At 54.7% G+C, this 53,928-nt stretch carries 51 protein-coding genes and 1 tRNA gene; 36 read left to right on the forward strand and 16 right to left on the reverse strand.

Annotation, left to right across the window (positions count from 1 at the left end):
* Positions 1 to 223: GntR family transcriptional regulator (locus TH5_RS20105; RefSeq protein ID WP_114123368.1), on the reverse strand; the 223-nt coding region annotated here is incomplete at its 3' end.
* Positions 220 to 1,584, reverse strand: coding sequence for a formimidoylglutamate deiminase (locus tag TH5_RS20110; RefSeq protein WP_114123369.1), 1,365 nt, complete (start codon positions 1,582 to 1,584; stop codon positions 220 to 222). The genes TH5_RS20105 and TH5_RS20110, both read right to left, overlap by 4 nt.
* A gap of 79 nt (positions 1,585 to 1,663) precedes the next feature.
* Here TH5_RS20110 and hutI point away from each other — a divergent pair, with 79 nt between their 5' ends.
* The 11 genes from hutI (at position 1,664) to TH5_RS20165 (ending at position 14,748) form a co-directional block, all read left to right on the forward strand.
* A complete protein-coding gene (gene hutI / locus TH5_RS20115) occupies positions 1,664 to 2,890 on the forward strand; it encodes an imidazolonepropionase (protein WP_114123370.1) in 1,227 nt (408 codons plus the stop codon).
* Positions 2,891 to 2,945: 55 nt separating this feature from the next.
* Positions 2,946 to 4,487, forward strand: a complete 1,542-nt coding sequence (gene hutH / locus TH5_RS20120) for a histidine ammonia-lyase (protein WP_114123371.1) — start codon at positions 2,946 to 2,948, stop codon at positions 4,485 to 4,487.
* Positions 4,488 to 4,682: 195 nt separating this feature from the next.
* On the forward strand, positions 4,683 to 5,717 hold the full coding sequence (locus tag TH5_RS20125) for an ABC transporter substrate-binding protein (RefSeq protein ID WP_114123408.1): 1,035 nt from the start codon (positions 4,683 to 4,685) through the stop codon (positions 5,715 to 5,717).
* Between the two features lie 101 nt (positions 5,718 to 5,818).
* Positions 5,819 to 6,676, forward strand: a complete 858-nt coding sequence (locus tag TH5_RS20130) for an ABC transporter permease (protein ID WP_062950983.1) — start codon at positions 5,819 to 5,821, stop codon at positions 6,674 to 6,676.
* Complete coding sequence (locus tag TH5_RS20135) at positions 6,669 to 7,493, forward strand: quaternary amine ABC transporter ATP-binding protein (protein ID WP_062950985.1); 825 nt, start codon at positions 6,669 to 6,671, stop codon at positions 7,491 to 7,493. The genes TH5_RS20130 and TH5_RS20135 overlap by 8 nt, the downstream gene beginning before the upstream one ends.
* Entirely contained in the window at positions 7,490 to 8,992 is a 1,503-nt protein-coding gene (locus TH5_RS20140) for an HAL/PAL/TAL family ammonia-lyase (protein WP_114123372.1), read from the forward strand. Before TH5_RS20135 ends, TH5_RS20140 begins: the two co-directional genes overlap by 4 nt.
* A gap of 1 nt (position 8,993) precedes the next feature.
* Positions 8,994 to 9,794, forward strand: coding sequence for an N-formylglutamate deformylase (gene hutG / locus TH5_RS20145; protein WP_114123373.1), 801 nt, complete (start codon positions 8,994 to 8,996; stop codon positions 9,792 to 9,794).
* Positions 9,791 to 11,467, forward strand: a complete 1,677-nt coding sequence (gene hutU / locus TH5_RS20150) for a urocanate hydratase (protein WP_114123374.1) — start codon at positions 9,791 to 9,793, stop codon at positions 11,465 to 11,467. The genes hutG and hutU overlap by 4 nt, the downstream gene beginning before the upstream one ends.
* A gap of 72 nt (positions 11,468 to 11,539) precedes the next feature.
* Positions 11,540 to 12,637 carry a TRAP transporter substrate-binding protein gene (locus TH5_RS20155; RefSeq protein WP_062950993.1) on the forward strand — a complete coding sequence of 366 codons (1,098 nt, stop codon included), beginning with the start codon at positions 11,540 to 11,542 and terminating at the stop codon, positions 12,635 to 12,637.
* A gap of 60 nt (positions 12,638 to 12,697) precedes the next feature.
* Positions 12,698 to 13,201: a TRAP transporter small permease subunit gene (locus TH5_RS20160; protein ID WP_114123375.1), complete on the forward strand. Its 504-nt coding sequence runs from the start codon at positions 12,698 to 12,700 to the stop codon at positions 13,199 to 13,201.
* Complete coding sequence (locus TH5_RS20165) at positions 13,201 to 14,748, forward strand: TRAP transporter large permease (RefSeq protein WP_114123376.1); 1,548 nt, start codon at positions 13,201 to 13,203, stop codon at positions 14,746 to 14,748. The genes TH5_RS20160 and TH5_RS20165 overlap by 1 nt, the downstream gene beginning before the upstream one ends.
* A 69-nt stretch (positions 14,749 to 14,817) precedes the next feature.
* Here TH5_RS20165 and TH5_RS20170 read toward each other — a convergent pair whose 3' ends face one another.
* The gene (locus TH5_RS20170) at positions 14,818 to 15,375 is read right to left on the reverse strand and encodes a DJ-1/PfpI/YhbO family deglycase/protease (protein WP_062950997.1); all 558 of its coding nucleotides are present in this window, start codon (positions 15,373 to 15,375) and stop codon (positions 14,818 to 14,820) included.
* Positions 15,376 to 15,571: 196 nt separating this feature from the next.
* Between TH5_RS20170 and TH5_RS20175 the strand changes: the two genes are divergently transcribed.
* Together TH5_RS20175 and TH5_RS20180 are read left to right on the forward strand one after the other, a co-directional pair.
* Positions 15,572 to 16,228, forward strand: coding sequence for an NAD(P)-dependent oxidoreductase (locus TH5_RS20175; protein ID WP_062950998.1), 657 nt, complete (start codon positions 15,572 to 15,574; stop codon positions 16,226 to 16,228).
* 96 nt (positions 16,229 to 16,324) lie between these two features.
* Complete coding sequence (locus TH5_RS20180; RefSeq protein ID WP_114123377.1) at positions 16,325 to 16,858, forward strand: NUDIX hydrolase; 534 nt, start codon at positions 16,325 to 16,327, stop codon at positions 16,856 to 16,858.
* A gap of 12 nt (positions 16,859 to 16,870) precedes the next feature.
* Here TH5_RS20180 and TH5_RS20185 read toward each other — a convergent pair whose 3' ends face one another.
* Positions 16,871 to 18,673 carry a monovalent cation:proton antiporter-2 (CPA2) family protein gene (locus tag TH5_RS20185; protein WP_114123378.1) on the reverse strand — a complete coding sequence of 601 codons (1,803 nt, stop codon included), beginning with the start codon at positions 18,671 to 18,673 and terminating at the stop codon, positions 16,871 to 16,873.
* Between the two features lie 182 nt (positions 18,674 to 18,855).
* Here TH5_RS20185 and TH5_RS20190 point away from each other — a divergent pair, with 182 nt between their 5' ends.
* Positions 18,856 to 19,224: an ArsR/SmtB family transcription factor gene (locus tag TH5_RS20190; protein WP_114123379.1), complete on the forward strand. Its 369-nt coding sequence runs from the start codon at positions 18,856 to 18,858 to the stop codon at positions 19,222 to 19,224.
* Complete coding sequence (locus tag TH5_RS20195) at positions 19,221 to 19,754, forward strand: SRPBCC family protein (protein WP_114123380.1); 534 nt, start codon at positions 19,221 to 19,223, stop codon at positions 19,752 to 19,754. Before TH5_RS20190 ends, TH5_RS20195 begins: the two co-directional genes overlap by 4 nt.
* A 126-nt stretch (positions 19,755 to 19,880) precedes the next feature.
* Here the strand turns inward: TH5_RS20195 and TH5_RS20200 are convergent.
* Positions 19,881 to 19,970: transfer RNA gene (locus tag TH5_RS20200), tRNA-Ser, on the reverse strand.
* A 339-nt stretch (positions 19,971 to 20,309) separates the two neighbouring features.
* Here TH5_RS20200 and TH5_RS20205 point away from each other — a divergent pair.
* From TH5_RS20205 to TH5_RS20215, 3 genes are all read left to right on the forward strand, one after another.
* Positions 20,310 to 20,615 (forward strand): hypothetical protein, encoded by a 306-nt coding sequence (locus tag TH5_RS20205; protein WP_114123381.1) that lies wholly within the window; start codon positions 20,310 to 20,312, stop codon positions 20,613 to 20,615.
* Positions 20,616 to 20,717: 102 nt separating this feature from the next.
* The gene (locus TH5_RS20210; RefSeq protein WP_114123382.1) at positions 20,718 to 21,701 is read left to right on the forward strand and encodes an NADPH:quinone oxidoreductase family protein; all 984 of its coding nucleotides are present in this window, start codon (positions 20,718 to 20,720) and stop codon (positions 21,699 to 21,701) included.
* 136 nt (positions 21,702 to 21,837) lie between these two features.
* Positions 21,838 to 23,103 carry a class I SAM-dependent methyltransferase gene (locus TH5_RS20215; protein ID WP_114123409.1) on the forward strand — a complete coding sequence of 422 codons (1,266 nt, stop codon included), beginning with the start codon at positions 21,838 to 21,840 and terminating at the stop codon, positions 23,101 to 23,103.
* A gap of 229 nt (positions 23,104 to 23,332) precedes the next feature.
* Here the strand turns inward: TH5_RS20215 and TH5_RS20220 are convergent, their stop codons facing one another.
* The gene (locus TH5_RS20220) at positions 23,333 to 23,542 is read right to left on the reverse strand and encodes a DUF1127 domain-containing protein (RefSeq protein WP_114123383.1); all 210 of its coding nucleotides are present in this window, start codon (positions 23,540 to 23,542) and stop codon (positions 23,333 to 23,335) included.
* 154 nt (positions 23,543 to 23,696) lie between these two features.
* Between TH5_RS20220 and TH5_RS20225 the strand changes: the two genes are divergently transcribed.
* The 7 genes from TH5_RS20225 to TH5_RS20255 all read left to right on the forward strand — a co-directional run bounded on the left by TH5_RS20225 (position 23,697) and on the right by TH5_RS20255 (position 32,290).
* Entirely contained in the window at positions 23,697 to 24,623 is a 927-nt protein-coding gene (locus tag TH5_RS20225; protein ID WP_114123384.1) for a LysR substrate-binding domain-containing protein, read from the forward strand.
* Positions 24,624 to 24,857: 234 nt separating this feature from the next.
* Entirely contained in the window at positions 24,858 to 26,816 is a 1,959-nt protein-coding gene (locus TH5_RS20230) for an extracellular solute-binding protein (protein WP_114123385.1), read from the forward strand.
* 3 nt (positions 26,817 to 26,819) lie between these two features.
* Positions 26,820 to 27,929: a microcin C ABC transporter permease YejB gene (locus TH5_RS20235; protein ID WP_114123386.1), complete on the forward strand. Its 1,110-nt coding sequence runs from the start codon at positions 26,820 to 26,822 to the stop codon at positions 27,927 to 27,929.
* A 2-nt stretch (positions 27,930 to 27,931) separates the two neighbouring features.
* Complete coding sequence (locus TH5_RS20240; protein ID WP_114123387.1) at positions 27,932 to 28,963, forward strand: ABC transporter permease; 1,032 nt, start codon at positions 27,932 to 27,934, stop codon at positions 28,961 to 28,963.
* A gap of 10 nt (positions 28,964 to 28,973) precedes the next feature.
* Positions 28,974 to 30,608 carry an ABC transporter ATP-binding protein gene (locus TH5_RS20245; protein WP_114123388.1) on the forward strand — a complete coding sequence of 545 codons (1,635 nt, stop codon included), beginning with the start codon at positions 28,974 to 28,976 and terminating at the stop codon, positions 30,606 to 30,608.
* An 80-nt stretch (positions 30,609 to 30,688) separates the two neighbouring features.
* Complete coding sequence (locus TH5_RS20250) at positions 30,689 to 31,378, forward strand: hypothetical protein (protein WP_114123389.1); 690 nt, start codon at positions 30,689 to 30,691, stop codon at positions 31,376 to 31,378.
* A gap of 243 nt (positions 31,379 to 31,621) precedes the next feature.
* Positions 31,622 to 32,290 (forward strand): LysE family translocator, encoded by a 669-nt coding sequence (locus TH5_RS20255; protein ID WP_114123390.1) that lies wholly within the window; start codon positions 31,622 to 31,624, stop codon positions 32,288 to 32,290.
* 323 nt (positions 32,291 to 32,613) lie between these two features.
* Here TH5_RS20255 and TH5_RS20260 read toward each other — a convergent pair whose 3' ends face one another.
* Together TH5_RS20260 and TH5_RS20265 are read right to left on the reverse strand one after the other, a co-directional pair.
* Positions 32,614 to 32,961: a MarR family winged helix-turn-helix transcriptional regulator gene (locus TH5_RS20260; protein ID WP_007088785.1), complete on the reverse strand. Its 348-nt coding sequence runs from the start codon at positions 32,959 to 32,961 to the stop codon at positions 32,614 to 32,616.
* A gap of 94 nt (positions 32,962 to 33,055) precedes the next feature.
* A complete protein-coding gene (locus TH5_RS20265; RefSeq protein WP_114123410.1) occupies positions 33,056 to 34,456 on the reverse strand; it encodes a leucyl aminopeptidase family protein in 1,401 nt (466 codons plus the stop codon).
* A 337-nt stretch (positions 34,457 to 34,793) separates the two neighbouring features.
* Here TH5_RS20265 and TH5_RS20275 point away from each other — a divergent pair, with 337 nt between their 5' ends.
* From TH5_RS20275 to TH5_RS20285, 3 genes are read left to right on the forward strand one after another with little or no spacing between them, the layout of a single operon-like run.
* Positions 34,794 to 35,459, forward strand: coding sequence for a glutathione S-transferase family protein (locus TH5_RS20275; RefSeq protein ID WP_114123392.1), 666 nt, complete (start codon positions 34,794 to 34,796; stop codon positions 35,457 to 35,459).
* Between the two features lie 27 nt (positions 35,460 to 35,486).
* Positions 35,487 to 36,128 (forward strand): uracil-DNA glycosylase family protein, encoded by a 642-nt coding sequence (locus TH5_RS20280; protein ID WP_114123393.1) that lies wholly within the window; start codon positions 35,487 to 35,489, stop codon positions 36,126 to 36,128.
* Positions 36,129 to 36,170: 42 nt separating this feature from the next.
* Positions 36,171 to 36,461, forward strand: coding sequence for a 4a-hydroxytetrahydrobiopterin dehydratase (locus tag TH5_RS20285; RefSeq protein WP_114123411.1), 291 nt, complete (start codon positions 36,171 to 36,173; stop codon positions 36,459 to 36,461).
* A gap of 74 nt (positions 36,462 to 36,535) precedes the next feature.
* On the opposite strand, the gene TH5_RS20290 is transcribed toward TH5_RS20285, so the two are convergent.
* From TH5_RS20290 to TH5_RS20305, 4 genes are all read right to left on the reverse strand, one after another.
* A complete protein-coding gene (locus TH5_RS20290; RefSeq protein ID WP_114123394.1) occupies positions 36,536 to 37,297 on the reverse strand; it encodes an SDR family NAD(P)-dependent oxidoreductase in 762 nt (253 codons plus the stop codon).
* A 96-nt stretch (positions 37,298 to 37,393) separates the two neighbouring features.
* Positions 37,394 to 38,347, reverse strand: coding sequence for a DMT family transporter (locus TH5_RS20295; protein WP_244204988.1), 954 nt, complete (start codon positions 38,345 to 38,347; stop codon positions 37,394 to 37,396).
* 27 nt (positions 38,348 to 38,374) lie between these two features.
* Positions 38,375 to 39,325, reverse strand: a complete 951-nt coding sequence (locus TH5_RS20300) for a DMT family transporter (protein ID WP_114123395.1) — start codon at positions 39,323 to 39,325, stop codon at positions 38,375 to 38,377.
* Positions 39,318 to 40,343, reverse strand: a complete 1,026-nt coding sequence (locus tag TH5_RS20305; protein WP_114123396.1) for a DMT family transporter — start codon at positions 40,341 to 40,343, stop codon at positions 39,318 to 39,320. The genes TH5_RS20300 and TH5_RS20305 overlap by 8 nt, the downstream gene beginning before the upstream one ends.
* A 151-nt stretch (positions 40,344 to 40,494) precedes the next feature.
* Here TH5_RS20305 and TH5_RS20310 point away from each other — a divergent pair, with 151 nt between their 5' ends.
* From TH5_RS20310 to TH5_RS20330, 5 genes are all read left to right on the forward strand, one after another.
* A complete protein-coding gene (locus tag TH5_RS20310) occupies positions 40,495 to 40,959 on the forward strand; it encodes an Lrp/AsnC family transcriptional regulator (RefSeq protein WP_062951068.1) in 465 nt (154 codons plus the stop codon).
* Between the two features lie 235 nt (positions 40,960 to 41,194).
* Positions 41,195 to 43,153, forward strand: a complete 1,959-nt coding sequence (locus TH5_RS20315) for a potassium/proton antiporter (protein ID WP_114123397.1) — start codon at positions 41,195 to 41,197, stop codon at positions 43,151 to 43,153.
* A 113-nt stretch (positions 43,154 to 43,266) separates the two neighbouring features.
* Entirely contained in the window at positions 43,267 to 44,250 is a 984-nt protein-coding gene (locus TH5_RS20320; RefSeq protein WP_114123398.1) for a DMT family transporter, read from the forward strand.
* A gap of 26 nt (positions 44,251 to 44,276) precedes the next feature.
* Complete coding sequence (locus TH5_RS20325) at positions 44,277 to 44,777, forward strand: DinB family protein (protein ID WP_114123399.1); 501 nt, start codon at positions 44,277 to 44,279, stop codon at positions 44,775 to 44,777.
* On the forward strand, positions 44,777 to 45,442 hold the full coding sequence (locus TH5_RS20330) for a LysE family translocator (protein ID WP_114123400.1): 666 nt from the start codon (positions 44,777 to 44,779) through the stop codon (positions 45,440 to 45,442). Before TH5_RS20325 ends, TH5_RS20330 begins: the two co-directional genes overlap by 1 nt.
* Positions 45,443 to 45,619: 177 nt before the next feature.
* Here TH5_RS20330 and TH5_RS20335 read toward each other — a convergent pair whose 3' ends face one another.
* From TH5_RS20335 to TH5_RS20345, 3 genes are all read right to left on the reverse strand, one after another.
* Entirely contained in the window at positions 45,620 to 46,846 is a 1,227-nt protein-coding gene (locus TH5_RS20335) for a cation:proton antiporter (protein ID WP_114123401.1), read from the reverse strand.
* 95 nt (positions 46,847 to 46,941) lie between these two features.
* Positions 46,942 to 47,727: a histidinol-phosphatase gene (hisN, locus tag TH5_RS20340; protein ID WP_114123402.1), complete on the reverse strand. Its 786-nt coding sequence runs from the start codon at positions 47,725 to 47,727 to the stop codon at positions 46,942 to 46,944.
* A gap of 105 nt (positions 47,728 to 47,832) precedes the next feature.
* Positions 47,833 to 48,528, reverse strand: a complete 696-nt coding sequence (locus tag TH5_RS20345; protein WP_114123403.1) for a c-type cytochrome — start codon at positions 48,526 to 48,528, stop codon at positions 47,833 to 47,835.
* Between the two features lie 338 nt (positions 48,529 to 48,866).
* On the opposite strand from TH5_RS20345, the gene TH5_RS20355 reads away from it, so the two are divergent.
* Both TH5_RS20355 and TH5_RS20360 read left to right on the forward strand, forming a co-directional pair.
* The gene (locus TH5_RS20355) at positions 48,867 to 49,607 is read left to right on the forward strand and encodes a 3-deoxy-manno-octulosonate cytidylyltransferase (RefSeq protein ID WP_114123405.1); all 741 of its coding nucleotides are present in this window, start codon (positions 48,867 to 48,869) and stop codon (positions 49,605 to 49,607) included.
* Positions 49,608 to 49,688: 81 nt separating this feature from the next.
* Positions 49,689 to 50,549, forward strand: a complete 861-nt coding sequence (locus tag TH5_RS20360; RefSeq protein ID WP_114123406.1) for a prephenate dehydratase — start codon at positions 49,689 to 49,691, stop codon at positions 50,547 to 50,549.
* A 107-nt stretch (positions 50,550 to 50,656) separates the two neighbouring features.
* On the opposite strand, the gene TH5_RS20365 is transcribed toward TH5_RS20360, so the two are convergent.
* Positions 50,657 to 52,327 carry a methyl-accepting chemotaxis protein gene (locus tag TH5_RS20365; RefSeq protein ID WP_114123407.1) on the reverse strand — a complete coding sequence of 557 codons (1,671 nt, stop codon included), beginning with the start codon at positions 52,325 to 52,327 and terminating at the stop codon, positions 50,657 to 50,659.
* A gap of 376 nt (positions 52,328 to 52,703) precedes the next feature.
* Between TH5_RS20365 and TH5_RS20370 the strand changes: the two genes are divergently transcribed.
* A partial coding sequence (locus TH5_RS20370) for a DEAD/DEAH box helicase (protein WP_147250138.1) occupies positions 52,704 to 53,928 on the forward strand: 1,225 nt, incomplete at its 3' end.

A 53,928-nucleotide genomic window follows, 5' to 3' on the forward strand; every position in this document is an offset into this window, starting at 1 on the left:
GGGTCGCGACACGGGTTCCGGCCTTGCGTCGGCGATCAAGGAAGCCCTCGGCGGCAAGTTCACGGAGCGCCCGGTTGACGGTCGCACGCGCGCAGCCCAGTTCCTCGGCCAGCTCGACTTCCTTGGGGATCTGGTCGCCGGGTTTCCATTCACGGGTGTGAATGCGGCGCAGGACCTCGTCATGGACCGATTGCCAGTTTGTCAGTTCCGTGGTGGTGCTCACACCGCTTCCTTGAGTTGTTCCATCACCTTGCGATACCGGTTGGTGATCGTATCGTGTGCGATATGGCGGCCCTCGGTCACAACATGGCGACCGGCCGACCAGACATCACGCACCATGCGATCATCTCCGGCAAAGACATATGTATCGAGGATCGTATCGCCTGTCCGACCAATAAGGTCAACTGCCGAGCCATCGAGCGCCATCAGATCGGCAAGTGCGCCAACCTCGATTCGGCCGGCATCTCGGCCTGCGGCCTGTGCACCACCCCTGGCAACCGCATCAAACAACCGGCGGGCGGTGGATTTTTCCGGGGTGGCAAGGGCAGCGCGCGATTTATCGCGCAGACGCTGGCTGTATTCCAGTGTGCGGAGTTCTTCGGAAAGCGAGATACGGATATTGGAATCCGATCCGACACCAATGGTACCGCCCGCATTCAGGTAACGCACGCCATCAAAGATACCGTCGCCAAGGCTGCTTTCGGTGATCGGGCAAAGCCCGGCAACCGCCCCGGTTTTGGCAAGTCCAAGCGTTTCGTGTTCCTGCATTTGCGTGCAATGGATCAGGCACCAGTTTTCATCAACATCGGTATTTTCAAGCAGCCATTCGACCGGGCGCTTGCCCCAGGATGCCGCGACCTCCTCCACCTCGGCGACCTGTTCGGCCAGATGCATGTGAACCGGGCCATCCTTTGACAGGCGGGTTGTGGCAATCAGGTCCTCGCGACCAACGGCGCGCAGCGAATGCGGGGCAACCCCCATGCGAGTATCGGACGGCAGGGATTTTAACGCCTTTTCGCTTTCCTCATACAATTTGGCAAAGCGTTCCGGATCATTGCCAAACCGGATTTGCCCCGCGCCAAGCGGGCGTTTGTCGCAACCGCCGAACTGGTAATGCACGGGCAGAAGGGTAAGGCCGATACCGGTGATGTTTGCTGCGGCGGCGATGCGTTCGGCCATCTCGGCGATATTGTCATAGGGAACGCCGCCGGGCTGATGATGCAGGTAATGGAACTCGGTATTGTTGGCGTAACCGGCTTCGAGCATTTCCATTTGCACAAAGGCCGCAATGTCCTGCACGTGATCCGGGGTCAGCTGATCCAGAAAGCGGAACATCAATTGCCGCCATGTCCAGAAGGTGTCACGGGGATCGGGGCCGCGTTTTTCGGTCAGTCCGGCCATCGAACGCTGGAACGCGTGGCTATGCAGGTTTGATATCGCGGGCAAAACTGTGCCGACACGGTTTCCAGTAGCAGGGGAATCGGCCTGAACCCTAGAGATTCTGCCGCTTTCATCGATCTCGATCAGAACGTTGTTTTCCCAACCCGAAGTCGTAAGTGCCTGATTTGCCCAGATAACCGTCATTGCCTATACCCGTCTTGACAGTGATATTATGTACGTACATATTATATTTAATAACAGACTTATCAAGGGTGAGCTTTACATGCTTTTGGGAAATGCGAAAATTGTCGCGATCGATAAAGCGCCGGACAAAGATCAGCTATCATATTGCATGATTGATAATGGTGCCGTCGCGATCGAGGGCGAAAAGATCGTCTGGGTCGGCGATGCCGATGCCATCCCCGAAGACTATAAAGACAGCAAAAAATTCCCTTATCGTGACCTTGGCGGGCGGTTGGTCACACCGGCCCTGATTGATTGCCATACCCATGTCGTGCATGGCGGCAACCGTGCGGTTGAATTCGAAATGCGCCTGCAAGGCGCAAGCTACGAGGAAATCGCCCGTGCGGGTGGCGGCATTGTTTCAACCGTAAGCGCAACACGCGCCGCCAGCGTCGAAGAATTGCTGGCAAGTGCCCTGCCGCGGGTTGATGCGCTGCTGGCCGAGGGTGTTTGCGTGATCGAGGTCAAATCCGGTTACGGGCTGGACCGCGAGACCGAACTGAACATGCTGCGCGCCGCACGCGCGATTGAAAAACATCGTTCGGTTCGCATCAAAACGACTTTCCTTGGTGCCCATGCCACCCCGGCGGAATTCAAGGGTGAACCGGATCGTTATATTGACGAGGTCTGCATCCCGACATTGCGCGCCGCCCACGCCGAAGGACTGGTCGATGCGGTTGACGGTTTCTGCGAAGGCATCGCGTTTGACACGGCACAGATTACCCGCGTGTTCGATGTCGCCCGCAAGCTTGGCATTCCCGTCAAACTGCATGCCGAACAGCTGTCAAATATCGGCGGCACCAAACTGGCCGCAAGTTACGGCGCGCTGTCGGTCGATCACGTCGAATATGCCAACGAAGAAGACGCGATGGCGATGGCCAAATCCGGGTCGGTCGCGGTCTTGTTGCCTGGCGCATTTTATACCCTGCATGAAAAGCAGTTGCCGCCAATTGCCGCCTTTCGAAAGCATGGTGTGCCAATGGCGGTTGCAACCGATTGCAATCCGGGCACATCGCCGCTGATGTCGATCCTGCTCACGATGAATATGTCCTGCACATTATTCCGCCTGACCCCCGAGGAAGCCTTGGTTGGCGCAACGGCCCATGCCGCCCGTGCGCTGGGCCTGTCCGATACCGGGCAGGTCAGGGCAGGGATGCGTGCCGATCTGGCAATCTGGAATGTGTCGCACCCGGCAGAGCTTTCATACCGCATCGGGTTCAACCCGCTGTTCGAACGTATTTTTGGTGGAGTTCCGGTGGCGCGCTAGGCGCATCGAAATTCTGCCTACGCGCCTCGTAACCTGTATTCGACAAGGATGCAAAATGACCGTCACCCTGATCCCCGCTTCGGTGAAACTGGCCGATCTTGAACATATCTGGCGCAGTCAGGCTGCCGTGAAGCTGGACCCGTCGGCCAAGGCCGGGGTCGAGGCCGCCCAAGCAATGGTACGTGCCGCTGCCGAAGGCAGTGATGCGGTCTACGGGGTCAATACCGGTTTTGGCAAACTGGCATCGGTCAAGATTGCGGCCAAGGATACCGAAACCCTGCAACGCAACCTGATCCTCAGCCATTGCTGCGGTGTCGGGGATGCGCTTGATATTCCGACCACGCGTTTGATGATGGCGTTGAAATTGCTGTCGCTGGGGCGGGGTGCATCGGGTGTGCGCTGGGACATTATCGACCTGATCGAAGGCATGCTGGAATATGGCGTAACCCCGGTTGTCCCGTCGCAGGGGTCGGTCGGGGCGTCGGGCGATCTGGCGCCGCTCGCCCATATGACAGCTGTCATGATCGGTGCTGGCGAAGCGATTTATCGCGGCGAAACCATGGCCGGTGCGGACGCCCTGAAAAAGGCAGGTCTGACGCCGGTGGTCCTTGGCCCGAAAGAAGGCCTTGCCCTGATTAACGGCACACAGTTTTCAACCGCATGCGCATTGGTCGGGCTGTTTTCAGCCTGGCGCAACGCGGCCAGTTCGATTGTGACCGCCTCGCTCTCGACCGATGCGATCATGGGATCGACCGCCCCGTTGGTGGACGAAATCCATACCCTGCGCGGTCATCCGGGGCAGATCAATGTCGCGCGGTCGATGCGCGCATTGATGGACGGATCGGAAATCCGCGAAAGCCATCGCGAAGGCGATACCCGCGTTCAGGACCCGTATTGCATCCGCTGCCAGCCCCAGGTGACCGGGGCCGCGATGGATTTGCTGCGCTTTGCCGGGCAAACGCTGGAGATCGAGGCCAATGCGGTCACCGATAATCCGCTGGTTCTCAAAGAAGATGGCCGGATTGTTTCGGGCGGGAATTTCCATGCCGAACCGGTGGCCTTCGCCGCCGATCAGATCGCGCTTGCCGTTGCCGAAATCGGGGCGATTGCCCAGCGTCGCGTGGCATTGATGGTTGATCCGACACTTTCCCATGATCTGCCGCCGTTCCTGACGCCCGATCCGGGTTTGAATTCCGGTCTGATGATTGCCGAGGTCACAACGGCAGCGCTGATGAGCGAGAACAAGCATCTTGCCAATCCATGTTCGACCGACAGCACGCCCACAAGTGCTAATCAGGAAGACCATGTATCGATGGCTGCCCATGGCGCCCGCCGACTGGCGCGAATGAATGCCAACCTTTCCTACATTCTGGGGGTTGAGCTGATCTGTGCCGCACAGGGCGTGGAATTCCGCCATCCGCTAAAAACCAGTGCCGGTTTGCAGGACGTTCTGGCGATGGTCCGCAAAGACATTCCAAGCGTCGAGCAGGACCGTTACATGGCCCCGGATCTGGCGAAGGCTGCGGAACTTGTAACCGATGGCAGCCTAGTTTCGGCCGCGAAACTTTCGGGTTTTGTCGTCGGGGGACAGGCGTAAGGGCAGCAAAAAGTTTCCGGATTACCGGGTTTTGTACCGGTGATCCGGGGAAATCCCCGCAATCGTCAAAAGCGAGGCGGCAAAAGCAAAAAGGGTCGGTGGCACAAGATCACCACGCAAGGGAAGAAACCGGCTGACCTTCGGGTCTGTCCAAAAAGCAAAAGTGCCGAACGCATTTTGAACAGAGGGGCTACCATGTCTTTGAAACACATTAAAACCACCGGCCTTGCTGCAATTGTTGCACTTGGTCTTTCGACGACGGGTGCAAGTGCATCCTATTGCAGCGACGGCAACACCGTGAAATTTGCCGGTATCAGCTGGGAAAGCGGGGCATTCATCACCGAAGTGATGATGAACATCCTTGAGACCGGCTATGATTGCCAGGTGGATTCCATTCCGGGCAATTCGATCACGCTCGAACAGGCGGTTGCCAATAACGACATTCAAATTTTCGCTGAAGAGTGGCTTGGCCGCAGCGACATCTGGAACAAGGCCGTTGATCAGGGCAAGGTCGTTGCCATTGGCAAAACCTTTGTCGGCGCCAGCGAGGGCTGGTTCGTACCTGATTACGTGATCAAAGGGGACGAAAAGCGCGGCATCGAGCCGATGGCCCCTGATCTGAAAAGTGTGACCCAGCTTTCCGATCCGAAATATGTCGAACTGTTCACCGATCCGGAAGAACCGTCCAAGGGCCGTTTCCTGAACTGCCCGTCCGGCTGGACCTGTGAGGGGATCAGTACCGCAAAGCTCGAAGCCTATCAGCTTGACGATCATTACGTGAACTTCCGCCCGGGCACGGGTACCGCGCTCGATGCGGCGATCAAGTCGGCATATCTGCAGGGCGAACCGCTTCTGTTCTATTACTGGTCGCCGACCGCGATGATGGGCAAGTTCAATCTGATTCAGCTTGATGAACCGGCTTATAGCGATGCGTGCTGGGCGGAACTTTCGAAATCCGATGGCAAGCGCGAGGAAGCCTGCGCGTTTCCGAGTGTCGATGTTGCCTACGGCGTGAACAGTACCTTTGCCAAAGACGCACCGGAAATCGCAGCCGTTCTTGAAAAGGCGACCTTCCCGCTTGAAGACGTCAATGGCAGCCTTGCCTATATGGCTGACAATGAAGTCGATGCCGATGTTGCCGCGAAGGAATTCCTGAAAACCAAGGCGGATGTCTGGGGTGAATGGGTTTCGCCCGAGGCAAAGGCGAAGATCGAAGACAGCCTCAAGTAAGTCTGTCGGACTGCGTTCTCCTGCCGGAATGTCGGCAGGAGAACCGTTTCGCGCCCTAGGGCGCATCCGGACAAGCAGGCAAGAATAAAGGAAAATCTTCGATGTTTCCCGAGAACCTTCATTATTCCATTCGCGGCCCGGTGAATGATTTCATCGAAACGCTGGTTATCAATTACGGCTGGATATTCAAGGCGATTTCGCATGCGCTTTTGCAATCTGTCCTGTTCATCGAATGGGTCCTGCGCGGCTTGCCGTGGTGGGTTGTTATCGTCCTTTTCATGGCGGGTGCGTGGTACAGCTCGCGGCGCTGGGTTCTGACCGTCGCGGTTGGCGTCTTGCTGTTTGTGGTCGGAATACTGGGTCTCTGGGACCTGACGATGCAGACACTGGCATTGATGCTGATGGCGACCATAGTGTCCGTCGTGATCGGGGTGCCATTTGGTATTCTGGCGGCCAAAAGCAGTCTGGTGCGCAGCATCATCCTGCCGATCCTTGATATCATGCAGACAATGCCAAGCTTTGTATATCTGATCCCGGCCCTGATGCTGTTTGGCTTGGGCAAGGTTCCAGCCATTCTTGCCACCATCATTTATGCCGTGCCGCCGCTGATCCGATTGACCGATCTGGGTATTCGTCAGGTCGACAAGGAAGTGGTCGAAGCTGCAACCGCGTTTGGCGGCAGCCCACGGCAAATCCTGTTCGGGGTCGAGCTTCCGCTGGCGACACCAACCATCATGGCGGGCCTGAACCAGACGATCATGATGGCGCTGTCGATGGTGGTTGTTGCATCGATGATTGGTGCGCGCGGGCTTGGCGAACAGGTTTTGAACGGCATTCAGACACTTGATGTCGGCAAGGGACTGGAAGCCGGGATCGGGATTGTCATTCTTGCCGTGTTGCTGGACCGGATTACACAGGGCCTTGGCAAGCCGAAGGCAGGAGGGGCGAGCCATGGGTAAAATCGAAATCCGCAATGTTTTCAAAATCTTTGGCCATCAGGAACAGAACGCGTTGCAGATGGCGCGTGAAGGCAAGGACAAGGATGAAATCCTCAATGTGTCGGGATGTTCGGTTGGTCTTAACGATGTCAGCCTGACCATCGAACCGGGTCAGATTTTTGTGATCATGGGCCTGTCCGGTTCGGGGAAATCGACCCTTGTCCGGCACCTGAACCGGCTGATCGAACCGACCAGTGGCGAGGTTCTGTTTGATGGCGAAAATATCCTGAACCTGTCGCCGAAGGCATTGCGTTCGTTCCGGACCCATCGTGTCAGCATGGTGTTTCAAAGCTTTGCCCTGATGCCGCACCGAACCGTGATGCAGAACGTGATTTACGGTCAGAAGGTGCGTGGTACATCCAAACAGGAAGCACGTGAAATCGGCCAGAAATGGATCGATGCGGTCAATTTGACGGGATATGAAAACAAGTATCCCCATGAATTGTCTGGCGGTATGCGCCAGCGCGTCGGTTTGGCCCGCGCATTGGCTGCCGATACCGATGTTATCCTGATGGACGAGGCATTCAGCGCCCTTGATCCGTTGATCCGGGCGGAAATGCAGGATCAGCTTTTGCAGCTTCAAACCGAGTTGCACAAAACCATCGTCTTTATCACCCACGATCTTGAAGAAGCGCTTCGGATCGGGTCGGAAATCGCGATCCTGAAGGACGGGCAGCTTGTGCAGGTTGGCAAACCGGCGGACATCCTGAATAATCCGGCAAATGATTATGTTGCCCGGTTCGTCCAGCGCCGTCAGGTCGGAGTGGAGGCGCAATGACACAGGATGTTGTGCTTTCGTCATCCCTGAGCTGGCAACAGATTGCCGCCGTTGCCCATGGTGCGCGCCTTACACTGTCATTGGAAGCACGTGAACGGATCGTAAAAGCACGGGAAATTGTTGACGCGCTGGTGGAACGTGGCATCAAGGGATATGGCATCAATACCGGTGTTGGTGCGCTGTGTGACGTGATCATTGATCGGGATCGTCAGCAGGCGTTGTCGCACAATATCCTGATGAGCCATGCCTGCGGGGTTGGTGATCCGCTGGGACAGTTTGAAACCCGCGCGATCATGGCCGCCCAGATTAATAACTTTGCGCATGGTGCATCCGGTGTTCGGATCGAGGTGGTAAACGCCCTGGTAGCACTTCTGAATGCCAACTGCGTTCCGGTGGTACCATCGCGTGGATCTGTCGGATATCTGACCCACGCGGCATCGATCGGGCTGGTTTTGATCGGGCATGGTCATGCGGTGCAGGGTGGTGTGCGAATTACCGGTGCAGAAGCCTGCAAACAGATCGGAATCTCCCCGCTGAAACTTGAAGCCAAGGAAGGGCTTAGTCTGGTTAACGGGACACCCTGTGCGACCGGGCTTGCCTGTGTGGCACTTTCGCGGTTGCAGTTGTTAATGGCGTGGGCTGATACGGCAGCAGCACTGAGTGCTGAAAACCTTGGATGTCAGATCACGGCATTTTCCGAAAAAGCACTTGGGTTGCGGAAGTCGGACGGTTTGCAGAAAGTCGGCAGGATTCTGCGCGATTATCTCAGCGACAGCCCGATGCTGGCGACATCGGCAGGCAAACGCACGCAGGACCCGTTAAGTGTGCGCGCAGTGCCCCATGTGCACGGCGCCGTACGAGACCTGTTTGATAATACCGTCGAAACGGTTGAACGCGAGCTGGCAAGTGTGACCGATAACCCGGCCGTTTCGGGTGATGCAACCGCACCGGAAGTCCATTCCGAAGCCCATGCGGTAGGCGCCGCGTTGGGGTTGGTTCTGGACGGGCTTGCGGTGGCGGCGGCCGAACTGGCGGCAATTTCGGAACGCCGGATCGATCGATTGGTCAATCCGATGGTAAGCGGTTTGCCTGCTTTTCTCGTGCCGGAAAGCGGTGTGTGTTCCGGTTACATGATTGCGCAATATACCGCTGTGGCACTGGTTGCGGAAAATCGTCGCCTTGCCGCCCCGGCAAGCTTGGACGGTGGGATCACATCAGCCCTTCAGGAAGATATCCTGACCCATGCCACACCGGCAGCCTGGAAGTTGCTGGGTATCCTCGACAATCTGGAAACGGTTCTGGGGATCGAACTTCTGGCAGCAGCACAGGCTTATGACCTTCGGGCAGAAGATGTCGCACCGGCAAAACGCACCGGCAAGATTTACGCCGATATTCGTGCGGTTGTTCCGTCCTATCGCGATGATCGCCCGATGCATGACGATTTCAACGCCATCCGGACTTTTATGAAGGCCACTTTCATCAATCAGGAGATCGGTTGATATGAATCCTGTGGAAATACAACGCGGTGATGGCCCCATCGTTCTGGGATTGCCCCATACGGGGACCTATGTTCCAGACGACATTGCCGCAAAACTGAATGATCGCGGGCGCGAACTTGCCGATACGGATTGGCATATCCACACGCTTTATGACGGGCTTCTGGATAATGTTACGACGGTTCGGGCAACGTTCCACCGTTACGTGATTGATGCCAATCGTGATCCGGCCGGGGTCAGTTTATATCCCGGTCAGAACACCACGACCTTGGTGCCGTTAACCGATTTTGATGGTGAAAATATCTGGGATCAGGAACTTGACGATGATGATATCGCATTTCGGGCGCATCATTTTCACAGCGCCTATCATCAGGCATTGGCAGGCGAGCTTGACCGGGTGCGCGAAAAACACGGGGTTGCGATCCTGTATGATTGCCATTCGATCCGGTCACACATCCCGTTCCTGTTTGACGGCAAGCTTCCCGATTTCAATATCGGCACCAATCTGGGTACGACCTGCGATCCGGTGATCGAGGCGGCAACGCGCGATATCTGTACTGCGGCACAGGATTACACCAGCATCGTCAATGGCCGTTTCAAAGGCGGCTGGACCACGCGCCATTACGGTCGCCCCGATATCAATCAGCACGCCATCCAGATGGAACTGGCGCAATCCACTTATCTTCAGGCCGAGGCAGCACCCTGGACCTATGACGAAAGCCGTGCCGCAAAACTGCGCACGCATCTGACTTCCATTCTTGAAAAATTGGCCGAACTGGCCCCGACGTTAAGAGGCAAATCATGAGCAACAATCCGCGGCATAACCAGCGCGACGTCTATCCGGCAACCGGTACGGAAATCACTGCCAAAAGCTGGCTGACAGAAGCACCGATGCGCATGTTGATGAATAACCTGCATCCGGATGTGGCCGAAAATCCGCATGAACTGGTGGTTTATGGCGGTATTGGCCGTGCGGCACGTACCTGGAAGGATTTCGACCAGATCGTTGCCAGCCTGAAGGAACTGGAAGATGACCAGACTCTTTTGGTGCAGTCGGGCAAGCCGGTGGGCGTGTTCCGCACCCACAAGGATGCACCGCGTGTTTTGATTGCCAATTCCAACCTTGTGCCGCATTGGGCCAATTGGGATCATTTCAACGAACTCGATAAAAAAGGTCTGGCGATGTATGGCCAGATGACGGCGGGTTCATGGATTTATATCGGATCACAAGGCATCGTTCAGGGCACCTATGAAACCTTTGTCGAGGCCGGGCGTCAGCATTATGGCGGCAGTCTTAAGGGCAAATGGATCCTGACGGGTGGTCTTGGCGGTATGGGCGGCGCACAGCCATTGGCCGCGGTTATGGCCGGTGCGTCCTGTCTGGCCGTTGAATGCGATGAAACGCGGGCCGATTTCCGCCTTCGTACCCGTTATGTCGATGAAAAAACCCATTCGCTGGACGAAGCACTGGCGATGATTGATCGCTGGACCAAGGCGGGCGAGGCGAAATCGGTTGCCCTGATCGGCAATGCCGCCGATGTCTTCCCGGAACTGGTCAAACGCGGTGTTCGCCCCGATATCGTGACCGATCAGACATCGGCCCATGACCCGGTTCATGGTTACCTGCCGCAGGGCTGGTCTGTTGCGGAATGGCGCGAAAAGCAGGAATCTGATCCGAAAGCCGTGGCAAAGGCCGCGCGCGCATCCATGCGCGTTCAGGTCGAGGCGATGGTTGCCTTCCACGATGCGGGTATCCCGACCGTCGATTACGGCAACAATATCCGTCAGATGGCACTGGAAGAAGGGTTTGAGAACGCCTTTGCTTTTCCGGGATTTGTTCCGGCCTATATCCGGCCGCTGTTCTGCAAGGGGATTGGTCCGTTCCGCTGGGCTGCACTTTCGGGTGATCCCGAGGATATCTACAAGACCGATCAGAAGGTCAAGGAACTGATTCCGGATGACAAGCATCTGCATAACTGGCTGGATATGGCGCGCGAACGCATTTCGTTCCAGGGCCTGCCAGCACGTATTTGCTGGGTCGGTCTGGGGCAGCGTCACCGTCTCGGGCTTGCCTTTAACGAGATGGTCAAAAACGGTGAACTGAAAGCCCCTGTGGTGATCGGCCGTGACCATCTGGATAGCGGATCGGTCGCTAGCCCGAACCGCGAAACCGAAGCCATGAAAGATGGCTCCGATGCGGTCAGTGACTGGCCGTTGCTTAATGCGCTGCTGAATACGGCATCGGGGGCCACCTGGGTCTCGTTGCATCATGGTGGTGGTGTCGGAATGGGCTTTTCGCAGCATTCCGGCATGGTGATTTGTTGTGACGGCACGGAAGATGCCGCACGCAGGGTCGAACGTGTCCTTTGGAATGATCCGGCAACCGGTGTGATGCGTCATGCCGATGCGGGATATGACATCGCACTGGATTGTGCACGAGAACACGGGCTTAATCTTCCCGGGATTCTTGGCAAGTAATCTGACAAAAGATGGGTCCGGGGGCAAATGCCCCCGACCAATCAGGGTTCTTCATCAAGGAGGCTATATAAAATGAAAAGACGTGAATTTCTGACCGCCGGTGTTGCGGGTGCCGGGGCTGCCGCCGTCGCGGCGACCTTTGCCACCCCGGCAATTGCACAGGACAAGCGCCAGTGGAACATGGTGACCGCATGGCCCAAAAACCTGCCCGGGCCGGGCGTTGCCGCACAGAAACTGGCTGATCGCATCACGACCCTTTCGGGTGGCCGGATCGAGGTCAAGTTGCATGCCGCCGGTGAACTGGTGCCGGGCAACGGCGTGTTTGATGCTGTTGCCGAGGGGACTGCGGACATTTATCACGCGGTTCCGGCTTATTGGGGATCGAAATCCAAGGGCATTCTTCTGTTCGGTTCGCAGCCGTTTGGCCTGCGTGCAGACGAACAGGTTGGCTGGCTGACCCATGGTGGCGGTCAGGAACTTTATGACGAGATTTATGGCCAGTTTGGCCTGAAACCGTTCCTTTGCGGGAATTCCGGCCCGCAGTGGGCCGGCTGGTTCCGCAATGAAATCAAATCGGCTGAAGACCTTAAGGGGCTTAAGTTCCGTACCACCGGCCTTGCATCGGAAATGTGCGCGAAGCTTGGCATGGCGGTTCAGGCCATGGGCGGGCGTGATATGTTCCAGGCATTGCAGTCCGGTGCGCTTGACGCAGGCGAGTTCATCGGTCCGTGGTCCGATAGTGCTCTTGGCTTCTATCAGGTTGCCAAGAACTATTACTGGCCCGGTGTGGGCGAGCCGTCCTCGGCCGAGGAATGTGCGGTAAATGCCAAGGCATATGCCGACCTTCCCGACGACCTTAAGGCCGTGGTCAAATTTGCCTGTGACAGCCTTTATAACGAGGTCTGGACCGAGTACGAGACCAAGCATGCGATGGCCCTGAAGCAGCTTGTTGCCGAGCAGGAAGTGCAGGTGCGCATGTTGCCCGATGATGTGATCGAAGCAATGGGCAAGGCAGCAGCCGAAGTGATTGGCGAGCTTCGCGAAAGCGATGACGCGCTGACACGCAAAACGACTGAGAGCTTTGTTGCCTATCGTGATCTTATTGGCGGCTACATGACCTATGCCGATAATGGTCAGATGAATGCGCGCGCCAAGGTCCTTGGCTTCTGATAGAACTGACGACCGGCGCGGGTTTGCTCGCGCCGGTTTTGTCGTTTCGCGGGGGATTTCATGCAACGCCTTGCTGATGCACTGGATCAGGTGAACCAGTGGACCGGAATGACTGTGCGATGGTTCGCACTTCTGATGGTTCTTTTGCAGTTTGCCGTGGTTTTGCTGCGCTATGTTTTCGGGTTCAGTTCGATCGCGTTAAATGAAAGCGTGCTTTACCTGCATTCCGGGCTTTTCATGCTGGGGGCGGGTTATACGCTTCTGGTCGACCGGCATGTGCGGGTCGATATTTTCTATGCCGCGGCACGCGAAACGACCAAGGCGAGAATTGATGCCTTTGGCTATGTCGTGCTGGCGATCCCGTCGATGGCGACGTTGCTGTATTGGTCATGGCCGTCCGTGGTGAATTCCGTTTCGATGCTGGAAGGTGCAATTTCGGTGGGCGGGATTCCCGCCGTATGGTTGCTGAAATCCCTGATCCCGGCCTTTTGTATTCTTTTGATTATTCAGTCGGTTGCCTGTCTTCTGCGGCAAATTATCATTCTGCGGGGGCGTGCCGCCTGATGGAATATCTTGATTTATTGATGTTTGCGGCCCTGATGGGCTGCATTTTGCTGGGTTTCCCGGTGTCGTTTTCCATTGCTGGTGTGGCGGTGATTTTTGCCTTTATCGGCTGGGCGACGGACGCGATGAATATTGCGTTGATGGGTGCCCTTGGTCAGCGGGTGTTTGGCGTTCTGACCAATGATGTGCTGATTGCCATTCCGTTATTCGTTCTGATGGGCGTGGTGCTGGAACGATCACGCATTGCCGAAGATCTGCTGCATACCATGGGCCGGTTGTTTGGCCAGTTGCGCGGCGGGCTTGGTATTTCGGTCGTGCTGGTGGGCGCGTTGCTGGCGGCATCGACGGGGATTGTTGGCGCGACCGTGATTGCGATGGGCATGATCGCGCTGCCGACCATGTTGCGCACTGGCTATAATCCGAAAATGGCCTCTGGCCTTGTGTGCACGGCAGGGACACTGGGGCAGATCATTCCACCCTCGACGCTTCTGATCATTCTGTCGGATGTGATGTCATCGGCCTATCAGCAGGCACAGTATGAACAGGGCAAATTCACCATCGAAACGATTTCGGTCGGGCAGATTTTTGCCGGTGCGCTGATCCCCGGTCTGACGCTGGTGGTGATTTATATCGCCTATATCCTGTTGCGCGGTTTTTTCCGGCCAAACGATATGCCGCCGGTCAAAAGTGACGATGGCCGTCCGGATATGGGCGAGGTGATCCGCGCCATCCTGCCGCCGGTTTTGCTGATCATTGCGGTTCTTGGTGCGATCCTTGGCGGGATTGCCACCCCGACCGAGGCAGCATCGGTCGGCGCGATTGGTGCGATCCTGATGGCGGGTATCCGGCAGGGGGCCAGTCGCAATCTGGTGCTGGCGGGAACTGCGGCCCTTCTGATCCTTGCGGTCATGGCCGGGATTGCACCGGTCCGGTTTCAGCGAAATGATCTGACCGGGTTTGATTATGTTCTGGGTGCGGGATATGTCGTTCTGGCGATTGCTGGCATTGCCGCGATTGCCGCGTGTCTGAAACAGGCATGGAAGGCGGACGTTCTGAAATCCGCACTGACATCGACGATGACCGTTACGGCGATGATCTTTGCCACCATCCTGACCGCCAGCATGTTTTCGCTGGTGTTTATCGGGCTAGGCGGCGAAGACCATGTGGCGGAAATCCTTGAATCCATGCCTGGTGGCCCGATGGGCGCGCTGTTCTTCTGCATGGCAGTGATTTTCGTTCTGGGCTTCTTCCTTGATTTCGTGGAAATCACGGTGATCCTGCTGCCATTGATCGCACCTGGGCTGATCATGATGGGGCATGATCCGGTGTGGCTGGCGATCCTGATTGCGATCAATCTGCAGACGTCGTTCTTAACGCCGCCATTCGGCTTCTCGCTGTTTTACCTGCGCAGTGCCGCACCACCTGAAATCACCACCGGACAGATTTATGCCGGTGTGGTGCCGTTTATCGCACTTCAGGTGTTTGGCATCTTCGTGATCTGGCTATGGCCGTCTTTAGCCAAATGGTTGCCAAGCGTGGTTTTCTGATGCCTTTGAATAAAAAACGCCCCGGAAAACCGGGGCGTTTTTGTTGATCAGGCGGGGGACCTTGATCGGTTATGCAGCGCGACGATGTTTGCCTTCGCTGACTTCCTCGACAATCTTGGAAACAAAGGCATCAAGATCGTTAGGATTGCGTGACGTGATAATCGCCTGATCGCAGACCACGGGTTCATCGCGCCAAACCGCACCGGCATTCAGCAAGTCGGTTTTGATCGAACTGTATGAAGTTGCGGCGCGCCCGCGCAGGGCACCAGCTTCGACCAGAAGCCACGGGCCGTGGCAAATCGCTGCAACCGGTTTACCGGATGCGACGAATTCACGGACCAGACTGACGGATGCCTCGTCATTGCGCAGAAGATCGGGATTGATCTGGCCGCCGGGGATAACCAGTGCGTCGTAATCGTTGATATCGACATCTTTGACTTCGATATCGACATCGACCGTGTCGCCCCAATCCTTTTTATCCCAGCTTTTGATCGGAGATGATTTGGGGGATGCGATTTTGACATCAGCCCCGTGGGTCGACAGTTTGTCGCGCGGAACACGCAATTCCGAACGTTCATAGCCATCGGTCGCGAGAATAAGAATCTTTGCGGTATCAATCGCAGGCATAACGTCTCTCCTTTCATTGATGTCGAGCGCTACACCTCACCAACGGCTATGATTTCAAAACGTTCCAAATTTTCCTGTGGCAATTTTGTGCCGATGTCCGAGCCAACTGGAAACTGCGGCTCTTGTTGACATCGAAGGGTTGCAAACTAGCTCTAAAGACAGGTTTGCATCGACATAAAGAAGTCGGAGACGCGATATGGCACGGGTTTTCATCATTGGCGTCACGGGTGGCATTGGTCATCGTCTGGCGCCGATTTTACTAGCGAACGGGCATCAGGTTACAGGGCTGCATCGTAAAACCGAACAGGCCGATAACCTCAGGAATGCAGGGATTACACCGGTTGCTGGTGACCTGATGGAATTAACAGCCGAAACGCTTGCCCCTTTGATCCGGGGTCATGACATTGTTATCTTTTCATCCGGGGCGGCGGGCAGCGGCCTTGACCGGACCACGCGAATTGATGGCGACGGGCCGGGGCATGTGTTGGCGGCGATGAAGCAGGAAGGCATTTCGCGGCTTTATCTTGTTTCCGCCTTCCCCGAAGCCGGACGCGGCAAAGACCCCAATCCGCGGTTTGAACATTACATGACCGAGAAAAAGCGCGCCGATGCGGATGTTGCGGCATCCGATGCTGATTGGGTGATCCTCCGGCCGGGGACATTGTTGCATGAAGATCAGGACGGGCGCGTGAACGCCGGATTTGCGATTCCTTACGGCACGGTCAAGCGTGGCAATGTTGCGCAGTTTCTGGCCAAATTGATTGAAACCCCGGAAATCCGGCGGGAGATTATCGAACTGACCGATGGTGGAACGGAGATTTCCGATGCGGTAAATCGGATCGTCCGGAAATAGGTTGGCTTCGTCTTTATGCTTCCGGGTTTTCGGTTGTTCTGCTGTGGCGGCTTCAGCTAGGGTCGGCAAACCGTCAATTTCAAACACCGGAATATCATGCATATCGACCTTGCCAGCTTTGTCCCACAGTCTGATCGTGACCTGGAAAATCACCTACGTATCAGTGACTTTATCGCAGGTGAACCCAAGGCATTTGAAAATGATCCGGTAACGTCACATGTCACGGGATCGGCCTTTGTCGTGAATGCGGAACGCAGTCATGTGGTGCTGACCCATCATCGGAAGCTTAAACGCTGGCTTCAGCTTGGCGGGCATTGTGACGGAGTGCGTGATGTGTTGTTTGTTGCCCAACGCGAGGCTTATGAGGAAAGCGGGCTTTCGTGGATACGGCCCCTGTCATCTGCGATTTTTGATATCGACATTCACGAAATTCCAGAAAATGCCAAGGGACCAGCGCATCTGCATTATGACATGCGGTTCCTGTTTGAAGCCGACATGCGCGATCCTCTGAAGATCACCGATGAATCCGATGATCTGGCATGGGTGGCGCTTGACCGGCTGGAGGATTACACCGACGAGCATTCGGTTCTGGTGATGCGTGACAAGCTTCGGGGTTTTGCCCAAGGTTAACGGAGCGGACAATTACAGCCGCGACATTGCCGGGTCATCCTTGTTGGTGCGCGCATCATTGCGGTCAAGCTGATAGCTTTCATGAACCTTTGCCATCCCGGCAATGCGGCCTTCGGCCACTTGGGCGTGCAGCATATCGATATCGCGACGGCGAAATTCATCAGCAATCTGATCAATGACATCATGTTCGGTTTCAAGCATTGAAAGCCCGTGACGTGCCATGGAAACACCTGCATCAAAGGTTTCTCGATAAAGCTGTTCGACGCCAAGCCCGATTTCCATCAGATCGAGTGCATGGTTGCGGTCGTAAACACGCACCAGCAATTTCGGTTTGGGAAACAGTTCGCTGATATATTTGGCGGCATGTCTGGTCGCCTCACGATCATTGATGCAAAGGCAGATCAGATCGGCATTCGCGGCCCCGGCGGTGGCAAGAACATCGCTTCGCCGGACATCGCCGAAATAGACCTTGTTGCCATAAAGGCTGGCCAGCTGGATGCGTTTCGGATCATTGTCGATCGCGGTGGCGTTGATGCCACGGGCAGCCATGACACGTGAAATGATTTGTCCGAAACGGCCAAAGCCGACAATGATCACCGATTGCAGTTCGGCCATTTCGATGCCGTCCACATCCGGCTGGTCATCCTTGCGCAGTTTGGCAGACAGTTTTTCGGCAATCGCACCGACAAGCGGGGTGGCCGCCATCGAAAGGGTGACGATAGCGGTCAGAAGGTTGGCGCGTGTGGCACTGATGACGGCAAGCGATGCCGCCATGCTAAACAGGACAAAGGCAAATTCACCCCCCTGCGGGATGGTGATCGCGGCTCGCCAGGCAGTTGCGTGACATTTGCGGAAAACCCGGCACAGGCCATAAACCACGATCCCCTTGATTGCCATCAGCCCGGCAACTGACGCCAGAACAATTCCAATATTATCAGCGACCAGCGGCCAGTTGACCGACATGCCGACTGCGATGAAAAACAGACCCAAAAGGATGCCGCGGAAGGGCTCGATATCGGTTTCAAGCTGATGTCGATATTCGGAATCGGCCAGCATCACACCGACCAGAAACGCGCCCAGTGCCATCGACAGACCGACAGCCTGCATCAGAAGGGCCGCGCCGATCACCAGCAGCAGTGCGGCAGACGTGAAGATTTCCTGTGCCCGGGTCAGGGCGATGATACGGAAAAATGGATTAAGCAGATATTTGCCCGCCCCGATCACAAGTGCGATCGCACCGATGGTCTTGGCGATATAGATCCAGTCGGTTCCGGCTTCGCCGCCATCGCTTATCGGGCTGAGCCATGCGACAAGGGCGATCAGCGGCACAATGGCAAGGTCCTGAAACAGCAGGATCGAAAAGGCGGTATTGCCATGGTCGCTATTGAGCGTGCCCTTTTCTTCAAGGATCTGAAGGGCAAAGGCGGTTGAGGAAAGCGACAGCGCAAGTGCGGCAATCACGGCCTGCTGCCACGGCCAGTCAAAGGCAGTTAGCACGGCATAAAGAAGGGCGGCAGTGACGGCAACCTGCATCAGACCCAGTCCGAAAATCTCGCCTTTCATCGCCCACAGGCGTTGGGGACGTAATTCAAGACCAATAATAAATAACAAAAGAACAACGCCAAACTCGGCGAAATGCAGGACTTCTTCCGGTTCTGCAATTAGAGCAAGGCCAAATGGTCCGATCAATGCCCCTGCGCACAAATACCCCAGCACGGAACCTAGACGCAGTTTTTTAAAGACAGGCACCGCGATCACGGCTGCACCAAGGAAAAGAACCGCCGTGTGCAGGAACCCGCCTTCAATTGCTGCCATTTTGCCTTTGTCCTTGTGCTTTTTGTGATGATTTCTGGCGATCTTATCGGGCGCTTATACCCATGATTCCAGTTTAGCGAGTGAGCAAACGTAGCGCATCTAAAACCTTGTCAAGGAAACAAGCTCGACATCATTCAACAATATGGTTGATTCATGGTATTTCAGGTTTTACATTCAACCCTATGGTTGAATCAAATGCGCAGCAGATGAATGCGGTTTTTCACGCGCTTGGCGATCCCACGCGTCGACAGATGCTTTCTGATCTGTCGGAAGGTGAAAGGACTGTCAGTCAGCTTGCGGAACCGTTTGCCATTTCACTTGCCGCGGCATCGAAGCATATCAAGGTACTGGAAAATGCCGGATTGATCCGCCGCGAAATCAGATGGCGCACCCATTATTGCCACCTTGATCCTGCCCCGCTGGCGAGTGCCCATGAATGGCTTGGTGTCTATGCGCGATTCTGGAACGAGCGGCTTGATGTTCTGGAAAATCTGTTGCGCAGGGATGACGCTAAAAGCAGCCCCAACTCCAAGACGGGAGACGCCCAATGACCCACACCGGAAAGATTGAAGATTTCGGCATATTGATTGAGCCCGCGACACTTAAAATCCAGCGGCTTTTGCCTGGCCCGATCGAAAGGGTGTGGTCCTATCTGACCGAAGATAAGTTTCTAAGCAAATGGCTGGCATCGGCCGGGATGGAATTGCAGGTCGGTGCACCGTTCGAATTCGTCTGGCGCAATGACACCCTGACCAATCCAGCGGGTAACAAACCGGCCGGGTTTGGCGACGAGCACCGAATGAAAAGTCGGATTACCGAGCTTGAACCGCTACGCAGGCTTGCTTTTACCTGGGATGGCAGCGGGGATGTGTCGTTCGAGCTGGAACCAAGCGGCGACCAGGTGTTGCTGACAATCATCCATCGCCGTGTTGCAGATCGGTCGAACCTGCTCAGTGTCAGTGCCGGGTGGCATGCGCATATCGACATTCTGACCGACCGGATTTCAGGCATCGAGCCCGAGCCGTTCTGGGATAATTGGGCGCGGCTGAAGGATACGTATCGTCGCAAGATATCTGCGTAATTGTGATCAGCAGCAATCAGGACGTTTGAATATCGAGTGGGGGAGGGTATCGCCTTCCCCTGTTGCCGTTCGAAACGTAGAGATTATCGGGGCATGCAATCGGTCACGTGTTCATGACTGATAAAGTGGCAGAGAGGAGGGGATTCGAACCCCTGAGGGGCTTACACCCCAACACGCTTTCCAGGCGTGCGCCTTAAACCACTCGGCCACCTCTCCACATGCGATCTTGTATATATCGCGAAAGCGGGCGGACATTAGCCGACCCGATCCCGGTTGACAAGGCAAAATCCCGTACTTTTTGATGTTTGTTCCGGTCGCTATCCAAACAGCGAACAAGTGCCCTTGTTACAATAACTTGACGGATAAAGTTGTAGCAATTTGTCCAATATTTACTTCTTGTTGATCAATCGCCTCTAAGGTTTCAGGCTATGGTTCCAGATGTACCGGGACGATAGGGTGATTCGCGAAAACCTTTACGCTGGCGGGGCAAAGCCGGTAGCGTGGCTGCGATCAAAACGAAAACGAAAAGTTCTGACCGGGAATTCGGAGACGGCTATGTGGCTTTTCAGGGCGTTGGGATGGATATTGCTGTTTGCCAGTCTTGCTGTGCTGGTCGGTGATGGCATTACCGCGCTTCAGACAGGAACGTTCCGCTTTGTGGCGGCAGGCGAGCTTTGGTATCGGTTGGATGCCGGAAGCCTGAACCTGTTGCAGTCCGTGATCCAGCGCTATATCTCGGCCTGGATTTGGGACAATGCGTTTGTTCCGACCCTTCTTGCCCCGGCCTTCATCATTTTGCTGGTGCCGGGTATCCTGCTGTTGCTGGTGACCCGTAAACGCAGACGGCAGAAGTTTTTCTGATACTTTTCGATCTTTGTCTTTTATCCGGCTTTTCCTTGTCTGATCGGTTTGCGCGCGGCACACTGTGTGTGATCGGGCAGGATCACGATATGGAAAACAGCCATGAAGGCATGGATATGCAAGGCATTTGGCGACGCGCCTATGCTGATCGATTGCGACGAACCGATCGCACAATCCCGAGACGTTATCATTGATATTGCAGCGTGCGGCGTCAATTTTGCCGATACGCTGATCCTTGAAGGTAAATATCAGAAGCGACCCCAAGGCCCGTTTGCGCCGGGGTTTGAAATTGCCGGAACAATTTCGGCGGTTGGTAAGGATGTGCGGGGCCTTAAAATCGGGGATCGGGTTATGGCCTTGCCCGACTGGGGCGGGTATGGGGAAAAGATCGCGGTGGATGCAGGATTTGTAACTCTCCTGCCCGATAATGTCGAATTTGATTCGGCGGCTGCATTTCAGATTGCCTATGGAACATCATGGTTTGGATTGAAATATCGCGCCAAAGTGCAGCGAGGAGATGTCGTTCTTGTCCACGGGGCAGCAGGGGGGGTTGGCCTTACGGCGGTGGAGTGCGCCAGACTTTTGGGTGCCACCGTCATCGCGACCGTAGGTGGGGAGCCAAAATGCGCCATCGCCAAAGCGCATGGCGCGGATCATGTGATTGACTACAAATCCGAAAGCATTCGGGAGCGGGTAAAGGAAATCTGTGCCGGGATCGGTCGAACGGGGGCGGATGTGGTTTATGACCCGGTCGGTGGTGACGTGTTTGATCAGAGCCTGCGTTGTGTTGCGCCCGGCGCACGGATGCTTTTGATCGGATTTGCCAGCGGATCGGTACCGCAAATTCCGGCCAACATCCTTCTGGTCAAGAATGTCGCCGCACTTGGCTTTTATTTCGGGGCCTATCTGGAACAAAACCCGGATATCGCAAAGGTAGGCATGGCCGAGCTTCTGGATCTGCTGTCATCGGGGAAGATATCGCCAATGGTGTCGGCGGTTTATTCGCTTTCCGACGCGATGGAGGCACTTGACGCGATCCGGAACCGGACTGCGACTGGGAAGCTTGTGATCCGCTGCGGCGAATGAGTTCGTCGCCTGGCGATTATTCTATTAATCAAATCCTTGAAATTTTATAGGATGTTGCCGTCCCTGATATCGTTCCGTCCTGCGGGCTCCCTGTCGGGCTTGCTAAAGCACCTGTTGATCCATTGGAATGCCGCTGATGTCCGAAACCCGGAAAAAGCCAGACGAGCCAAAAGCGTCCGATAAAACGCGGGCACAATATGAAACATTCCCCTACCCGGCCCGTGATCCGAAGGATGAAGACCAGCGCCTCGTCGTGGGATCACCAGGAAACTGGGACGAAGTGGTTCATTTCGTGTTTGGTGGCCACGATCCGTCGGCGAATGACAAAAAGATAAAGATACTTGTCGCAGGCGGTGGTACCGGGGACGCGCTGGTGATGCTGGCGCAGCAGGCGCGTGATCGCAAGGCCAAGGTCGAGATTGTTTATATCGATCTTTCGGAAAGCTCGCGCGAGATCGCCGAGGCACGGATCAAACGCCGCAGCCTTGAAAAGAACGTTAAATTTGTTGCCGGATCGTTTGTTGATCTGGCCGGAAAATATGGTCCGTTTGACTATATTGATTGTTGTGGTGTGCTTCATCATCTGCCCGATCCGGATGCGGGATTAAAGGCATTGGCAGATGCGCTTAAACCCAAAGGCGGTATGGGTTTGATGGTTTATGGCGAACTTGGCCGGATCGGCGTTTATCACATGCAGGAAATGATGGAGCGCCTTTCGGCCGAAGCTGGCGGGCGAAAGCGGCTTAATCTTGGCAAGGCGCTGTTTGATGCGCTGCCGGGGACCAACTGGCTGAAACGCAACCCGTTTGTGAACGATCATATCCAAGGCGGCGATTCCGGATTTTACGATCTGCTTTTGCATCAGCAGGACCGGGCATATCGCGTCGACGAGGTTTTTGACTTTGTCGAGAAAGCCGGTTTGCGGCTTCAGCAATTCATCGAGCCGATGCGTTATGATCCGACGACTTATTGTTCGCGTCACGATGTTCTGGACAAGGCCGTGCATGTGCCGTTTCGCAAGCGAGCGGCATTGGCTGAATTGATGGCGGGCAATATCACCAAGCATCTGTTTTATGTGGTCAAATCCGATAACAGGATCAAACCACCGGTACCAGATCGCAATGCGGTGCCATTCTTTGTCCGCATAGACGGGGCTGCTTTGGCGCGGTCTGTCGCCAAAACCGGCCATATCAAGATCAATTTTACCGGATTATCTGTAACGCGTAGCCTGCCCCCGGCAAGTCCGGGGATTCTGACGCGCATCGATGGCAAACGCACGGTCGGCCAGATTTACGAGATGTTTGACCCGAGACCCGACAAATATGAATTCGATGCCCAGTTCGCAGTGATGTATTCGGTGCTGAATGCAGCAAACCTGATGTACCTGCATCCAGTAAGGTAATCCGGTCCGGTTACTCGGGCAAAAAAATGCCGACCATCGGGGGATGGCCGGCAATCAGGAACACAAAACCGTCAATAGCGGGTACGAATCTCGGCTTTGCGTGTCGGGAGACTGAAGACGCTTGCCAGCGCTTCAATAACCTGCAGGGGGAATGAAAGCGGCCCCTGCAAGCGGAAAAGTCGGGGAGACATAATAAATACTCTCGGTTTGGTGCCTTTAAGCGGAATGCTCAGGCTTTCCAGAACGGCTTGGCTGCTTCGATACGTGCTTCATATACGTCCCAGCCAATGTCGCGCAGCAGATGGCTGTCCATCGTCGCAAGCTTCTGGCGGAGAACATAACGTTTTGCCCACTGACGCGGCAGTTCCATAACATTTACACTGTTCTGGTGACGGCGGGTGGTGACAAAAGCACCGGCATCTTTGGTGATCGCGACCATGATCTCATTCCTTCAATCTATCGGCCAGCTCTCGGTTTATATGTGGCCTGAATGTGTTTCGTTCTGCTAAACCCAGAGTTACGCCTAAAAACACTTGCGTTCAAACCATCTTTTGTCATCATTGTATGAGTTTTAATCATGCAAGATGATCGCTATGAAACGCCGCCCATTGCCATTAAACGCGCTTCGTGCCTTTGAAGTCGCCGGTCGGCTTGAAAGTTTCACCAAAGCTTCACATGAGCTTAATGTGACACAAGGGGCGGTTAGTCGACAGGTGCAACACCTCGAAGATGTACTGGGGAGGCAATTATTCGAACGCCATCACCGCCGATTGAAACTGACCCGACCAGGGCGGAACTTGTTGGCGTCCCTTACAGCGGCATTTGACTCGATCGAGCTGGCGGTGTCGCGGATCGAAAACCGGCCCGATGATACCCAGCTTAAGGTCCTGTCACCTTTGACATTTGCGATGCGATGGATCGTGCCGCGCCTTGGCCGATTTCAAATGGAACATCCCGACCTGCAGGTGCAGCTTGGTACCTATAGCGACGATGCCGCCCCGGTCGATTTTAACGAAACCGATATTGCCATCCGTTTTGCCGATACGCCCGGCGATCAGCTGATGCATGAATTTCTGACCGGCGAACGGCTTTTGCCGGTGTGTCACCCCAATCTTGCGAAAGAACTGAGAACCCCTGAAGACCTTGGTCGTGTTACCCTGCTGCATTGTTCGGCTCAGCGAGAGGATTGGCGTATCTGGCTGAAGGGTACAGGGATCGAGGGGGTTGATCCGGACCGGGGGCCGGTTTTTGCGACTCTTGATATGGCAATGGAAGCCGCAGCCAGCGGATTTGGCGCGGTGATTTCCGATCCGGCGATGATCGGGGAATATGTGGTGACCAATCGCTTGACCGTGCCGTTCGATTTACCGGTAGACAGCCCGTATGCCTATTCGTTGTGCTATCCCGAGGGGCGGTTGGAGCGGCGCAAGGTGCGGGCGTTTCGCGACTGGTTGATGACTGAAATCAGGATGGAGACGGACAAGCGCAAGCTTTTGCAAAAAGAATCTGGGTCGGAGTGACAGTTTCAAGATGATGCCTTGAAATTGAACCATTTTATTCTTCATTATGAATATGTCGTTTGGATCAAATGGCGTTGTGGACGTAACGTCGACGTAACCGGTCCCCGTTATTCTTCGCGGGAATTGTCCGGAACGTTTAGAACAGTGCGTCCGTAATTGTGTCAGATGATCCAATGATGCGTATTGGCCCTGCCGGGGTTCGGGCTTCGAGCCGGGCACATTTCAGGAATAAATATGACGCGGCAAGCAGGCGAGACGTGCATTGCACGGAAAATGGGGAGCCGGGGAAAAATTTCCCGCTATTTCGGGGGCGCATTTGGGGCGCTGATATTCGCGGCATCGCTGGCGGTTTCGACGGCAGCGATGGCACAGAATGGCGATAAACCCAACATAACGGCGGCACCGACAGTACCGGTCGGCGAGGAGCAGCTTAAACCCCTGACCACTGTTTCACACGGCATATCGCTGTATGGCGATTTGAAGTATGGGCCCGATTTCCGGCATTTCGATTACGTCAATCCAGATGCTCCCAAGGGCGGGACGCTTGTACAAGGTTCCATCGTCGCATTTGACACATTAAACCCCTATACCCTTAAAGGAACGGCAGCCAGCGGGCTTGGTCTGATCTATGACAGCTTGATGGTGTCAAGCGCGGACGAGCCTTCGTCGCTTTACGGGTTGATTGCACGCAGCATTGAATATCCCACGGATCGGTCTTTTGCGATTTTCCACCTTGATCCGCGGGCGCGGTTTCAGGACGGCACGGACATCACTGCCGAAGATGTCGTGTTTTCGTTCAATATCCTGATTGAAAAGGGTAGCCCGGTTTATCGGCAATATTATGCCCAGGTCGAAAAGGTCGAGGCCATTGACGATTTGACAGTCCGGTTTGATTTCAGGCCGGGCAACAACCGTGAAATGCCTATGATCGTGGCCGAGCTCGCCATTATGCCCAAGCATTACTGGGAAGGGCGGGACTTTTCCAAAACCACCTTTGATATCCCGGTAGGTAGCGGCGCCTATAAAATCCGTGATTTTGAATCCGGTCGCCGGATTACCTATGAACGGGTCAAGGATTACTGGGCAGAGGATCTGCCGGTTAATCGCGGCAGCAACAATTACAATACGTTGCGGTTTGACACCTATCTTGATCCCGATGTGCAACGCCAGGCGTTCTTTGCCGGGGAATATATGATCCGCAGCGAACATTCTTCGCGCGAATGGAGCACGGCATACAACACGCCCGCAGTCCAGAATGGCCAGATCAAGAAGGAATTCCTGCCCGATAATCTGCCAAATGGCATGCAGGCCTATGTGTTTAACACGCGCAAACCGCAATTTGCCGATATCCGCGTACGGGAAGCCCTGCAATATGCGTTTGACTTCGAATGGCTGAACCGTGCGATGTTCTATGGCGCGTATAAACGCAATGTCAGCTATTTCGCCAATTCCGAACTGGCAGCGACCGGTGTACCGCAGGGCGAGGAGCTTGATATCCTGAAAGGATTCAGAAGCCAGCTTCCGCCGGAGCTGTTTACCCAGCCACCACAATTGCCGAACTTTGATGCACCCAATGGCCGACGCGAAGCATTGCGCCATTCGATGAAGCTATTGCAGGATGCGGGCTGGGAATTGCGCAACATGCAACTGGTCAACAGCAAGACCGGTGAACCGTTCCGGTTTGAGCTGATTATCCGCCAGCCGGGGCTCGAGAAGATTGCACTGGTTCTGAAAGCGCGCCTGCGCCAGCTTGGCGTAACCATGGATATCCGCCTGATCGATACCGGGCAGTGGGTCAACCGCATTCAGGCCTATGATTTCGATATGACGACCTTCTGGTGGACGCAAAGCCTTTCACCAGGGAACGAACAGCGTATTTTCTGGTCATCCGAAGCTGCCAACCAACCTGGCAGTCGTAATTTTGCCGGTATCAAAAGCCCGGTCATTGATGAACTGATTGATCTGGTCGTAGATGCCGACAGCCGCGAAAGCCTTGTGCAGCGTGTGCGTGCACTTGATCGCGTGTTGCAGTGGGGATTTTATGTGATCCCGCAATATTATCTTGGCGGGGACCGGATGGCCTATTGGGATGTGTTTGGAAGACCTGATGTGGTGCCGCTTAAGGGATCATCTGTCATGACATGGTGGATTGACCCCGAAAAGTCGCGACAGCTCCGTAAAGGGGGGTATTAGGCCATGCTGAACTATATCCTGCGTCGCCTTTTGCTTATTCCGGTTACGCTGTTTGGTATCATGGTTCTGAACTTTGCCATTGTGCAATTCGCACCGGGGGGCCCGGTCGAACAAATGATTGCCCAGTTGCAGGGTACCGATGTTGCCGCAACTGCCCGCATCAGCAATCAGGGTGCAGATAGCGGTGGAGGCGGTGGTGCCAGCGGGGGGAACAATTTTTCCTCTACCTCCAACTATCGCGGGGCGCAGGGACTTGATCCTGAAATCATCACCCAGCTGGAACAGCAGTTCGGCTTCGATAAACCGGCTCATGAACGTTTCTGGATGATGATGAAAAATTATCTGACGTTCGATTTCGGCCAAAGCTATTTTCAGGATCGCGACGTGGTCGATATCGTGATCGACAAAATGCCGGTTTCGATATCGCTTGGGCTTTGGTCAACCCTGATCATCTATATCATTTCCGTGCCGCTTGGCGTTGCCAAGGCCGTGCGGGACGGATCGAATTTTGATGTCTGGTCATCCGCTGCGATCATTGTCGGTTATGCCATTCCGGGCTTCCTTTTTGCCGTGATGCTGATCGTGGTGTTTGCCGGTGGGACCTATTTCGATCTGTTCCCGTTAAGGGGGCTGACATCATCGAATTTTGATGAGTTGTCGCTTTTGGGTAAGGTTGCGGATTATTTCTGGCATCTGGCATTGCCGATTACGGCACTGACCATTGGTGGCTTCACCACTCTTACGATGCTGACGAAAAACTCGTTCCTTGATGAAATCAACAAACAATATGTGGTCACAGCACGGGCCAAGGGATTGACGGAAAAGCGGGTTCTTTACGGGCATGTGTTCCGCAATGCGATGTTGCTGGTCATTGCCGGTTTCCCGAGTGCATTGATCGGGTTGTTGTTTACCGGTTCGGTCCTGATCGAGGTGATTTTCTCGCTCGACGGGCTTGGGTTGCTTGGTTTTGAAGCTGTGATGAAGCGTGATTACCCGGTGATGTTTGCGACACTTTATCTGTTTACGTTGTTTGGTCTTGTTCTGAACCTGATCAGTGACCTCAGCTATCACCTGATTGATCCGCGGATCGACTTCGAAGCGCGGGAGAATTGATCATGCAAAACATCATTCTTTCGCCGTTGAACAAACGCCGGATTGCCAACTTCCGGTCCAACAAGCGCGGATACTGGTCGCTTGTGATTTTTGCTATTCTGTTTGTCATCTGTCTGGCAGCGGAATTTGTCGCCAATGACAAGCCGATTTTTGTCAAATATGACGATAACTGGTATGTCCCGATCCTGTCAGACCACCCTGAAACCGTTTATGGCGGCGATTTTGACGTCGAAACCGATTTCTATGATCCCTATATCCTTGGCAAGATCGAGGAACACGGTTTTGCCATCTGGCCGCCGATACCGTTTTCTTACAATACCATCGATTTTGAAATGCGCGAGGCACAGCCAGCCCCGCCATCGTTCCGGCATTGGCTGGGAACAGATGATCTTGGTCGGGATGTTCTGGCGCGCCTGATTTACGGATTCCGGATTTCGATCCTGTTTGGCCTTGCCTTAACGGCAATCAGTTCGGTGATCGGGATCGCGGCCGGTGCGGTACAGGGCTATTTCGGTGGCTGGATTGACCTTGGTTTCCAGCGTGTGATCGAAATCTGGTCCGGATTGCCGCAGTTGTTCATCCTGATCATTCTGGCCAGCCTGTTTGCGCCGGGTTTCTGGACGCTTTTGTTCATTCTTGTGCTGTTTAGCTGGATGAGTTTGACGGGGCTAGTGCGTGCGGAATTCCTGCGGGCGCGCAATTTCGAATATGTTCGGGCCGCGCGCGCATTGGGCATGACCGATTATCGCATCATGTATCGCCATGTTCTGCCGAACGCGATGGTGGCAACGATTACGTTCCTGCCGTTTGTGTTGAACGGTTCGATCGTGGCCCTTACATCGCTTGATTTTCTGGGGCTGGGCATGCCGCCCGGATCGCCGTCGCTTGGCGAGTTGCTTGCACAGGGTAAAAACAACCTTCAGGCACCGTGGCTTGGTATGACGGCGTTCTTTGCAATCGCGATTATGCTGAGTTTGCTGATTTTTATCGGCGAGGCGGTGCGCGATGCCTTTGATCCACGAAAAACCTTCTAGGGGAACGGTTATGACGACCAATCAATCGACACAGCCGCTTCTGGAAGTAAGGGATCTTTCGGCAAGTTTTGCCGGTGTCCCGGCGGTCAAAGGCGTTTCGTTTGCCATGAAGCGCGGGGAGACCATGGCGCTTGTCGGCGAAAGCGGGTCGGGTAAATCGGTGACTGCACTTTCCATCTTGCAATTGCTGCCCTATCCGCGGGCCAGCCACCCGGGTGGTTCGATCCTGTTTGACGGACAGGAAATGGTCGGAACGGATGCGAAAATTCTGCGAAACATCCGCGGCAACCGGATTGCAATGATTTTCCAGGAACCGATGACATCGTTAAACCCGCTGCATAATATTGAAAAGCAGATCGGCGAGGTGTTGCTGCTGCATAAGGGATTGCGCGGTGCCAAAGCACGGGCGCGTATTCTTGAACTGCTTGATCTGGTGGGTATTCCTGATCCGGCTTCGCGGCTTAAAGCATTGCCGCATGAATTATCGGGTGGACAGCGCCAGCGCGTGATGATTGCCATGGCATTGGCAAATGAACCGGAATTGCTGATTGCCGACGAGCCGACCACGGCCCTTGATGTAACCATTCAGGCACAGATCCTTGAATTATTGAAGGATTTGCAGGCCAAGCTTGGCATGGCGTTGCTGCTGATTACCCATGATCTTCAGATCGTGCAGAAGATGGCCGATAATGTCTGCGTCATGAAGGATGGCGAGGTGGTTGAGCGCGGTACGGGGCGCGGGATTTTTGATAATCCGCAGCATCCCTACACCCAGAAGCTTCTGGCTGCTGTGCCAAGCGGCAATGCGCCACCATTACCCGAAAATGCGCAGGAACTGATCCGGACAAATGACATTCTGGTACGGTTCCCGATTGGCAAGAAGGGGCTGCTTGGTCGCCCGGAATATTACCTTGATGCGGTCGATCATATTTCGCTTAGCCTGAAACAGGGCGAAACATTGGGCATTGTTGGCGAAAGTGGATCGGGGAAGACGACACTTGCAATGGCGATCTTGCGTCTGCTGTCATCGACCGGCGATATTCGGTTTGATGGTAAAGATGTTCGGCAATTTTCCGGGGGTGATTTGCGCGCATTACGTCGCGACATGCAGGTAGTGTTTCAGGACCCTTTCGGATCCCTGAGCCCGCGTATGTCGATCAGCCAGATCGTCGGCGAAGGGCTTGAAATCCATAACCCGGAAATGTCCCGGCAGGAACGCACTGAGCGCATTGCCGAGGCGTTGCGCGAAGTAGATTTGCCGGTGAATGCCATGGATCGTTATCCGCATGAGTTTTCTGGCGGGCAGCGCCAGCGCATATCCATTGCGCGTGCACTGGTCTTAAAACCGCGTTTCATGGTTCTTGATGAACCGACATCGGCACTCGATATGTCGGTACAGGCACAGATTGTCGAACTTTTGCGTGATCTTCAGGCGCGCCACAAGATGGCCTATCTGTTTATCAGCCATGACCTTCGTGTGGTGCGCGCGCTTTCGCATCGGGTGATGGTGATGAAGGGCGGGCGGCTTGTCGAAAGCGGAAATGCCGACGAAGTCTTTGAAAATCCGAAGGAATCCTATACAAAGGCTTTGTTGGCTGCGGCACTTGATTTGCGTGCAGCCGGGTCGGAGTTTGTGCAAAGCTAAGTCCGACGGGAACCTGACAAGGGACAACCGCGTTCGTCGGGCAATGCCATGGTACAATTACGGGCTGGAAGCGAGTGTTCATGACCGAACCGGGAAAAAACCCGAAAGGATTCAGGAACTGGCTTGTCATGCCGCTGTCGGCGGTATCGATGGGTGTGATGTTGCTGCTGGCACCAGACGCACATGCGTCTGGTGGCGGACATGGCGGGGACGCCACATCCGAGAGCAGTGGGCCAAAGGAACCCGAGATTCCCGAAACGGTAATCCAGTCGGATTCAATTGCGCTGACCGTGGTTTTGCCAAAGGTTGGTGCAATCCGGCAGATGGTGTTTCATGTTTGGCTGGAGGCGTCGTCGGTGGCGGACCGTGCCATCCTCGAACAGGCTGAACCCAAATTACAGAACGCGTTTCTGCGTGATCTTCAGCGCATTATGTATCGTGATACCCAGAACCGGTATGACAAGCTCGAAGCAGGCAAACGTGGATTTGTCTATAACGGGCCGGAACTGATCGCGCCGCCACCGCCCAAAACGCCAGAAGAACTCGAAGCGGAAAAAGAAGCGGCCGAAGCGGCAAAGGAAAATGGTGAGGAAATCATATCCGAACCTCCATTTTCCCCGTTCCCGCCAACGACCAATCGCTATTTTGCCGCTCTTCAGAACCGGCTTTTATCGACCGCACGGGGCATTGTGCCGCCAGAAGCCATCCGCTCGGTCCAGGTGCGCAAGTTCTATGACAATTGGCCAGGTGATAAAAAGCCTGGGCGGTGAGACGCTCCTGCAAATCCTGTGCATGCCTGTGGCCGCTTGCCATATGATTTGTTTCCCCATTTCTGAACGATCCTTTGCAGATTGGTCCATTCCCATACAACGCGTTTTGAACCGGGTTGAATGCGGCAGGGGGCGGTGACTCCCTGTGAACTTGGTCTGTGGATGCCAGCCGTGCGCAGAGTGCACTTGTTCGAGGGCTTGAGCGTGATATTCCGAGGCGTTTGACGTTACCTGGGGATTGAAATGCCGATTGAAACATGGCTCAGCTTTTGCGCACTGGTATCACTTATGGTGGCGACACCGGGTCCAAGTGTTCTGATCGGGATGTCACATTCGTTGCGTTATGGTCCTCGCCCGACAATGATTACGGCACTTGGCGATGTGACCGCCAACATGATCCAGATGGTGATTGCCGCGGTTGGTCTGGGGGCGTTGCTTGCGACATCGGCGACGGCGTTTGGTGTGGTCAAATGGTGCGGGGTTGCTTTCCTGTTTGCCATTGGCGTGACAGCGATCCTGCGCAAATCCAAGGCAGGAAACAATAATAACGAAACCGAAACAAATTTGGCGTCAGGGTTTGAGCCCGTGCTCAAGCGTCGCCTGTTTAGCGAAGGCTTCCTTGTCGCAGCCGGCAACCCGAAAGCGATTGCTTTTTTCGGAGCACTGTTTCCGCAATTCATCGATCCGTCGGCGGAACTTTTGCCGCAGTTGATGATTCTTGGAACCACCTTTGTGATTTTTGATTACACATTCGTAATGATATATGCGATGGGCGCTGCTCGTCTGATGCCCTGGCTGATAAAGCGCGGCGGAAAAACCACAATTGGCCGCATCAGTGGCGGTGTTTTGATTGTTGCAGCCCTGCTTTTGTCGTTGATCGATATGCCAGAAAGCGTTGCCAACACCCGTTAAGTCGAAATCTGGGGTAAGCAGAAACTTCTTGTGTCACGGAGTGTATCTTGCGGCTCTATGCGCGAGTGTTTCGATCTAAGTTTTTGATATCAAAAGATGAAATAGAAGATCAAATGACCGGACGCAAAAAACATGAACAAACCAACTGGTCTGTTTGTTGGCTATTCTTACGTGTGGGAAGGTGGGTAAGGAAGGATAGGGCAGATTTTCTGTCCCATTTGGCGAAATTCCGCACTCTTGCCAATTCTTGGCTGTCAAAAACCGGGTGAATTCCGCTTGTCGATGGCAGTGATACCCGAAAAAACTTGGCCCGGAAGCCTCAACTATTCGGTTTTCTTGCCAGCAGAGACGATAATGTCGCCGAATTCGCGCAGGAAAACGGAGCCCTTTACCGTGCGCTGGATCAGGACCGAGCGACGGTCGTCCTCGTCAACCTTGCGCTTGACCATGCCCAGCGAACTGAGGCGGTCAAGAGCACGTGTAATGGCCGGTTTGGAAATGTTAAGTGCGTCCGAAAGGCCACGCACGGTATGCGGGGCCGGAGTCAGGTAAACAGTTAGCATAAGGGCCATCTGGCGGGCCGATAGGTCGGGAGAGTCCCGACGCACACTTTCCACAATCGCGATACGCCAAAGGTCAAGCGCCTGAGACGGTTTGATCTCGATCGACATGCCTGTGCCCAACAATTAATTTGTTACGAATACGTAATCTGTCTACCTGACCCCTGCGCAGATGTCAAAGGTCTAATTGGGAAAAACTAAACGTTTACTTTCCGTAACGATCCGCGATCAGCTTGAAAGCAGCCCGAATGCCTTGGGCTTCACCGCCTTCGGGGCGTCCTGGACGGGAAGAAGGATTCCACGCCATCAGGTCGATATGCGCCCAGGCTTTTGCACCCTCGGCGAAACGATCAAGGAACAGGGCGGCGATGATTGCCCCGCCATAGGGCGATCCGGAAATGTTGTTCATGTCGGCTGCCTTGCTATCAAGCATCGGGCGATAATCATCCCACAGCGGCAGGCGCCACATCGGATCGTTCAGCGCCAGGCCGTTTTCGAGAAGCCCATTGGCAAGATCATCGTTATTGGAAAACAGGGCAGGCAGACCAAGGCCCAGTGCAACACGTGCCGCCCCGGTCAGGGTTGCGAAGTCCAGAAGCATTTCCGGATTCTCGGCGACGGCTTCGGTCAGCGCATCGGACAGGACTAGCCGACCTTCGGCGTCGGTATTGCCAACTTCAACCGTGATGCCCTTGCGGGTCTTAAGAATGTCGCTTGGCCGGTATGCCTTGCCCGATACCATGTTTTCAACAGCCGGGATCAGAACGCGCAGACGAACCGGAATACCGGCTGCCATAATCATGCGCGCCAGACCAAGAACCTGTGCCGAGCCGCCCATATCCTTTTTCATCAGTAGCATGTTGCTGGACGGTTTCAGGTCATAGCCACCGGTATCAAAACAGACACCCTTGCCGACCAGTGTGATTTTGGGTGCGCTTTCATCGCCCCAGCGCAGATCGATCAGGCGCGGGTCGCGGTCGCTGCCCTTGCCGACGGTATAGATCGCCGGGAAGTTTCGCTTGTTCAAATCTTCGCCAACGATGCTGGTGACCTTTGCGCCGAATTCCTCGCCAAGGCGGCGTGCGGCGGCTTCGAGTTCCTCGGGCCCCATGTCATTGGCCGGGATATTGATCAGGTCGCGCGCAAGGCCAATGCCGCGCGCGATATTCTCGGCACGCTTGGCTGCCTCGTTTGCCGGAATGGCAAAAAGGGCCCGTTTGGCGGTGCTGGCATCCGACTTGCGGTAACGATCAAACCGGTATCCGCCAAGATAAAGACCAAGAACGGCCTTTTCACAGACCGCATCATTTTCCGTGACATCATCGGTCAGGATATATTCGCCCGCAGGCAACGCACCGGGCAGTGCCGCAAAATCCCACTGGGTTTTTGCATCATCGACATAGCTGATCACAACGGTCTGATAGGCGCCCGCTTCGCCGGGCAGGGCAAGATGGGTGCCGCGTTTGCCCTCATAGCCGGAAGATTTGACCCATGCCTGATGACCATTAGTTTGTTTGCCGAGCCAGTTTTTGAAATCGGCTTCGGCGACGGCCGTAATGCGGATCGGGTTGGACGATTTTTCAGACGCGATGATGTGATCGAACAATTTGACACTTCCCTTGTGGTGGCATGTTGGCGTTGCCGGGAGAAGACCCATGGACAGGGTGGCCGACAACGTTTCCTACGGCGAGATTATGAATCCGATCTTACGGATGCCACCGTCAATCGGCAATCGCCCAAAAGAAAACCCCGTATGCGGAAATATCATGCGGATGATGATCTGTTCTGGCCGTCGAAGGGACATGGCATTGCCATATGCAAAAGAAGACGTTCGGGTACGATAAAACGACAAACGAAAATCAGCGATGCAACGGTCTTGAACCGGATTTTGAAAGCCCCGATAGTGGTCGGCCACCATCATCCGTTTGATAAAGGATACCGCAATGGAAACGCGCCCCGTTCTTTATATCGGCAACAAAAATTATTCTTCCTGGTCGCTTCGTGCCTGGCTTGGTCTGCGCGTGGCCGGGATTGATTTCGAGGAAAAGCTGATCCCGCTTTATACCGAGGAATGGCATGCCAAGGCCGAGATTTTTTCGCCCAGCAAAAAGGTTCCGTCCCTGTTTGATGGCCGCAAAACCATTTGGGAGGCATTAAGCATTCTGGAATATTTCGCCGATAGCAGGCCAGATGCCATGCTATGGCCGCTTGATCTTGATGTGCGCGCGATTGCGCGGTCGGTTTCACTGGAAATGCATGGCGGGTTTACCGCATTGCGCAGCAATATGCCGATGAATTTACGCAAAAGCCTGCCGGGCCGCGGTCGGGGAGAGGGCGTTGAGAAGGACATCGCGCGAATTGGTGAGATTTTTAAAACCTGCCGGGCCCAATACGGGCAGAGCGGTGATTTTCTGTTCGGTCATTTTTCGATTGCCGATGCGATGTTTGCACCGGTCGTAACCCGTTTCAAAACTTATGGCGTGTCGCTTGATCCTGTTGGCAATGCTTATATGGAAGCAATCCTTGGCCTTCCCGAGATCGTCGAATGGTATCGTGATGCCTTGGCCGAGGAATGGGTGGTCGCCGGTGGCGAGATTTCCGACGCATAGGCAGAAGCAACAAAGCAGGAGCATGCAATGGCCGGAGTGACCGGCGAGCTTCCCGAAATCGATCCGCCGGGTGATGACCCGGCGCTCGACGATCTTCTGGTCAATGTCCGGGCCTGCCGGATATGCGAAGGTGCGTTGCCGCTGGGGCCGCGTCCGGTTGTGCGGATGGCGGCAGGTGCGAAAATCCTTGTGATCGGGCAGGCCCCGGGGACGAGGGTGCATGAAACCGGCTTGCCATGGAACGATGCATCGGGGGACCGGTTGCGCGACTGGCTGCAAATGACGGTCGAGGATTTCTATGACCCGGCCAAACTTGCAATCATGCCGATGGGATTCTGTTATCCTGGCCGGTTTGAACGTGGCGGCGATTTGCCGCCGCGCCCCGAATGTGCCCCGACATGGCATGATGAATTGTTACGACATTTGCCTGATATCGGCCTGACACTTCTGATCGGGCAATATGCGCAGGAACGTTATCTTGGCCCGCGCCGTGCAAAAAGCATGACGGAAACGGTGCATCGATTTGACGAATATTTGCCAGACGGATTACTGCCGATGCCTCATCCAAGCTGGCGCAATACCGGCTGGATCAAAAAGAACCTGTGGTTCGAAGCCGACCTTTTGCCGGTCTTGCGAGACAGGGTGCATCGGTTGTTGGGCACAAACTGATTTTATGGTCCAATAGGGCAACGAAAAATGCAGGAGGTCACAATGAGCAAACTGGACAAAACCGCCATCGAAGTCGCAATTGCCAAGCTGGATGGATGGGATCTGGCAGAAGACGGGTTATCAATCGGCAAGATTTATATGTTCGGCGATTTCAATTCGGCATTCGGTTTCATGACGCGAGTTGCGATGCAGGCCGAAAAAATGAACCACCATCCGGAATGGTTCAATGTATACAACAAGGTCGGGGTTACGCTGACAACGCATGATGCGGGTGGCGTGACGCAAAAGGATATCGATCTGGCGATCTTTGCCGAAACGGTTGTATCGCATTAAGCTGTGTGATGCGTCAGAAAGAAAATGCCCTGCCATTGTGGGACTGGCAGGGCGTTTTTCGTGGCAGCGGTGGCTTATTTGGGTTCCAGCCTGACCGCGCCATCGATCCGGATGGTTTCGCCGTTGATCATTTCGTTTTCGCAGATATGCAGGGCCAGTCGGCCATATTCTGCCGGATCGCCAAGGCGTTTCGGGAAGGGAATGTTTGACGCCAGCGCCTGCTGCATTTCATCAGGCAGGGCAGTGACCATCGGGGTGCCAAACATACCCGGCGCAATCGAAACGACACGGATGCCATGACGGGCCAGTTCGCGTGCTGCCGGAAGGGTCATTGCGGCAACGCCGCCCTTGGATGCCGAATAGGCGGCCTGCCCGATCTGGCCTTCGTAGGCGGCGATGGATGCGGTATTGACGATAACACCGCGTTCACCGCCTTCGGTCGGTTCATTGCGGCTCATGGCGGTGGCGGCAACACGCATCATATTGAACGTTCCGATCAGGTTGACGTTGATCACGCGCGCAAAGGCATCAAGGTCAGCCGGGCCTTCGCGTCCGACGATGCGTTCGCCTTGCAGGATCCCTGCACAATTTACCAGAATGGATGGAATGCCTTGTGTTTCGATAACATCCGAAACCGCGTCCTCGACACTTTTGGCGTTCGACACATCAACACCGTAACCAATCCCACCCAGTTCGGCTGCTGTGGCTTTGGCCCCGGCCTCGTTCAAATCAAAGGCTGCGATTTTTGCCCCGGCGCTGGCAAGAACACGTGCAGTTGCAGCCCCGAGACCCGACGCAGCCCCGGTGACAATGGCGATGGATCCCTTGACCTGCATGGCTTCAAATTCCCTGTATTCAGTCCGGTGAAAAATAATAGGTAATTCTATACCAAATTATTTGTTTATCGGGCAAGGTCATTTGACTCTGTTGTATCAGGGGCCGGAATGACGGCCTTCCGGTGTTGCGGCAACCGGGTCTTGTGCTGCGATATCGGGGACGGTTGGTGTGACGGATTTGCCGATTTTCCGTTCGCGCAGGGCAACATAGATTGCTGCTGCGATGATCAGTGCCCCGCCCGGCAATATCCAGATATCGGGAATTTCGCCAAACAGCATCAGGGCCAGAATGGCAATGATTGGCAGACGCAGATAGGAAAAGCCGACAAAGAAACTGTAATCAGCCAGCTGCAGGGCTTTGACATTGCACACCTGCATGACGTTCATCATGAGTGCGGCAAGCGCCATCAGGCCCAGTACCGGCCAGCTTGGCGTTTGCCAGACAAGCAGGGCCGGAATTAGGGATACTGGGGTTGTGATCAGCATCAGATAAAACAGAAGGGCGGTTGTACTTTCGGTTGCAACCAGCCGTTTGGTGATCAGACCGGCACTTGCCATACAGATGGCTGCGGCAATCGGCAAAAGACTGGCCGGTTGCATGGCAGCGGTTCCCGGCTGGATGATCAGTCCGACACCGACAAACCCGACAAGAACAGCCAGCCAGCGATGAATGCGCACAGTCTCGCGCAAAATCAGGGCTGCCAGAATGGTGCCAAACAGCGGCACGGTGAAGTTCAGCGTGGTGGCCTCGGCCAGTGGCAGATAAAGAACGGCCATAAACCACAGGCACATTTCGGCCGCCGACAATACGCCACGCAATCCCAGAAGCGGCAGGCGTTTCGTGCGCAGTTCGCCAAGGCCACGGTGCATCACGATGGGGGCAATCATTATCAGGCCAAACAGGAAACGCAGGAATACCGCCTGATAGGGATGGATTTCAGCCGTGGCAAAGCGGATTGTCAGGGTAAAGCAGGCGGCAAGGATGGCCGCAGAAAGAGCATAAAAACTGGCCTGAACCGGGGAGGATTGATTCTTGAACCAGTTTTTCATGAGATCCTTGTTCCTTTGAATGGTCGATCAGTGATTGTCGCGCGCAGGTGGCGGGTCAAGGTCACTTGCCGCGGATGAGGGGCCACGATTGATCCGCTTGGCTTCTTTGGCAAGTTTGGCTTCGCGACGCGCGATGTATAGTGCCGATCCGATAATCAGACCAGCACCGGGCAGAAGCCAGATTTCCGGGACTTCGCCAAACATCACCAATGCGATGACGACGACAAACGGCAGGCGCAGATAATTGAACCCGACGACAAAGCTGTAATCATAGATACGAAATGCGTTGGTATTACAAATCTGGGTGATGTTGGCGATAAAGGCACCCAGCGCCATCAGCCCCAATACCTGCAGGCTTGGGGTTTGCCAGACGAAAAGGGCGGGCACCAGCGTTAGTGGCGTGGTCAGCAGCATCATGTAAAGCACGATGGTGGTGCTGTTTTCGGTTCTGGCCAGCGACTTGATCGTCAATCCGGCACTTGCCATGCAGAGGGCCGCCGCAATCGGCAGCAGGCTGGCCAGTTGCATTGTTTCGCTGCCGGGGCGGATGATGATGATGACACCAATGAAACCGGCAAAAAGGGCTGCGATACGGTATTTTCGGACTGTTTCACCCAGAAAGATTGCAGCCAGGATCGTTCCGAACAGCGGTACGGTAAAGTTCAGCGTCGTCGCCTCGGCCAGCGGCATATAGGCAAGGGCTGAAAACCAGAAGCTCATGGCACCCATCGATAGGAACGCACGCAGCAGAAACATCGGCATGCGGTGTGTTTTCAGCCGAGCAAAACCGGATCTGAGTGCGATGGGGGCGATAAAAAGAAGCCCGAAGAAGTTGCGAAAGAAGACCGCCTGCAACGGATCAATCTCGCGGGTCGCCATACGTACAATGACCGAAAACAGGGCTGCCATAAGTGATGCGATCACGGCGAAAATCGACGCCTGAAGATAGGGCGGCAGGCTGTTGAACCACTTACGCATCAACGCGGCCCGTTCTGTTTCCTGTGTTGTCTTCTGGGGTATCTTCCGGCGGATTGATGGTTTTGGCCTTGGTGACAGGAATGGCCTGTGAGTCAGCTGCCGCTGTAGTCGGCATGCGGCGGCGGCGTTTTTCATTCCTTGCAAGAACAGCTTCGCGCCGCGCGATGTAAAGCGTTGATCCAATAATCAGCGATGCCCCGGCCCAGGTCCAGAAATCAACCGTTTCACCAAACATGATGAAGGCAAGTGCGGCAACAAATGGCAGGCGAAGGAAATCAAACGCCATGACGTAGGATTGGTCCGCTGTGCGATTGGCACGCACAAAAAGCTGTTGCCCGGCAGTTGCGAGAATGGCGATAGCAAGAAGGATTGCGAGTTGCTGCCATGTTGGTTGCTGCCAATAGAAAAGTGCCGGGATCAGAGACAGGGGCGTCATGATCATGCCCATCCAGGTCACGATGGCGTTGGCACTTTCACTGCGTGAAAGCATTTTGACCGTCGTCACGGCACAGGCGGTAAACAGGGTCGCCAACAGGGCCAGAATTGCGCCGGTTTCAAGAGTTTGGCCAATCGGGCGCACGATGATCATGGCGCCAACAAAACCAAGAACCACGGCGGACCAACGGCGCGCCCGGACGGTCTCACGCAGGATAAGGGCTGCAAGGATGGTGGTCAGGATCGGGACGGTGAAATTGATCGCGATGACCTGTGCGGCAGGGGCGATTGCGAGGGCCGAGAACAGACACAGCATTCCGGCCAGCCCGATCACCGCCCGAATGAAATGCAGTTTCAGTTTAAGCGTGCGCAGACCAACAAACCGGTCACGCAACATCCACGGAATCATCGGTATCAACCCGAACAGATTCCGGAAAAAGGCTGCTTCAAACGGATGAACTTCGCGCGTTATGTACCGGATAAGCACCGCCATTGCCGCAAAAAGGATTGCAGCACCGGTCATCAACAGGGCGCCACGAAGCGCATCATTATCCGGAGAGACACGAAAAAGGTGCATGATCATCAACGAATAAGGCCGATTTTATAAAAAATCCAGCCTTGATCGGTGAAATAGTCCTACCATTTATCCAAAAGGTTGGCCGAAAGTTTCATGCGCGCACAGTTTTCGTGTAAGATCGTCTGATATTGATAAAAATTCTTCAGGGGGATGTTTTATGGATGCCATTGATCGCAAGTTGATCGACATCTTGCAGGATGACGCGTCTTTGTCTTATTCGGCACTGGGGACGAAGGTCGGCCTTTCTGTTTCGGCGGTAAATGACCGTGTACGTAAACTGCGCGAGCAGGGGGTGATCAAGGCGTACCGCGTTGAAGTTGATGGACATGCTATCGGTCGCGCTCTTACCGCAATGGTCTGGTTACGGACCGATCCGGCCAAGGGCAACAAGAAGCTGGTCAAGTCGCTGATCAAGGCGGACGAGGTTCTTGAATGCCATCACATGACAGGGCGGTTTGATTTCCTGTTGAAATTACGACTGCGCGATACGGCACATCTTGAAAGCTTTGTGACTGATACGATCAAGGAAGTCCCCGGTGTGGTCGAGGTTATTCCGGAAATTGCCTTGTCTACAGCCAAAGAAACCGGCTTTGTTCCGGCGGCGCTTGATGGAGATAAGTGATCGGTTGTGTCACACTCTGAGCGGTAGGAGTACATAATTCCAGTTGCCTGATATTTGACCAAATGTCGGGCAATTTTGCCGCAAGAATGCCGCCTTTGGGCGTTTTAAACCATCGTTGCGGGCGTGTTGCGGTAACGCATTTCAAACTTTCCCGTCGTAACTGGCGTGCGACAGGAACCTGACGGGTCTTTGGGCCTGTCCCACGGGTAATGACAAACAGGATGGAGACGCAAATATGATCGAATCGATGAATCTGGTGATCCTGATTGCATCGGTTCTGGTTGTCGTTGCTGTCTTTACCAGCCTGATTAGTTTCCGGGTTGGTGCCCCCTTGCTGCTTGTGTTCCTGTTTGTCGGACTTGGGGCTGGAGAGGACGGGATTGGCGGCATTAATTTCGATAATGCGCCGTTGGCCTATTTTATCGGGTCTATCGCGCTTGCGATGATCCTGTTTGACAGCGGATTTGAAACCCAGCTTCGAACCTTGAAAATTGCAGCAGCACCCTCGCTTGTTCTCGCAACGGTGGGGGTCATGCTGACTACGGGGGTGGTTGGCGGGGTCACGTGGCTCGTGCTGGATGTACCGTGGCTGGTAGCATTGCTTTTTGGGGCGATTGTTAGTTCGACGGATGCGGCGGCGGTGTTTTTCCTGCTGCGGGTTGGCGGGATCAATTTGCGTGATCGGACACGCAGCACGCTTGAAGTCGAGTCCGGTTCGAACGATCCCATGGCGGTGTTTCTGACCATTTCGCTGGTCGAACTGATCATGCAGGGTGGCGGGGATAATCTTGCACTGGAATTGCTTGAACGGTTTGTTCTGCAAATTGGACTTGGTGGTATTTTGGGACTTCTGGGCGGGATGGTCATCGTTCAGATGATCAACCGCGTCAATCTTGAACCCGCCCTTGTTCCGATTGTCACGCTTGCCTGTGCGCTTAGCCTTTTTGGCGCGACCAGCATCGTTGGCGGCAGCGGCTTTCTGGCGGTTTATGTCGCCGGTCTTTACGCCGGGAACAGCCAGATGCGCATGAGTGTCGGGGTCCGCCGGTTCCAGCATGTCACGACGTGGCTTGCGCAGATCGCGATGTTTGTCACCATGGGGCTGCTGGCAACGCCGTCACAGTTTGGCGAAGTGGTCATTCCGGGTGTTATTCTGGCACTGGTGCTGGTGTTTATTGCGCGTCCGGTCGCGGTATGGCTTTGCCTGATGTTCTTTAATTTCTCACGCAATGATACCGCCTTTATTTCATGGGTCGGTTTGCGCGGGGCGGTGTCGATCCTGCTTGCGATCGTGCCGATGGTTGAAGGCGTCGAATACGGGCAATTGCTGTTCAATACGGCTTTTATCGTTGTGATTACGTCACTGCTTTTGCAGGGGTGGACGATCCGGCTGATGGCGCGCTGGCTTGGCATTATGATCCCGCCGCGTCATGGCCCTGTTGATCGTATTGACCTTGAACTGCCGGGCAATGCCAATCAGGAGATCGTTGTTTATCGTGTTCATGACGAAAGTGCGGTGGCAACGGGCCATCGTATTCCGCGCTGGGCGCGGCCAAGCCTGATCCTGCGGGATGGAAAATCGTTACGCCCGCATAGTGCCGGGCGGATTGAAGGCGGTGATCAGGTCTATATCATCACCCCGCCCCGCCATGTCGAATTGCTTGATCAGTTGTTCGCGGGGCCTGCCGAAGGGGCGAATGATGTCGACTTGTTTGGTGATTTCAGTTTCCCGCCCGATACACGCATCGCCGATGTCGGGCGTCTGTATGGCTTTGCGGTCAAGGAAGAGGACGAAGAGGCAACCGTTGCCGAAATTCTCGAGCGCAATCTTTCGGGAGATATCGAACCGGGGGATCGGGTTGCCTATGGCATGGTGGAACTGATTGTTCGTCGGATCGATGACACACACGAAATTGTCGAAGTTGGCATGGCGGTCGAACAGAAGCCGGTCAAGCCGAAACGGCATCTGCCGATGTTCCATTCGCGGACAGAATTGCTGGCAATATGGAAGGAATGGCAGCGGCGCCGACTGCGTGAGAAAATGCGCAAGCAGCGTGGTGATGATGTCCTTGATTCCGATGAAATTAAAGAGCCGACCTCGGACATATCGGGTATCGACGCGGCAGCCAATGACGGTGGCGATGATGATATCGAGCCGATGCGCGCAGAAACGGGACAGCACGACAAATCCTGATTATGGATCTGTCTATTGATTAGTTAGTCTAATGGATAGATGAGTTTTGCTGGTTTGTGCGAATGGCGCAAACTGCCCTAAATTCCAACGATTGATTTCGTTGGAGTGCCGTTATGGGCCCGCTTGGATTATATAGCGTTGTCGTTCTGATCTGGGGAAGCACCTGGATCGCGATCCAGTATCAGCTTTCAGTCGGGCCGGAACTAGCTGTTGCCTATCGTTTTGTTCTGGCGGCAGTAATTCTGATGGCGTGGTGCGTGATCCGCGGCTTGCCAATGCGTTATTCCCTGCGTGATCATGTGTTTATGGCCGCCCTTGGCGTGTGCCTTTTTTCATTGAATTATGTGTTGATTTACATTGCCAGCGCCCATTTGACCTCGGGTCTTTTGGCCGTGGTGTTTTCGACCATTGTCATCATGAACATGATTAATGGTGCGATCTTTTTCAAGCGACGACCGGAAACCCGGACATTGATCGGGGCAGCAATCGGGCTTGGTGGAATTTCGCTGGTGTTTGCCCGTGATCTGGCGATGTTTGATCTGGCGGCAGGCGGCAGCGTTGGTTTGCTGGTTTCGCTTGCGGGCAGCTATATCGCCTCGCTTGGGAATATGGCATCGGCGCGTAATCAGGCACGCGGCATTCCGGTCCTTCAGGCGAATGCTTTCGGTATGATGTATGGCTCAATTCTGTTGATCGGATACATCCTTGCTACCGGTATTCCCTTCACCTTCGACACCAGCCCGTCTTTCGTTGCGGCGCTGATTTACCTTTCCCTGTTCGGCTCGGTTTTGGCGTTTGGGTCCTATCTAACGCTGTTGGGCAAGATCGGCCCGGATCGTGCGGCATATAGCTCCGTCATGTTTCCGGTGGTGGCACTTTTGCTGTCGACCTGGTTTGAAGGATTTGTCTGGAACAGCAACATCGTTCTAGGCGTCGGCCTGACGTTGCTGGGTAATATCGTTATCCTGACCAAGCGGATGCCCAAACCAGCCGTCATTGCGATGACAACAACGGCAGAAGCAACAGGTGGTACCAACCCGACGGCGACACCCTGCGAAGCAAAGGCCAGACAGAGCTTCTTAAGCGATGGGGGTTGAGGAGAGATAGCGATGGATGAAATGTTATGAACGGTGTCGCCTACTTTCAACGCATGGCCCGTTATAACGCGTGGGCAAATCAGCATGTTCTGGATGCGTGCGCCGGCCTTGGGGCGGGCGATCTTGATGCACCGCGCGCAGCTTTTTTCCCGTCGATCATGAAGACACTGAATCATATTTTGGTGGCGGACCGTCTGTGGTTGGGGCGTCTGATCGGCGCGCCTGAACGTCTGGCGCTTGATACCGTTCTGCATGCCGGTCTTGGCGAATTCCGTGCCGCGCGAGAGGCGCAGGATGCCAAAATCATCGCATTTACCGAGCGACTTGATACGGACACACTGGCAACTGATTTGTCCTATCAATCAATGCTGGCAGGTGCATATACCCTGCCGCGCGAGGTGATTTTAGCGCATATGTTCAATCATCAGACACACCACCGTGGGCAACTGCATTCCATGTTGATCGAGGCAGGGGTAAAGCCGCTTGCGATTGATCTGGTTTATTATTGTCTGGAGGTCGATGCGTGATGGCGGATCTTCTGACTCAGTACACGCCATTTCTGATTGCTGCCCTGTTGCTCAACATCTCGCCCGGGCCGGATCTGGCTTATATCACTGCACAGACCGCTATCCATGGCCGCAAGATCGGGGTGTTTTCCAGTCTTGGCGTTTGTTCCGGTGCCTTTGTGCATGTGATTGCCGCAGCCCTTGGGCTTTCGGCCATTCTGGCGACATCGGCACTGGCATTCTCTGTGGTGAAATGGGTGGGGGTCGCGTATCTGGTATGGCTGGGGATCGGCGCCTTGCGCAACAGTTTTGCCAAGCGTGGCCCGAATGATGCGGCATCTGAAATATCTGCCGCAAAACGGTCTCGGGTACGCGCGATTACAGCCTTTCAGGCGTGGCGTCAGGGCGCGATGATCGATGTCCTAAATCCCAAAGTCGCGATTTTCTTTATGGCGTTTCTGCCCCAGTTTGTCGATCCGGCGGTGGGGGATGGTGCTGTCCAGTTTCTGGTGCTTGGCACATTGGTCATTGTGATCGGATTTTGTGTCGAGACGGTCGTGGTGCTTACCATCGGATTTGCCGCCACCCGCCTTCGGGGTAACGGGTTGCTTGGTATCTGGCTGCAACGTTCTCTTGGCGGGATTTTTATCGCGTTGGGTGTCCGGCTGGCGCTGACCGAACGTTGATGATCGAATTCGTCATCCTTCGTTTCCAACCGGTTGGGAAGGGCGACGATGCCGGACTTTCGCATTCAGGAGCGAAGGTCCTTGGTCCGGATTGGTAGCAGCCGGGCCCTCTGGATTTTACATTCCATCCAGAGCTCTCATACTGTAAACCAAGACTTGCGCCCGGCTGGAAATATCTCAGGGCCGGGTGCCTTTTTTTGCAAGGTGACCCACCAGCATATTTGAAAGCGGGGCAGCCGACAGGCCGTGCACAATGACGCTGATCGTGACGATCATGACAGCCGCAGCGATGAGCGGTTCATAGCCATCGGGATCAATCATTGTGATCATGATCAGCAGGTAAATAATCGATGCGATGCCGCGCGGACCAAACCAGCCGATATAGAGCTTTTCAGCCAGACTGTATGGACTGCCGATCATGCATAGCCAGACACAAAGCGGGCGCAAAATGGCAAGGCTCACAACCGAGAAGATCAGCATTTCCCAAGTCCAAAGCTGATAAACCGCGGGAATGACTACCAGACCAAAAATAAAGAAAGTCAGCATGGTCAGCAGTTCGGACTCGGCTTCGCCAAAGCTTTCGATGGTTTCGCGCACCTTTTCTGATGAGATGTTAAGCGCAAGGCCACCCGCGAAGGCAGCGACAAAACCGTTTCCGCCAAGTTTTTCGCACAGGAAAAAGATAAACAAGGCCGCAAGCACGCCAAGAAGTCGTTCGAAACGGTCAATGATGGTGTTGGTGGTGACCGCATGATTGACGATCTGGCCAATTACATATCCGGCCAGCAATCCGACACCGGCACCGATTGAAATCTCCAATACGGCCTCGATGAACCAGCCGTTGCTGCTTTCGCCAACAAGATCGGCCTCAAGCAATACAGCAGCCGTAAATACAGGAAGAACCAGGCCATCGTTCAGGCCACTTTCAATATTGATGCCTTGGCGGACCGGGTCGGGAACCAATTTGTTTTCCATCACAGGGCGGCCCAAGGCCGCATCTGTCGGGCTGACAATCAGGGCGAGTATCAGAGATGGAAGAACCCCGATGGAAGGATGCAACCCAATGATAAAAGCCCATGTTACGCCAATGGTCAGTGGCAATCCTACCAGCAGCAACCGGTTGGCAAGCCGGATGGCTGGTCTTTCCTTGCGGTAGTCAAGGACGGCAGCATCAAGAAACAGAATGATCGCCAGCGTCATTTCCGAAAATCCGGTGGCGAAATGAATGCGATCAGCAAACGGTGCCAAAGGTGGTTCGTGCCATATGCCTAATGGCAATGCAATCAACGCGCCGGTCAGAACCATCATCATCGGCGAGGATATATTGCGCCGCTGCAACCTGCGTGATTGCAAGCCGTAAAGCAGCCCTGATCCCAGAAACAGGATGATGACCCATTCGAACATGATACAGCCTAACTGATTGGTTCATTGGATATATTGCCGCAATTCACGGCAAATACCAAACAGCAAAGGCAGTAAGCGAAGGGCGGGAGCAGAGATCAGGCTGTTGCTGCCCTGATGGTGGAAAGAACGTTCTGATGGCATCGTGCGTCGCCACTCGCGACGACGGCACCATCACTGAAAATCGTAAGTGGCTTACCCTGCCAATCGGTCATAACACCACCCGCACCTTCGACAACGGGGACAAGGGCGCAAAAATCATATGCCTGTAAACCGCATTCAACAACGGTATCGGCAAAGCCAAGTGCTACCAGACCATAGGCATAGGCATCAACGCCATACATCGGCTGACGGCATTTCTCCGAGACTGCCTTGTAAGCGCGTGCCGAGGCATCGGTTCGAAAAAGTTCCGGGGCAGTGGTAAAGAAGGTGGCGGTATCAAGCGTTTCGCATTCACGGGCATTGATTTCGTTGCTATTCATCGTGCTGGGACGACCCATAACCCCGACCCATCGTTCATCCGTGATTGCCTGATCAATGATGCCAAGTACCGGAACACCTTTATGGCACAGTGAAATCAGGGTCGCGAAGCTTGGCTTGCCCGCGATGAACGACTTGGTGCCATCAATCGGATCCAGAACCCAGACACAATCGGCATCGACATTATGACGGCCATGTTCCTCGCCAAGAATTCCGTGATCAGGAAGTTCTTCTGACAGAATTGCACGCATCGCGGTTTCAACTTCGCGGTCGGCAATGGTCACCGGGCTTGCATCAGCCTTGACGTCAACTGCCACAGGGGTGCGGTAATACTGGTGGATGACCGGACGGGCGGAATCGGCCAGTTTGTGCGCGATCTCCAGAAAGTGGTCGAGATTTTCCATTGAAACGCATCCCTGTTTGAAATGTTTGGCCGCAAACGAAAACAGGGGACAGTTACCTGTCCCCTGCAAAAAATCAATCGATTATCCGGTGAATTTTCCAGCCTTTTATTGGGCCGGGGCTTCACCTTCTGCTGCGGGCTCTGCCGGTGCGTCAGCGGCAGGTGCTTCTTCAGCTGGTGTGTCGGTGGATTCTGCTGCCTCGGCTGGTGCATCTGCTGCAGCGTCGGTGCTTTCACCTGAGGCGGCCTCTGCCGGATCAGGATAAGACAGGGGATTGTCCGACTTGCTGTTCAGCCATGCGATAACCGCGGCTCGGTCTTCAGGCTTTTTCAGGCCTCCGAAGCTCATTTTCGTGCCTTCGACGTAATCGCGCGGCTTGTAAAGGAAGTGGTTCAGCTCTTCCCAGCCCCAAGTTCCGCCATGGTTGGCCATGCCATCGGAATAGGCGAAATCACCCTTGTGGGCGAAATTATTGCCGACAATGCCATAAAGGTTCGGGCCGGTTTTGTTCGGGCCGCCTTTTTCTACGTCATGGCATGATGCGCATTTTTTGAAGACTTTTTCGCCCTCGGCAAGGTCAGCCGAAGCAAGCATTGCCAGAATCGGCTCCGGCCCTGCAGGTTCTGCCGGTGCGGCAGCAGGTGCGTCGGCACCGGCCATCAGATCTTCGGAGAACGGATAAACGGGCGATTCCAGTTCATCGGGGTGCACAAGGGCACTTCCGACCTTGCCAACAACTATGACCAAAAGCACAGCACAGATAACACCGGCGACGATCTTGTTGATTTCCATCGTTTTCATGACGGGATCCCTACAGCCTAATCACTCTCAGGTTTCTTTTTTAACAGCTGACCCATGCGCCCCCAAAACGCTCTTAAAGATCACAAGAACGCGCATGCGACAGCAGGTCAGACCGGTCGGAGGGAAAACTATACGTTTCAGAGATTTGCATCAACCTTTCTTAAACACAAAGGCGAAAACAGACGAGATAGACCTTCGTCATATTCAATTCCGTCTTTCGCAGAATCCCCAAAACCGGCTATTGTCCCGCCGAATCAAGCCATTGTTTCTTGCACAGGTCATCAGACACGCGCTTTGCGCGAGATCAAAGCAGGATCAAGCCAATCCGGAGGCCTAAGATGACTACGCCGCGCAATCCTGTTGTTGTTATCCCTGCCCGCATGGCATCGACACGTCTGCCCAACAAGCCGTTGGCCGATATTCACGGTGAGCCGATGATTGTTCATGTCTGGCGCCGGGCCACCGAGGCCGGAATCGGTCCGGTTATTGTGGCCTGTGCCGAACAGGAAATCGTCGATGCTGTTACGGCGGCTGGCGGGATTGCTGTTTTGACCGATCCCGATCTGCCCAGCGGATCGGACCGCGTGCATCAGGCACTGCAAAACTTTGATCCGGATGGAAAATATGATGCCGTGGTCAATGTCCAGGGAGACCTGCCGACAATTGATGCGGCAGATATTCGGGCGGTGTTCGAGCCGCTTGCCGATCCGAATGTTGATATCGCAACTCTGGCGGCTGTAATCACGCGCGAAGAAGAACGGACCAATCCCAATGTAGTGAAGGCGGTTGCCGCCTTTGGTGCCGGTCGGGTAGCGCGTGCGCTTTACTTCACGCGCGCGACGGCCCCGCATGGCGACGGGCCGCTTTACCATCATATCGGTCTTTATACCTATCGTCGGGATGCACTTGACCGGTTTGTCAGTCTTCCGCCAGCCGAACTTGAAATGCGTGAAAAGCTTGAACAGTTGCGTGCGCTGGAAAACGGTATGGTGATCGCAGTTGCCCTTGTGAACGGTGTGCCACTTGGCGTTGATACTCCCGAAGACCTTGAACGCGCACGACTTGTGCTGGGTGCATAATTAGGCTTTTCTATGTTTTGTCTTGCGGGAGAGCCGCGGGATACGACACGGGAATCATATTAGATATCAGGAAACAACCAGATGACTGCCCAACAACGTATCGCTTTTCAAGGAATGCATGGTGCCTACTCCGATCAGGCAGCTCGGCGTGCCTTTCCGGGTGCGACGACTGTACCTTGCCGGACGTTTGAGGGTGCATTTGGTGCATTGCGCGACGGCGATGTTGATCTGGCGGTGATCCCGATTGATAACACTCTGGCTGGTCGCGTGGCCGATGTTCATCACATTCTGCCCGATTCCGGTGTGCATATAATTGGTGAGACATTTCTGCGTATCAACCACGCGCTGGTCGCAGTGCCGGGTGCCAAGATTTCAGACATCAAGGAAATCCGCAGCCACGTTCACGCGTTGGGCCAATGCCGAAAGATCCGCCAGGAACTTGGTGTGAATACCGTTGTGGGGCCGGATACCGCAGGCTGTGCAAAGGAAGTTGCCGATCTGGGCGATAAAAGCATCGCGGCGATTGCTCCGGTACTTGCCGCCGAGATTTACGGCCTTGATGTGCTCCGCACCGAGGTCGAGGATGCGGCGCATAATACGACCCGATTCATCATTCTGGCGCGCGAGCCGCTTGATATCGCCAATGATGGTACGCCGGTGGTGACAAGCTTCGTCTTCCGCGTCCGCAACGTTGCAGCGGCTCTTTACAAGGCGCTTGGCGGTTTTGCGACCAACGGTATCAACATGACCAAACTTGAAAGCTATATGGTCGAAGGGCATTTCACCGCGACCCAGTTCTTTGCCGAGGTCGAAGCCCATCCCGAGCAGCTTGGTCTGCGCCATGCGTTGGAGGAACTTCAGTTCTTCTCGCACGAGGTTCGTATTCTGGGTGTTTATCCGTCCCATTCCTTCCGTCGGGAAAATGATCTTCCGGCGGAATAGGTCGGGTTAGAACCTTCTTGCGATCAGTCATGAGACAAGAAAAACGGGCCATTTCAAAAGAAATGGCCCGTTTTGTTATTTATATCCGAGGCTGTTTTCAGCAGTGATCAATTTTCGGCCTGTTTGACCAGATCGCTCGAGAAGCGTTGAATGATCTGGGTCAGTTCCGAAGAACGTGAAGAGAGTTCTTCAGACGCATTGCGCAGATCGCCTGCGTGGGTTGTCGTGCTTTGCGCATTCTTCATGGTCTGATCGACGCTGTAGGAAATCTGTTTCACGCCTTCGGCACTGCGGTTGGCATTGCCGGCAATTTCCTGCGTCGCAGCACCCTGTTCCTCAATTGCGGCTGCAATGGCGGTCGAGGCAGATCGAACCTGATCGATGGTTTCTGACACACGCGAAATGCCGGTAACGGCGCGTTCGGTGCCTTCGACGATACCGTTGATTTGGGCTGCGATTTCCTCGGTTGCGCGACCGGTCTGGGTGGCAAGGTTCTTGACCTCGCTTGCGACAACGGCAAAGCCTTTGCCGGCATCGCCAGCACGGGCGGCCTCGATGGTTGCGTTCAGCGCCAGAAGGTTGGTCTGACCTGCGATGTCATTGATCAAGCTGACGATTTCCTTGATCTTGTCGACTGCATCAGACAGGCCGCCAACATCATTGGATGCACTTTGGCTTTCGTGAGTTGCGCGTTCGACTGTGTTGGACATCTGGGAAATCTGGACGTTGATTTCCGTGATCGAGGAGGAAAGTTCCTCGGTCGCGGCGGCAACAGCATCGACATTCTGTGACACTGAACCGGCGGCAGATGCGACCTGCTGGCTTTGATCCAGAATGCCTTCGGCGTTGTGCGACATGCTGATTGCAAGATCGCCACTGCGTTTAACCGACTGATCAACGGCACCGGCGATACCGCCAACTTCACTCTCAAGTTTTTTGGCGATGTTGCGGATATTGGTACGACGTTCTTCTTCGGCTTTTTGTTTCTGGAGGGCCGCATCTTTTTCAAGCTGCTGGGCCTGTGCGGACTTGTCGCGCAGGGCAAGAACACCGGATGCCATATCACCGATCTCGGTAAAGTTGGATTCGGTATCAACCGGCGCCTGATAATTGCCTTCGGCAATTGTCGCGATGGAGCGGTTCAGCCCGACGATGCTTTTGGTGATGCGGGTTCCGACGAACCAGGACAAAACACCCGCAATAACGATAGCAATCACCGAGATGATCGCGATGCGCTGCATTACAGACTGAAATTCCGCAGCGACGTCATCCATATAGACGCCTGCACCCAGTGCCCAGTTCCAGCCCGGAATCGGACGAACATATGCGGCCTTCTCGACCAGTTTGTCGCCCATGCCGGGTTTTTTGGTTTCATAGGTTATTACGCCACCACCTGCCTTGGCCATGTTAACGATCATCTGGCGCACTTTGCTATCGGGGTTGCACTTGCCGACATCTTCGGGGCTAAGAGGATCAAGAACCATGCAATGGTTATAATCGGTGGCGTATATGTAGTTCTCCCCATCAAAGCGATACGCATTGAGCAGTGAAAGCACTTCTGCCTTGGCTGCGTTTTCATCCATATCGCCCGCTTTGACCTTGGCAATATAGGAATCAACGATCGTCACCGCTCCTTCGGTAAGGTGTTCGATCTGTTCGAACTTCCCGTTACGCAGGCTGTTTTGGTAATTCAGTGCGACTGTTGCGATAATCGCGAGCAGTGTCAGCAGACACATGGCCGGGATTGAGAAAATCCCCGTAACAACCCGAAACCGCATATCCCTATCCCCTTATGCGTGATGTAAGCGACCGATAATGCACGTAAATCTGATCCAGATTGATTAATTCAGCGTTACATATGGGAACGATAAATGCGTTTTTGCATGGCTGCCCGGCGCAGGGATTGATTGACTTTGTTTCGAGGGGCCTGTATCACCCGCTTCATTCCTTCGCTTGTAGGGCAGATTGAGCTGTCAGGAACTGTGTGAAAAGGCGAGGGCGGCGATGACGTGATGACGTCATGGCCTCATCATATGCCTCTCATGCAGGGTCCGAAGCAGCGGCTTGATCGCCGTGCACCGGTCGCTATTGCTGTCGAGCAGGCACATCATGGCGCGAACATGGCGCCGACCGGATTTTGAAGGACTTTCCTTTATGACTAATTTTGAAGGGCTCAACCTTATCGAGCCCCTGCTGCGCAACGTTGAAGCTTCTGGTTTCGCCGCACCGACCGAGATTCAGGCAAAAACCATTCCGGCTTTGCTTGAGGGTCGTGACCTGATGGGGATTTCCCAGACGGGCGGTGGTAAAACCGCTGCATTCTGCCTTCCGCTGTTGCAGCGTCTTGCCGAAAACCCGAAACGCCCGGCACCGGGCCAGCCGCGCGCGCTTATTCTTGCGCCGACGCGTGAACTGGTAAACCAGATCGGTCAGTGCCTGCGCGATTTCAAAAAAGGCATTCGCCTGTTCTCTTCTGTTGTTTACGGTGGCTCGCCGATGGGCCCGCAGATTCAGGAACTGCGCCGTGGCGTTGACATTCTGGTTGCGACCCCGGGTCGTCTGCTTGACCACATGTCACGCAATACCATTCGTTTTGACGACATCGAAGTCTTCATTCTCGACGAAGCCGACCGTATGCTTGATATGGGCTTCTCGGAAGATGTTCTGACCGTTGCCGAAGTGCTGCCGCGTGATCATCAGACGGTGATGTTCTCGGCAACCATGCCGCCGGCTGTCAAACATCTTACCGACCGTCTGCTGAACAATCCTGTTAAAGTTGAAACCGCACCGCAGTCCAGCGTGACCGAACGTGTTACCCAGCGTGGCATGTTCGTGAAACGTCACGACAAGACCTCGCTTCTGGTTCAGCTGCTGAAACGTCAGGAAAGCGAACGCGTTCTGGTTTTCACCAAAACCAAAGCCGATGCGGACGAACTTTCGTTCCAGCTGCGCGATGAAGGCGTCGATACCGACGCCATCCATGGTGACAAGCAGCAGCGTATTCGCCAGAAAATTCTTCGGAACTTCCGCAATGGCCAGTTCCCGGTCCTTATTGCGACAGACGTTGCCGCACGCGGTATTGACGTTCCGGGCATCACGCATGTCATCAACTATGACCTGCCGACCGATCCGGAAAACTATGTGCACCGTATTGGCCGTACCGGCCGTGGCAGTGCCGAAGGTGTCGCGATTTCGTTCTGCGAGCCGCGTGACGTTCGTCATCTGCGTAACATCGAACGCGTGATCGGCCAGCAGGTTGAGATCGACGAAGATCATGAGTTCCATTCGGCTCCGCCAGCCCGTTCGTCTGGTGGCGGCGGTCGCGATGGCGGTCGTGGTGGTCGTGGCGGATTTGGCGGCGGCCGTGATGGCGGTCGTG

The sequence above is a fragment of the Thalassospira xianhensis MCCC 1A02616 genome, from assembly GCF_003326475.1.
GTDB lineage: Bacteria > Pseudomonadota > Alphaproteobacteria > Rhodospirillales > Thalassospiraceae > Thalassospira > Thalassospira xianhensis.

Coding starts and splice junctions, on each gene's coding strand:
- TH5_RS20125 (WP_114123408.1), top strand. CDS start 4,683: ATGTCTTTGAAACACATTAAAACCACCGGCCTTGCTGCAATTGTTGCA.
- hutU (WP_114123374.1), top strand. CDS start 9,791: ATGAGCAACAATCCGCGGCATAACCAGCGCGACGTCTATCCGGCAACC.
- TH5_RS20325 (WP_114123399.1), top strand. CDS start 44,277: ATGAACGGTGTCGCCTACTTTCAACGCATGGCCCGTTATAACGCGTGG.
- TH5_RS20170 (WP_062950997.1), bottom strand. CDS start 15,375: ATGCCTGCGATTGATACCGCAAAGATTCTTATTCTCGCGACCGATGGC.
- TH5_RS20355 (WP_114123405.1), top strand. CDS start 48,867: ATGACTACGCCGCGCAATCCTGTTGTTGTTATCCCTGCCCGCATGGCA.
- TH5_RS20280 (WP_114123393.1), top strand. CDS start 35,487: ATGGCCGGAGTGACCGGCGAGCTTCCCGAAATCGATCCGCCGGGTGAT.
- TH5_RS20230 (WP_114123385.1), top strand. CDS start 24,858: ATGACGCGGCAAGCAGGCGAGACGTGCATTGCACGGAAAATGGGGAGC.
- TH5_RS20215 (WP_114123409.1), top strand. CDS start 21,838: ATGTCCGAAACCCGGAAAAAGCCAGACGAGCCAAAAGCGTCCGATAAA.
- TH5_RS20315 (WP_114123397.1), top strand. CDS start 41,195: ATGATCGAATCGATGAATCTGGTGATCCTGATTGCATCGGTTCTGGTT.
- TH5_RS20190 (WP_114123379.1), top strand. CDS start 18,856: ATGGTTGAATCAAATGCGCAGCAGATGAATGCGGTTTTTCACGCGCTT.
- TH5_RS20365 (WP_114123407.1), bottom strand. CDS start 52,327: ATGCGGTTTCGGGTTGTTACGGGGATTTTCTCAATCCCGGCCATGTGT.
- TH5_RS20295 (WP_244204988.1), bottom strand. CDS start 38,347: ATGAAAAACTGGTTCAAGAATCAATCCTCCCCGGTTCAGGCCAGTTTT.
- TH5_RS20330 (WP_114123400.1), top strand. CDS start 44,777: ATGGCGGATCTTCTGACTCAGTACACGCCATTTCTGATTGCTGCCCTG.
- hutG (WP_114123373.1), top strand. CDS start 8,994: ATGAATCCTGTGGAAATACAACGCGGTGATGGCCCCATCGTTCTGGGA.
- TH5_RS20240 (WP_114123387.1), top strand. CDS start 27,932: ATGCAAAACATCATTCTTTCGCCGTTGAACAAACGCCGGATTGCCAAC.
- TH5_RS20345 (WP_114123403.1), bottom strand. CDS start 48,528: ATGAAAACGATGGAAATCAACAAGATCGTCGCCGGTGTTATCTGTGCT.
- TH5_RS20360 (WP_114123406.1), top strand. CDS start 49,689: ATGACTGCCCAACAACGTATCGCTTTTCAAGGAATGCATGGTGCCTAC.
- TH5_RS20300 (WP_114123395.1), bottom strand. CDS start 39,325: ATGCGTAAGTGGTTCAACAGCCTGCCGCCCTATCTTCAGGCGTCGATT.
- TH5_RS20260 (WP_007088785.1), bottom strand. CDS start 32,961: ATGTCGATCGAGATCAAACCGTCTCAGGCGCTTGACCTTTGGCGTATC.
- TH5_RS20175 (WP_062950998.1), top strand. CDS start 15,572: ATGGCACGGGTTTTCATCATTGGCGTCACGGGTGGCATTGGTCATCGT.
- TH5_RS20160 (WP_114123375.1), top strand. CDS start 12,698: ATGCAACGCCTTGCTGATGCACTGGATCAGGTGAACCAGTGGACCGGA.
- TH5_RS20285 (WP_114123411.1), top strand. CDS start 36,171: ATGAGCAAACTGGACAAAACCGCCATCGAAGTCGCAATTGCCAAGCTG.
- TH5_RS20110 (WP_114123369.1), bottom strand. CDS start 1,584: ATGACGGTTATCTGGGCAAATCAGGCACTTACGACTTCGGGTTGGGAA.
- TH5_RS20275 (WP_114123392.1), top strand. CDS start 34,794: ATGGAAACGCGCCCCGTTCTTTATATCGGCAACAAAAATTATTCTTCC.
- hisN (WP_114123402.1), bottom strand. CDS start 47,727: ATGGAAAATCTCGACCACTTTCTGGAGATCGCGCACAAACTGGCCGAT.
- TH5_RS20235 (WP_114123386.1), top strand. CDS start 26,820: ATGCTGAACTATATCCTGCGTCGCCTTTTGCTTATTCCGGTTACGCTG.
- TH5_RS20155 (WP_062950993.1), top strand. CDS start 11,540: ATGAAAAGACGTGAATTTCTGACCGCCGGTGTTGCGGGTGCCGGGGCT.
- TH5_RS20185 (WP_114123378.1), bottom strand. CDS start 18,673: ATGGCAGCAATTGAAGGCGGGTTCCTGCACACGGCGGTTCTTTTCCTT.
- TH5_RS20180 (WP_114123377.1), top strand. CDS start 16,325: ATGCATATCGACCTTGCCAGCTTTGTCCCACAGTCTGATCGTGACCTG.
- hutH (WP_114123371.1), top strand. CDS start 2,946: ATGACCGTCACCCTGATCCCCGCTTCGGTGAAACTGGCCGATCTTGAA.
- TH5_RS20140 (WP_114123372.1), top strand. CDS start 7,490: ATGACACAGGATGTTGTGCTTTCGTCATCCCTGAGCTGGCAACAGATT.
- TH5_RS20210 (WP_114123382.1), top strand. CDS start 20,718: ATGAAGGCATGGATATGCAAGGCATTTGGCGACGCGCCTATGCTGATC.
- TH5_RS20195 (WP_114123380.1), top strand. CDS start 19,221: ATGACCCACACCGGAAAGATTGAAGATTTCGGCATATTGATTGAGCCC.
- TH5_RS20250 (WP_114123389.1), top strand. CDS start 30,689: ATGACCGAACCGGGAAAAAACCCGAAAGGATTCAGGAACTGGCTTGTC.
- TH5_RS20135 (WP_062950985.1), top strand. CDS start 6,669: ATGGGTAAAATCGAAATCCGCAATGTTTTCAAAATCTTTGGCCATCAG.
- TH5_RS20335 (WP_114123401.1), bottom strand. CDS start 46,846: ATGTTCGAATGGGTCATCATCCTGTTTCTGGGATCAGGGCTGCTTTAC.
- TH5_RS20245 (WP_114123388.1), top strand. CDS start 28,974: ATGACGACCAATCAATCGACACAGCCGCTTCTGGAAGTAAGGGATCTT.
- TH5_RS20205 (WP_114123381.1), top strand. CDS start 20,310: ATGTGGCTTTTCAGGGCGTTGGGATGGATATTGCTGTTTGCCAGTCTT.
- TH5_RS20220 (WP_114123383.1), bottom strand. CDS start 23,542: ATGGTCGCGATCACCAAAGATGCCGGTGCTTTTGTCACCACCCGCCGT.
- TH5_RS20310 (WP_062951068.1), top strand. CDS start 40,495: ATGGATGCCATTGATCGCAAGTTGATCGACATCTTGCAGGATGACGCG.
- TH5_RS20320 (WP_114123398.1), top strand. CDS start 43,267: ATGGGCCCGCTTGGATTATATAGCGTTGTCGTTCTGATCTGGGGAAGC.
- TH5_RS20290 (WP_114123394.1), bottom strand. CDS start 37,297: ATGCAGGTCAAGGGATCCATCGCCATTGTCACCGGGGCTGCGTCGGGT.
- TH5_RS20130 (WP_062950983.1), top strand. CDS start 5,819: ATGTTTCCCGAGAACCTTCATTATTCCATTCGCGGCCCGGTGAATGAT.
- TH5_RS20165 (WP_114123376.1), top strand. CDS start 13,201: ATGGAATATCTTGATTTATTGATGTTTGCGGCCCTGATGGGCTGCATT.
- TH5_RS20225 (WP_114123384.1), top strand. CDS start 23,697: ATGAAACGCCGCCCATTGCCATTAAACGCGCTTCGTGCCTTTGAAGTC.
- TH5_RS20305 (WP_114123396.1), bottom strand. CDS start 40,343: ATGATCATGCACCTTTTTCGTGTCTCTCCGGATAATGATGCGCTTCGT.
- TH5_RS20255 (WP_114123390.1), top strand. CDS start 31,622: ATGCCGATTGAAACATGGCTCAGCTTTTGCGCACTGGTATCACTTATG.
- hutI (WP_114123370.1), top strand. CDS start 1,664: ATGCTTTTGGGAAATGCGAAAATTGTCGCGATCGATAAAGCGCCGGAC.